The organism is Solimicrobium silvestre (assembly GCF_002976435.1).
GTDB classification, from domain to species: domain Bacteria; phylum Pseudomonadota; class Gammaproteobacteria; order Burkholderiales; family Burkholderiaceae_D; genus Solimicrobium; species Solimicrobium silvestre.
Genome location: NZ_PUGF01000012.1, coordinates 114,945 through 164,571, shown reverse-complemented (window position 1 = coordinate 164,571; position 49,627 = coordinate 114,945). Strand labels below are relative to the sequence as shown.

Here is a 49,627-nt window from a genome sequence, read left to right as displayed (position 1 = left end):
GAATTTGCGTTAACCGACTCAGTACGTCGTAGGTATAGGTCGTGGTTTGTCCTTTGGCATCGGTGCTGCTGGTCAGGTTACCGGCGGCGTCAAATAAGCGTTGGGTGGTGCCGGTATCGGGACTGGTCAATGCGGTTTGATTGCCTAAACCATCGAGCTGGTAGGTGGTCGTCAGTGACCTGGGATCGGTGACACCAATCAACTGGCTTTGGCCGTTGTAGCTTAATTGAGTAAGGCCCTGGTTGGCGTCCGTGCCTTGCGTGCGACGATTTAAGCCATCGTAGGCATAGCGGGTGACGTTACCTAAGGGATCCGTCACCGTCGTCAGATTGCCCATTGCGTCATAGGCATAGTTGGTCGTGGTCACTTGCGGTGTTTGGGCGCTGGCCAGGCCAGACAGGCTCACTAGTCCCAGCGTCGCTAAGAGGGTTAGGGATCGGTTTAATTTACAACGACAGATAGGCGCCTGCATTATTGAGCTCCAGTGATTTGTTGAAGACGGTTTAGGGCATCCACCACGCGGCTGATCTGACGAGCCAGGTTGCCACTGGTGTCGTTGACTTGTTCTAGTGTCCGGTTGCCCATGGCATCCAGGGTGTAGTTGACCGTGTTGCCGAGGTTGTCGGCGATGTTGGTTAACCGGTGTGCCGTATCGTAGGTGTACGTTAACTTGGCTTGATTCGGGAACGTGACACTGAGTAACTGACCTGCGCCGTCGTAGTTATAACTGGTGACTTCACTGCCGCGGCTTTGGCTGGTTAGCCAGCCGCGTGGACTGTAGGCGTAGGTGGTGGTTAAGCCGTTCGGATCGGTGATGCTGCCGACATGGCCATTCAGGTCGTAATTGCTTAAGGTGGTGACTTGACCGGCGGCGTTGGTGACGCTGCTCAGGTTGCCGTAGGTGTCGTAGGCGAACTGCGTAAGGTCGGTGACATCGGTGCGAGGACCGGTGATCGTGAGCACCTGGCCGACGCTGTTGTACGTGTAAGTCCATTTACGTGGGGTGCCGGTGACTGTCGCACTAACTCCCTGAACACCATTCACATCCGTTGTGGCTTGCTGGGTCTTGGTGAGTAAATTTCCATTCGTGTCGTACGTGTAGGTGGTCATACGTAACGGTTCCGCCACTTGCGCTGGTAAGCGGTATGTTGGATTCCAGCTCGTCGTGATGGTTCTGGCTTGCGTTGTGCCCATCGCTTCGGTGCGGATTAATTCGAGATTGCGATTCGCGTCGTACGTGTAGTTGGTGATATGGCCGTTGAAGTCCGTGTGGCTCGTCAGGTTGCCATTGGCATCAAAGGTGCTCGATGCCGTCGCCGTCGCACTGCCACTACCAGCCGGTTGGGCGACCGCGTTACCGACAACTAAACCATTGACGGCGGTAAATCCATAGGTCGTTTGTGTGCCTAGCGGCGAGGTGACAACACTCGTGCTATTGCCATTGACATCGGCAGCACCGACAGCGATTTGGTAACTATCAACGCCTGCACCTAACTGGGAGGAAGTCGCGATACCGTTGCAGTCAAATGTCCAGCTGACGGAACGTGTGCCGTTCTCGTCGACAATGCCTGTTAAGGTATTGAGCAAATAACCGAAACCATTACCGACTGGAGCCGATCCGGGACAGACTGTGCCGCCATTGATTTGTGCGGCTTCGTTGTAATACAGGGTTTTAGTTTTACCGTCCGGGTACGTGATCGAGGTTAAATTGCTGGCCAGGCAGGCGTAGGTTTGCTGGCCATTAACGGTCATACAACCTGCCGAGGGGCCATCGTAGCCGTACTGTGTGACGTGATTGTTGGGGTCAATCGCCAAAGTGATTCGTCCTACGGATTCATTCACTCCGGGTTGGTCATGCTCAAATTGCAGTTGCCGACCCCAGTTATCAGTTACGCACAACAGCGTGCCGGAAGCGACGGCGGCGCCCGCTTGTACGTGTGGGCAAATCGGCGCTGTTGCTGGATACCTTGAAACGCTACTGTCGTTTGTGGTACCGGTACTGTAAGTCAATTGCTGCGTGCTGCCGCTTTGGGCGGTGAGCTTGAGTAACAATCCGTTGCCGTCAAAGGTTTCAGTATGGTTGTCGGTATCGGTGAAGGTGAAGCTGGTGGGGGTGATGCCGTCGCTGGCGACTGTCGACGTTAATTGGCCGGTGACGCCTTGATCCGCCGTCCAAATTTGACTCCCCGCAGTGGCTGCAGGCGCGGTGAAATACAAGCCTTTGCCATCACCGCGGGTCACGGTAACGACCTGCCATACTGGGACCTTAGGATATTCACACCAGATATATCCGGTGTCTGTGCGTTGCCAGCAGATCACGGGGATGGTCGATGTCACCATGTTGGGCGGCGTTTCCCAGCCGATCGGCGTTACTCGGGCATCGTACGGCTGCGTCCAGCGGGTGCCAAAGGAGCGTATGGTGCTGGCATCCGGATTAGTGGGCAGGCTGTTGTAGGTGCGCGAAATGCTCAGCCCTGAGAACGGAGCGACTACCGCCAAATCGGTTTGTGTTTGGTAGCTGTTGCCGGTGCCGACGTTGATGGGATCGCCCACGCTCTTGGCTTTATCGCAAACAGGACAACCACTGTTGATGGGCTTTGCTCTTGGCGGTGCGGGCACTTGATTCGTGAGTACACATTTCTGGACATCGCTGTAATAATCATTGAAGCTGGTTGTTGAGCCTGTCGACGGACATATACAGGAACTATTCGTAGTATCGAAAATAGTGCCAGAACTAGGAGGACAAGTTTGCATAACGTCTAAAAAAGCATAAAACCCGTACGAACTAGAACACCAATATTCAGTCACAGTTGGCGTATGTTCAGTAATCGTAATGGTGGTAAAAGGACTTCCAAATGTGGTCTTTGGATCTGGTGAACAATCAGCAATAAAAGAGCCATAAGAAGCTGGGACATTAACTCCATTTATATTATATGAAACTGGATTGTAAACAGTAGCAGTCGCAACGGAAGCAGCACCTCTCTGAGCAAACGACGAGAACATAAAAAACGATAGAAGAATAAATAAAATAAAACGTTTCATGAATTTCCCTGAGTAATGAAGCACATGATTATTGAGCTCCAGTGATTTGTTGAAGACGGTTTAAGGCATCCACTACGCGGCTGATCTGACGAGTCAGGTTACCGTTGGCCTCGTTGACTTGTTCCAGCGTCCGGTTGCCCATGGCGTCCAGGGTGTAGTTGACGGTGTTGCCGAGGTTGTCGGCGATGCTGGTTAAGCGATGCGCGGCGTCGTAGGTATACGTTAACTTGGCTTGATTCGGGAACGTGACACTAATTAACTGCCCTACCCCGTCGTAGTTATAACTGGTAACTTCGCTGCCTTTGCTTTGACTGGTTAGCCAGCCACGTGGGCTGTAGACGTAGGTGGTGGTTAAGCCATTTGGGTCAGTGATGCTGCCGACATGTCCATTCAAGTCGTAATTACTTAAGGTCGTGATTTGACCTGCGGCGTTGGTGACGCTGCTCAGATTGCCGTAGGTGTCGTAGCCGAACTGCGTGAGGTCGGTGACGTCGGTGCGGGGGCCGGTGATCGTGAGCACTTGGCCGACGCTGTTGTAGGTGTATTTCCAGCTGCGCGGGGTGCCGGTGACTGTTGCACTGAGTCCTTGGCTACCGTTCGCATCGCTCGTCGCTTGCTGGGTCTTGCTCAGCAGATTGCCGTTGGTGTCGTAGGTGTACGTGGTTAAGTGTAACGGTTCGGCCACTTGCGCTGGTAAGCGGTATGTTGGATTCCAGCTCGTCGTGATTGTTCTGGCTTGCGCCGTGCCAGCTGCGTCGACTCGGGTCAGTTCCAGATTGCGCGTCATGTCGTACGTGTAGTTGGTGACGTTGCCTTTGAAGTCGGTATAGCTGGCTGGGTTCCCGTTTGTATCGAAAGTGCTGATTGCAGTAGCTGCTCCACTGCCGCTACCTGCCGACTGGGCAAAGGAACTTCCAAGCATGAGACCATTTACTGACGTAAAGCCATAGGTCATTTGAGTGCCTAGTGGCGATATGACGGTACTGCTGCTGTTGCCGTTGGCATCTGGTGGGCCAATATTGAACTGATATTTATCGACACCACCACCGAGTTGCGATGCGGTAGCAATTCCATTGCAGTCATAAGACCAACTGACCGAGCGATTGCCATTCTCGTCAACAATTCCCGTTAAGGTATTGAGCAAATAACCGAAACCATTACCGACTGGAGCCGATCCGGGACAGACTGTGCCGCCATTGATTTGTGCGGCTTCGTTGTAATACAGGGTTTTAGTTTTACCGTCCGGGTACGTGATCGAGGTTAAATTGCTGGCCAGGCAGGCGTAGGTTTGCTGGCCATTAACGGTCATACAACCTGCCGAGGGGCCATCGTAGCCGTACTGTGTGACTTGATTATTGGGGTCGATCGCCAGGGTGATCCGTCCTACGGATTCATTCACTCCGGGTTGGCCATGTTCAAATTGCAGTTGACGGCCCCAGTTATCGGTCACGCACAGCAGCGTGCCGGAAGCGACGGCGGCACCCGCCTGTACGTGTGGGCAAATTGGCGCTGTCGCTGGGTAACGTCCGACACTGCTGTCGTTTGTGGTACCGGTACTGTATGTCATTTGTTGCGTGCTACCGTTTTGCGCCAGAGTATTCAGTAGCAGGCCATTCGCATCATACGTTTCGCTGTGATTGTCGGTATCGGTAAAAATATAATTGGTTGGCGTGACGCCATCGCTGGCCATGGTGGACGTAAGTTGGCCAGTAACACCGACATCGGGCGTCCAATGCATGGTTCCGCCCGAAGCGATACCAGAAATGAAATAAAGGCCTTTTCCATTGGCACGAACGACACTCACCATTTGTGGTTTGGGTCCATTAGAATCCAAAACAGGATATTCACACCAGATATACCCATTGTCCGTACGCTGCCAGCAGATTTCCGGGAAGGCGAATAGCACAACGTTCGCCGGACTTACCGGGCCTAGAGGTATGATGCTGACATCGTACGATTGCGTCCAACTAGTACCAAAAGAACGGATCGCATTTTGTGCTGGTGAACTGTTGTAGGTACGCTGCAGCCGCAGGTCGGATGACGGTGCCGATACCGCTATATCCGTCAGCTTTTCGAAAACGTTTCCCGTTCCTATATGGACGGGATCGCCTGTCGATATGGGTGGGGCACCTGAACTACACGATGGACAACCTAAATTGATGGGCTTGTACCAGGGTGTGGCGGGAACTTGGTTTGCCGAGAAACATTTTTGGCCGACTGGATCATAGAAACTTTTCTCGGTCGTTGGGTCTGTCGGTGGTGGGCACGTGCAGGTTGTTGAATCTGCGCTTAGACTGCCACTAGGACAAAAAGATTGAATATAAAAATCTAAAGGCTCTTCATTGCCACCAACACTACAATAATACGTAACAGTAGCATACGTAAACAATGGCCCATAAATTTGAACGGGTTGATTTACGCCCCAAAAGTTATCGCACAAATTAGTAAACCCAGCAAGGGTAGTAACACCAAATGGTCCCCATGATTTAACAGTTGGAGAATAGGTCGGTGTCAGCGAAGACTGAGAGTAAGCAGCCGACATGGTCAACAGAAAAAAGATTACAACAATCCATTTGCAAAATTTCATTTTTTACACACTTATTAACAAAGGTAATCAACAGAAAGCGGCACTCCAATTTAAACCGATAAGAAAATGCTTTCACCATTGAAATCTAGCCATATGCTGGAGACAATTTAACGCAACGATTACACAATTAATCCGACAATCCATACCACAGGCTGTGTTGGTTTGTTCTAGATTTCAGTTGGCAGAGCAGCGCAGACTTTCAGCAATGTGTCGGTTTAATTTAAACTTCTTAGGGGGACAGAAATAAATTTGAAGGTACAGCTTGACAAGGAATTATTTTTTAAACATTTATCGATCATTCGCCAGCACGAGGTGCTTTATTAGAGTGTTGTAAATTTAGATTGCCATTCAAATACAAAACCAATCAGCAACAATATTTGTTTAATTTTTACCATATTAGAACAACAGCAATTTATTTTAATAAGTATGTAAATATCAACCTAAATTATTGCCAAGTAAAAAGATTCGGCAAGATACTATGTAAGCGAATTTTTGTATATACCCTTATCAGACATTCCTTATCACCCACTTCAAAAACACCAATATTTTTTAGCAATTCCATCTTTCTCATAACGCTAAATAATGAAAATGCGCAATAAATGACATAGCCTTTATCCGAAAAATGCTGTACATTCCCAGAGTTCCTTTGAGCAACACATAAATACTCACACTTATTCAAGATAGCAGTGTCGCAGAGATGCCGACGTCAATGCTCGACCTTATTATTTTTTGGCTATTTTTGTTGAATTTCCATAGTGACTTCAAAGCTATTTTTGTGAAGTACTTCTAGTGGAACCCCAAAAAACCAATCCTCTTTTTTTCGATGTATAAGTATAAAATTCCAACTACCCCCCCAAAAAATACTGGCTTCACTCTTCTGGAATTGTTGGTCGTCATTGTCATCATCGGTTTGCTTGCAGCCTATGTGGGGCCAAAGTACTTTGCGCAACTCGGTAAATCCGAAGTCACTATTGCTAAATCTCAAATTGAAGCATTTGATAAAGCGGTCGACACGTTCCGCCTGGATGTGGGGCGTTTCCCGACCGCCGAAGAAGGCTTATCCGCGTTAAACATCAAACCTGCTGATGCCGAAAAGTGGAACGGCCCATATTTAAAAAAAGATATCCCACTGGACCCTTGGGGTCATCCCTACATCTACAAAGTACCAGGCACTAAGGGCGATTTTGAGATTATTTCTTATGGCAAAGACGGCCAACCCGGCGGGGTTGGTGACGATGCCGACATCAGCAATCAATAACCCATGACGTCGTTATTGATGCAGCAATTACTTATTCAGCGACATAGGATGATAAATTCTGCGGCTTGGATTTTGCATATGCCGCGTATGAAATTTGTCTTTCTATCCGTTTCCCCCAATTCCAATTTGTTATCCGATCGCGAAATTCGCCTTGAGGGTGTGTATGCAGTTTGACGTTCGCGCACTTTCCTCTGACCATGTTCTAACCTTAGTGACCATTGATGCTATCGACGAAGTAGATGCCCGTCGCCAAATTGAAGCTCGCGGACTCTATGCGTCAGACATTTCGCCGGCCCGCGGCTTGAGACAAGGTAAATCGACCAAGGGACAGTTGTCGCTCGTTTTATTCAGCCAAGAACTACTCGCGCTACTCAACGCAGGGCTTTCTATTGTGGAAAGTCTGGAGGCATTACTGGAGAAAGAAGCCAACCTTGGCACTCGGCATATTTTGACGCGATTACTCACCGGATTACGCGAAGGAAAACGCTTTTCCGGAGTATTGGCAGAACAACCTAACTTATTCACCCCACTCTATATCGGCATTATTAAAGCAGCGGAAGGTACTAGTGATTTACCCCGATCCCTTACGCGCTTTATCGACTACCAACAACGCATTAATACAGTGCGCAGCAAGGTCGTCAGTGCAGCAATTTATCCGTTAATTTTATTATTCGTCGGCGGCGGCGTCGCATTCTTTTTAATCGGTTATGTAGTCCCGCGCTTTGCTGAAGTGTATCGCGGTGCCGGTCGTAATTTGCCATGGATGTCACAACTGCTATTAGATTGGGGGCAGTTTGCGGCTACACGTACGACGACATTACTCATCAGCACCGCGCTTATTCTGACGGCTCTGGTTTTTTTAGTGCGCTATTTTCTAAAAACAGGTGGTGTTGCACGTCTGGCATACCGCATTCCTGGCCTAGGTGAGCGGATACGCATTTATGAATTAGCACGCCTCTATTTAACCCTAGGGATGTTACTTGAAGGAGGCATCCCGATTGTGACGGCAATGGGCACGGTGCAAGGCATTGTGTCGTCGGAAATGCAGCGTCACTTGCAACAGGCAACGCATTCAATACAATCCGGCATTCCTTTATCAAATGCCTTTGAGGCCAATCAATTAACTACATCCATCTCATTGCGTATGCTGCGCGTGGGTGAACGCTCTGGAGAACTCGGTTCGATGCTCACACAATCTGCTGCATTTTATGACGGTGAAATCAGTCGTTGGATAGATCGTTTTGCACGCATGTTTGAACCGATACTCATGGCGATCATCGGCATTGTTGTCGGAGGCATCGTGGTGCTGTTGTATATGCCGATCTTTGACTTGGCAGGAAGCTTATCTTGAACGACATTATCGCGCCACCGACGATTGATACTGCGCTAATACAGCAAGCACGCCTGCAAGCTGCCAAATCGCATCGCTCCATCATGATTGAATTAGAAGCGATGACCCAAAGTGACCCACGTAGTTTAGTGCAAGCTGTGGCCAAACCGTTTGGACTAACCGTCATCGAAACAGCTGAAATGCTGGCATTGGCACCCGCGTTTGATTTATTACCGCTGTCGCGTGCCATGCAGCGCTATTGTGTTTTATTACGATCAGCCGATGAACGTATTATTGGCGTTATTGCAGATCCATTTGATGCCGATTTACCGATTTGGTTAGAAGCGCAAGCTGGCGGCGCATTGGAAATTTGCTTTGCTTTGCAAGCCGATATTCAAGCTTATTTGTCTAAATTAGAAGAATCGGCACGTGCAGTAGATAACCTTGGGCCGACCACTGATGCGACACGGCGTGACTCTAAAACGGCGACGGTATTATCTTTCGCCTCAGTCAGTGAAGCAGCAAGCCCGGCCGTTAAACTCATCAATTCGACCTTGTACGATGCATTAAAAGCCGGCGCATCGGATATCCACTTAGAAAGCACGGCAAGCGGATTAGCCGTTAAATATCGAGTGGATGGGGTGCTTGATCATGCGGCCTCTGCCAATGGTACTGAAACAGCAGAGCATGTGATTTCGCGCTTAAAAGTCTTGGCTGAATTAGATATTGCGGAGCGTCGAATTCCGCAGGACGGCAGTTTTAGGGTGGAGTCAGGCGGACGAGAAATTGATTTGCGCGTGTCGATCATGCCGAGTATTCATGGCGAAGATGCGGTGATCCGTATTCTCGATAAACGCGCCATGATTGAAGCCTATGGCGCGTTGACCCTAGAAGCACTTGGCTTTGATGCCCCGTCGCTCATTACTCTGCGCGGCTTGGCTGAAGAGGCATATGGCATGCTATTGGTGACGGGTCCGACAGGTTCCGGCAAAACCACCACGCTGTATGCAGCATTGACTGAAATTCATAATGGGCGCGACAAAATCATCACGATTGAAGATCCGGTGGAATACCAACTGCCTGGCATTCTGCAAATTCCCGTGAATGAAAAAAAAGGGCTGACCTTTGCAAAAGGGCTGCGTTCGATTCTCCGGCATGATCCAGACAAAATAATGGTGGGTGAAATCCGTGATAAAGAAACGGCAGAAATTGCCGTGCAGTCGGCACTGACGGGCCATTTAGTTCTTACTACAGTGCATGCCAACAATGTATTTGATGTCTTTGGTCGCTTCACCCATATGGGTATCGATCCTTATGCGTTTGTTTCTGCATTAAATGGTATCTGGGCGCAGCGCTTAATTCGTTTAAATTGCCCGCATTGCGCCACCTCTTATATACCGACTGAACTGGAATTGGAACGGGTGCATTTACAACGTGACGAGTGCCATGACTATGTATTCAAACAAGGCAAAGGCTGCGGCGATTGCCGAGGTACCGGTTACAAGGGGCGTCGTGCCATTGCCGAAATTTTGACTTTAACGGACGAAATCCGCGAGATGGTGATCGAAAAACGTCCGATTCGCCAAATTAAAGAGGCCGCCCGTAAGAATGGGACACGCAGTTTACGTGAAGCTGCGCTGGAGTTAGTTAAGCGTAGTGAAACAACCTTATCTGAAATTAAACGGGTGACTTTACATGCTTAATCCGTTACGTAATGTCGTCAGCCGCCTTTGTGGTGCTCGGCTTCATTTGGGCATTACCACCAAGGGAATTGCCTTAGCACGCACCAGTGGTGGCTGGAACAAGAAAATATCACTATTAGCAGATCAAGCATTAAGTTCAGATCAGTTAAAAAACCAATGTGATGCACTACTAACGCTGCCTTCCTGCACCACTCTGCCATTACTAGTCACGCTGAGCGATGAATGGGGGCACCTTTTTATGGTGACTCCACCGCACAATGCAGAACACTATTCAGATCTGGTGGCTGCGGCAACTATGCGATTTCAAGCACTGTATGGAAAGGTCAGCGCTGATTGGCAAATAAACGCCGATTGGCAAGTGGATCGCCCTTTTTTAGCTTGCGCTTACCCACGCTCATTACTCAATACGCTGCAACAGATTGCCCAAGAACGCCGTATGCCTCTGCTTTCAGTCCGACCTTACTTTGTCACCGTGTGGAATCAATGGAGTTCCAAATTAAAACCAAACAATTGGTTCGGTGTAGTTCAAGACGCGACCTTGACGCTGGGTATTACTTCTGAATTACACCCCCAACACTTAATTGGAATTCGGACAATAGCGATTCCGACCCACGGGCAGAATCGAGATTGGATCGCAGAACAACTAACGCGAACTGCATTGCAGCACAATGTGACCGCACCTAAGCAAATCCAAGTCGTCGGTAATCAACATCACTATTGGGGCGACAAAGCAGCTACCCCTGTTGTGGATCAGCTTGTTCTCAACTTAGTCGAGCAGCAAAATCAATCCTCAACAGTAGCCTCATTACCGCAAATCCTATCTCCGGCGCGGCAATTAATTTACTGCGGAGTAGGAGCATGACAATTAATCGTATCGATTTTGCACCACCAACATTCGCAAGAACGTTGTATCGCACCCAAATCAGGACATGGTTTTTTATTTGTATCGGCCTGGCCCTTTGTGCCAGTGCTATCGTCATTGGTCTGCAACAGCAGCACAACATTGATGCGAATAAAAAAACATTGCAATTATTAACACCGCAGCTCAATGCGCGTAACAACCCAAAAACTGTTCGCAAAAAATCGACCATTACCGAAACACAAGCCAACGCGGTGAATACAGCTATTGCTCAATTGAATTTACCTTGGCGTGATGTCTTGGATGCCATGGAATCGGCTACACCAACAACGATTGCCCTACTATCGCTGGAACCGGATGCAAGGCGTAATGCCGTCAAGGGAATCGCCGAAGCAAAAGATAGCGATGACATGGTGCGTTATATTGAATTACTCAAAAAAGAAGATTTTTTTAGCGACATATTTATCACCATGCACGAAATTAATCAGCTGGATCCGAATAAACCGGTACGTTTTCAATTTGAAGCTCATTGGCAGAATGCGGCATCATGAAACTGACGTCCATTTCACAATTCGCTCTTAAACTACGTTTAGGGTGTCGCCAACTCGGTTGGAGTAATGCACTAGCCATTCTCTTGTGTCTTAGCGGATCAATTGCGTGGCTATGGGCTGTTCCTTACTTAAAACAACAACGGATGATCAGCCAAACTAAATTGCAGCAAACGCAAGTCACAGTAAATCAACTTCCTAAAGCAACCTCGGCGGTCGAATTAACGCAGTCCGAACAACGGTTACGTGCTTTCTATTCGGCATTGGGAGAAACGCATTATGTTGAGCAGCAAGTAGCTTCTTTAATCGGCTTAGCCACAAAAAATGGCTTGATACTAAATCAGGCAGAGTACAAATTAGCGCAGAATAAAAACGGCCACTTTCACACCTACACCGTCACGATGCCGGTAAAGGGGCAATACAGCATGATCCGGGGCTTCTGTGATCAAGTGCTACTATCCATCCCCTTTGCGGCATTGGATGAACTCAATTTCAAGCGCGCCTCGATTTCTAATCAAATCATCGAAACACGCATACGTTTTACGCTGTATTTGGACGATGTGTCGGAACCTGAAAATAACTCCTTAGCTTCATCAGTGAAACAGGGGGAGTTACAATGAAATTACGTCATATCGTCATGGCAGTTGGATTTGTAGCGGCTGCTGGTTTGGCTATTTTCGGTGATAAAAGCCCTGCTGATCACGTTGTTGAGCCTGTTGCGCGTGCTGCGACAACGATGACACCAAGCCATGATCAAACATTATTAGCCGCAATTAATAGTGATACGCGGGCGTCGAAAAATACGCCATCAAGTGATGGTGCGAAACCGGAACCAGTAATATTAGTTTTACTCACTCGTGAAGAGGCGATGCATAAAATCGTATCAACAAATAACAGCACCTTGTTTGGCAACCAAAATTGGTTACCTCCAGCACCGCCGCCACCGAAGCCGGTCCCACCGCCACCGCCAACCGCCCCTAGCATGCCATTTACCTATTTAGGAAAAAAAATGGAAGATGGCGTTTGGGAGGTGTACCTTGCGCGCGGTGACACGATCGCTATCGTGCATACCAATAGCCTTATCGAAGCGACCTATCGGGTTGACTCCATCACACCACCGACCTTGACTATGACTTATTTACCGCTTAAGCAAACACAAACAATCACCGTCGGAGACGCAGAATAATGTTGAAGCGACCCGATCTGCCTTTATCTTTACCTAGAACATCTATGCAAAAACGATTCATCTTGTGCAGCGGAATTATCGTCAGTATTTTGCTGGCAGGCTGTGCTGGCCAGCTCGCTTATCGTGATGGCAAAAACCTAGTTGAAGAAGGAAAAATGGACGAAGGTTTATCCAAATTTAAAGAAGCACTTGCCAACGATCCACATGATGCCAAATATCGCGAAGCATATTTGCAAACTCGTGAGCGCTCTTTATATCGTTATTTGGAACAAGCCGATCTGTTAGTTAACAATGGTTCGCTGGATGAAGCTAAAAACGTATACCAACATGCACTGATCATCGTACCTGGTAACGAAAAAGCCTTAGCTGGGTTAATGGCGATTGACAGCGCACAACGTCAGACTCAATTACTCAATGCAGCGGATGCCGATTTCGCTAAAAAAGACTTGGAGAGTGCTCGAAAAAAAGTTGCTGAAGTCTTGATTGATAACGCAAAAAATACTCGAGCAATTGCTTTAAAAAAGGCGATTGATGAAAAAGTAGCGCTATTCTCTGCGGATACCCAATTAGCTAAAACGTTTCAAAAGAAAATAACCATCGAATTCAAAGATGTCGCCTTAAAACAAGTGTTTGAAGTGATTTCACGCACATCGGGGCTAAATTTCTTATTTGACAAAGAAGTAAAAACCGATCAAAGAACCTCGATTTTTTTAAAAAATAGCAGCATTGAATCGGCTATTCATTTCACCTTAATGACAAATCAGCTCGACAAACAAGTTTTAGATAGCAATACGATTTTAATTTATCCTAATACGCCCGCTAAACAAAAAGAATATCAAGAGCTGGTCGTGCGTACCTTCTTCCTAACAAATGCAGAGGCAAAGAACGTCGCCAATACCTTAAAAACAATCATTAAATCCCATGACATTGTCGTGGACGATAAATTAAATATGATTATTGTGCGCGACAGTCCTGATGCAATTAAATTGGCGGAAAAACTCGTCGCCCTGCAAGACGTTGCAGAACCGGAAGTTATGTTAGAAGTGGAAGTGCTAGAAGTGCAACGGACATTTTTACAAAACTTAGGTATCCAATGGCCAGCGTCGTTAGGTCTGACACCGCAGCCACTCAGCGTTCTTCAATCGAGCACCGGATCGACGAGCTCCACCAGTACTAGCGGACTTTCTTTAAATGATTTACTACATCAAAGTAAAAACACACTGGGCGCATCAATCGGCGCGACCACGATTAATGCCAATCTTCAAGATTCTGATGCTAAATTACTGACTAACCCGCGAATTCGAGTACGTAATCATGAAAAAGCAAAAATCTTAATTGGTGAACGCGTACCAAATATAACTTCAACAGCGACCTCAACGGGATTCGTCTCCCAATCCATTAACTATATTGATATTGGCCTTACTCTAAATGTAGAACCGACTATCTATCTCGATGATAACGTGGGAATTAAAGTCTCATTAGAAGTGAGTAGCATTCTCAATCAAATCACTACGCAATCTGGTACGAATGCTTACGAAATCGGTACCCGTACCGCTTCTACTGTATTGCGCTTAAAAAATGGTGAGACAGACGTGTTAGCAGGCTTAATTGATAACCAAGAACGCACATCTGGCAACAAAATTCCCGGCGTTGGCAGCATGCCGATTCTTGGTCGATTATTCGGCTCCACGACAAATAATGATCAAAATACCGAGATCGTTCTTTCTATTACACCGCATCTGATACGCAATATTCAACGACCTGATGCTAATGACGCTTATTTCCTTTCCGGCACAGAAAGTAGCCTGCATACACGCGCTATAGCTAGCGACAACAGTGAAAATACACCTATATCAACACCAGCGGCAACCACGCTTGCAAAACCTATGGCACAACGACCAACACCGCCTCATTCACCGAATGGATTAAACGCTTTAACTAACTCCGAGTCAGCAACCTCGCCTACGTCAGCCTCAAGTGACCTTGGCGCTGGCACACCTATGGGGAGTGGTGATACGCCAGCGGGTGCTGGAAGCATCAATGCCGCAGGAGCTGGGGCGCCAGCAGCCGGGGGTGTAGCAAATGGAGTAAGCCAGGTTCAGTTCAACTGGCAAAGTCCAAACCAGGTAGCAGCAGGTGGAACTGTTGCCGTTGCGCTGATGATGCAATCAAGTCAACCCATTAGCAGCATTCCGCTCACGCTAGGTTTTGATAGTACGAAATTACAAGTTATTGGTGTCAGTGAAGGAACTTATCTTAAACAAGGCGCTGCACCAACTAATTTCACCAGTCGCATCAACCCCAATGGGCAAATCGCTCTTTCAGATAGCACGTCAAATAGTAGTGGCATAACAAATACGGCAGTGCTGGCGACAGTGACCTTTCGCGCACTCTCCGTAGCGGGCCCCACCACTATTCAAGTACTTAGTGCAACGCCCGTTGGCGCAGGAAATACACCGATTCCTGTCGCCATACCAACGCCATTTGTACTGCAGGTAACGCCATAATGTTCGGACTGCCTTATCATCACCCGCCTTACCGATTACTAGCTTGTAACCCAACATTATCACGCCCCAATGACATGCTTCCGCAACAATTGGGCCGTATATCCGGTTTTACTCTCATTGAGCTGCTCGTCACCTTAGCTATTTTAGGTGTGTTGGCGAGCATGACTGCGCCCATTGCTCAAGTGGCGCGGCAACGCGTTCAAGAACAGGAATTACGCTTGGCGTTACGCGAAATACGGCAAGGTATTGACGCATATCAAAGAGCAACAAATGATGGCCGTATTCCAAAACCAATTGGCAGCAATGGATATCCGAAGGAGTTGAATATACTAGTCGAAGGTGTTTCTGATCAGCGTGATCCCAAGCGTAATAAAATATTCTTTTTACGACGTGTTCCACGCGACCCCATGAATACAAATACAAACACTCCAGAAGCAACTTCATGGGGGCTTCGTAGTTATGCCAGTGAAGCGACTGATCCTCAAGAAGGGGAGGATGTCTATGATGTGTACTCCACCTCGACCAAAGTTGGCCTGAACGGCGTACCCTACAATAAATGGTGATCACGATGTATGCTAAAAATCGACAACGCGGATTTACCCTGATTGAATTATTAGTGGTGTTAGCAATTATCGCGCTCTTATTAACGTTAGCGGTACCTCGATATTTTCAAACTATTGACGCGTCTAAAGAAACTATTTTGATAAGTAATTTACAAGCAACGCGCGATGCAATTGATAAATTTTACGGCGATACCGGGAAATATCCAGACACATTAGCGGATCTTGTGAACAAAAAATATTTGCGCTCATTACCGATGGATCCCATAACGCAAAGTACCGCGACATGGATTTTGATTGCTCCCGACGACCAGGAAAAAGGTAATGTCTATAATATTAAAAGTGGAGCGCCTGGACAAACTCATCTTGGGCAATCTTTTAGTAGTTTGTAAATCATGAGTAAGAAAAAAATCCCGACGCATCATTCTTATACTCGCTTAAATCGCAGCATTTCTGGCTTTGCTTATCTCGCCCTATTAATATCCGTTGCCCTTATCGGAATAGCCGCCGTTGCTACGGTTCAAATAGGATCTATCATGCAGCGACGTGCAGCAGAAGAAGAACTCCTAGCCATTGGCTCTCAGTTTCAATCAGCCTTCGTAAGCTACGCAAACGCCACACCAACGGGGCAATCCTCTGCCCCTGCATCATTACAGGATTTATTAAAAGATCCACGCTACCCCACCATTCGACGCCATTTACGCAAGATCTATATTGATCCTCTCACTGGCAAGCAAGAATGGGGAACCGTGGCAGCAATTGATGGCAGTGGAATTATTGGCATCTATAGTTTATCGAAAGATGGGCCAATCAAAATTGGTAATTTTGAGCCCGCGTTTCAATTATTTGAAGGAAAAACTTCTTATCGAGAATGGCTGTTTACAGCACCACTACTAATTGGGAAATAATGTTATAAATTGGCCCCTCACGGATATTGACCAGTAACATTTATAGCGAATGTACATCCAAAAACAAAAAACCGCATTCTCATAGCGAGTTATGCGGTTTTAAGCTCTTACGATACAACCTGAAAACTACTGGTGCCCGAGGCCGGAATTGAACCGGCACGCCCGTTATTCACGAAAGCGGCGGATTTTAAGTCCGCTACACATACTAACGTAAACAGTTACTTAGTTACTTTTAATCTCCGCAACTTGTAATATTTAACCATTCTAAGAGCTAATGCTGGCTTCAAATTAGCATTGAGTTGCGGAGATGATTTATGCATAAAAATAGCCACTATTGAGCATGCAAACAAGCCTGGCACGCCCCCCCCCTATATCTGCTATTTTCCATATCCACACATCTTGTTTATTTCAACCATCATCAGCTTCATGCCTAACTTAATTGAACCCCAGATTATTCCAACTTGAATCGCGGCTACCAATAATATTATCAATAGGATATTCATTTATTTTCAGCCGCGATTGCGTTTAATCGGATGGCGAGCTCGTCCTTATCGTGCCCGAGTTGCTCAACTTCTTCTGCAAATTCTGTAAGATTGATTGTGCCCGAGTCATTCCGTCCAGGGGAACTGGCTGGATCAACACTGGCGACAGCTTTAGTGGCGCTGGGCACACTAACGGGACAGACTGTTGGGGTGTAGAACAAGCCGCCAGACTTGCGAGTATCAGCAAGCAAAGCGTCATTGGCATTTTTTTGATCAACATATTTTTGCTCACTTTCATTAAGTTTTTTATCGTTGGCTTGCTGGATTTTCAAGGTATCGGCTGTTGCTTGTCGCTGAGCCTTATCCCATTGATCTTGAATAGTCGCTTCGCCTCGGACGAATCCGCGGTGATCGAGATACCAAAGGCCAAATAGGATAGCTACTACCAAGGCGACTACCCCGGCAATCTTTGCGTAAATTGTGTAAATTCCTAACATGGTGTTTCCTCCGGCCACTCGGGCAAATCAACGGTTTGACCTGCAAGCGAATGCGTGCAGTCGTTTAAAAATTGAATACGCCCATCAACAACAAAGCTATGGCAAATGTCTTTGACCTGGTGCTGCTCCCAAGGATTCTCTTTATATTGCTCATGATTTTCATTGGTAATCGGAGGCACCCAGTGGGGATATGTGACTAAAACAGATGGGGTAAATGTCGGCTTAAGTGCATTTCCATTCCAGCCCCATCGTTCACCCAACCCAGTTCCGTGCCGCACTGTATGAGCACGGTCGCAGCCGGGGCACCAAAACATTAAATAGCCATCCTCCCCGCCACGAAGAATTGGAGATAGTTGACTCATGGCTTTGGCTCCGAAGTTTCGGAAAGTTTGATTGCGCCACCCATGGCGGCAATCGCGGCGCCGGCTCCAATGCCATAAGCCTGTCCATCAAACGGCTTCCCAGTGATGAAAGCGGCGACCTCAATCAGGATGAACACCAGAACGACTGCAAAGCCGAGCACCTTGACGATGGCGAATGACTGCCCATCGATGCCGGTCAAAATGTCCTTTACGACCTGGTTCACTTGGCGACCTCATCCGGCGAATACACAAAATCAGCACGCTGATACTTCTGCATATTCCAGATAGGTTCTGGAGTAAAATGCTTGCCGTGTGGAGCTGGGCCACGATGATGCTTTTCGCAAAGTGGCTCTGTGTTATAGACGCTATCAATGAAATCAGGATCATCCTTAAACGATGCCCAGTCGAAATCTGGGTGCTCTAATCTGACTTTGTCCCAGTCCGTACCTTCACTGTCAGCCCACTCGATAAACTTGTGATGTATCTCGACTTTCTCTTTTGTTTTGCAAACACCGCAGACCGCGCCAAGTTGGTGCCAGTGCTTTTTTGTAGCTTTAAATACTTTGCTTTCAGTGCGCGGCGGGTGATCGGGATAGAAAACATCAATCGTGATGGTTTCGTGAATTTCGTGTTCGTTTTTTACTGTTTGCATAGTGTTCACCCATAAAAAAAGGCCACCAAAGTGACCTTAATAAAATTAATTAATGCGTTTAAATTACAACAACACCTTTTTTGCAATGGCATACAAAGCCTGGCGATCAGCGAGTCCATTGGTACCGCCATTTATTCGCCGCGTAATCGTGATAAACGACTGAGAGTCGGCTAGTACGTTAAGTCCGTGGTTTTTCCAGAACCATCCCGCCGATCTGCAGGCATTGGTTGGCAGCTCCAGTAATTCAGGGTGATTCACGCAATCGAGTTTCAATGCTTCCGACATGGCTGCGTAGTTGGTTCGCCCAGTAATCTGGATTAATCCACGCCCCTTAAAGCGCGGACCATCTCCGGACTGGGTATTCCCCAAATCCTTGCGCCCCTCATACGCTTCGCCACTTGCCAATTCAAGTACGTATAAAAGCTGTCCACTTTCATGCGCGACTTGAGCTAAAAACGCCGCTTGCCGCATTGGCGTATTAATTTCAAATTCGGACATGGCCGCTATTAGCGGATCTAGAAACGTATTTGCTCGCTGACGCGCCAGCGGCATGATTTTTTGAAGCTGAGAAATATCCATGATCTACTTATGCGATCAATTTAAATAACGCGGCGGCCCATTTCGGGAAGTCGCCATGGTTGAAATAGTAAATAACCACACCAATACCCATCAATGGTAAAAACACAGGGATTAACATTTCCCTGATAAAAAAGCGCCACCCCTCTGCCAGCCGGCAAAAAAACCGCACAGTTTTAACGCCACCATTCCACATTTCAAGGATTGACTGTGTGCCCTCGGCGTTTTGGTTCACTTTATCGGCCATCAGCGACATAGCCGCATCCTGGCTTTGAAGATGCGCAGTTATCTTGCTGAGCGCATCAGCCACCTCGCCAAACTTGCCCTGTCCGGCATCCAAGCGCTCATTGATCGCATCGATTTGTTTTTGCATGCTTACACTTTCGTTTTAAATGGATTGAAGGTGATGCAGATAGGCACATGCGACCCATCGCCAAAAGTACCACTGAACTTACCTGTTGCACTGTCAAAGCAGTTCCAAGCCTTCCAGCCGAACTTGTACATGCCCAAAGTGCCTAGGTAATAAAAATTAAAGCCACCGTTTTTACTGGTGGCTATAAAGAAATCGCGGGTTGCGTTAGTTCGGAATAATTGAACCGTCCATTCATCTGGGTCCCAAGGTATCCCGAAGACAAAATAGTCAAATCCATAGGTCGGATTTCGCATCAACCACATGACGCCGGTTAAGTAGCCGGTCGGCAAAGGTGCGTCGAAAGTTTGGAAATAACTCAGCCAGGGTGGCAAATTGCCTTTGGCATCAACAAACAGAACGACTATCCAGTTAAGGACCAGCATGGAAAAGATGGTGATCAGCAGGCTAAAACAAGCTAAGAATGGATAAAGAAATATCATAGGAACCTCTAAATGTAAAAAACCGCACTAAGGCGGTTTTATGTTTGGTGGTAAACAGCTAGGTATTCAAAAAATCTCAACGGGTAGTGCTTAAATTTAAACTTCCTCGATTTCCAACGGGGCCGAATAGGCGCTATAAACCGGAATAGTCATTGCTGACATAGCAGTGAGCTTGCCGTAAATTTGGTGATCGTCTTCCAGTTGAGAATCGGTATTTTGTGGAAACATGCTGATGAACATCGGACTTCTAAATCCATTGCTACGAAATATAATAGTCAGGGCGGCGCGGTCAGCGGGCGACATTTTGCTGAGCGTAAAACCTAGTTTGCGGTTGAACGTTCCTAGCGCCGTAATCAGGTCACCGCCCTCACTGCGCACATTTTTTGAGGTATCTTGCAAGGTTAGGCTGGCCCCCATATCAGCGTTATAGGCTGGCGACCAGTACGCGCCGGCCAGCAGTCGCGAAACCTCAAGATACCCGGCTGTGTTGGCGCTGTCGTTCAGCGTGACGACAATTTTTTGAACGCCGGTTAGTGCAAAGTACGCCATCGCATAAGAACCGCCGCCGTAGGCATATGCGCTTTGTGACGCTAGCAGAGTGAACCCATTTAGAATAGTTGCCGGTGCTGGATTGGCTGGAATCGTACCGGTATCAACCACTAAGATTGTCCCGGCCGAATCGCTGTATCCCTGCACGCGAATGGTTGCTGCCGGAGTAAAGTTATTAAATGGGAGAATTACGCAATTAATATTTTGCGTCGAACCCCAAACACAGCTTAATGTGGCAGATAAACCAGTGGCGCGCCATACGAGTGATTTAGTATCGAGAGCCAAATTAGCTGCCACATACGCACCGGCTGTTGTAGAGGCAGTTGTGGTTGAGGAGTCCGCCAAATTTGAGCTAAGTACGCGCATTGCTGTCATGATTGTTTGCCCTATTCCTTAGATATAGCATCGCTACCAAATGTCGATTCATTTGATGCGGCCATAGCGCAGTGATTCGATTGAATTTTATTCAACAACCAGCAAATTGGCTTGCAAAGCGCGCATTCACCAAGCGCTATGTCGCGCCCCATTCTGCCGCTGAGTGTCATTTCAGGGCTGCCGCCTAACATTGTATTTACCACTCGATCTAGGCTAACTAAAATATTCCAAAGATACGCTTTTAACTGCTCCATGTAATTGCCTCCACTTGTTGACGTGTTGTTGCTGAATTAATTTGGGCTTTTAACGTCCAGGATGTGCTGTAGGTAGCAAATACCAGAGTTGCCTGCGCTACCAATCTTGCTGCGTTCATGCTAATCACATCTGCTGCAGCCATTGGGTGCATCGAATTATCCGAAGCACGCCACTCAAAGTTGGCCGGCAGAGGTATTCCTGCCGTGATGACGTCGATGGTCATTTGAATATTAGCCTGTGCAAGCACATCGCCATCGTAGACAACACCGTTGTAAGTGAACTGATCGAACGCTGCTATTACAGCATCACGCTTGACATTGATAGCAGCGCAAGCCCTTGCTTGAATATCGGCCATAACTGCCGTATCGACGACTGCTCTAGAAGGCATTGACCAAATACAGCCTATCGGCAGCGTAGCGATTAGTTGGAGTTCTGTCGATGTGTAAGCAGTGATGATGCCGTTAGAGACATAGAACTTATCGTCGGTTTCATCGTTCAAAAGGATAATGGCAGATTCACCAGCTTGAACATTTAGCGCGATATTATTTTGATCCGTTGAGATTATTCTATTGATCACGCCTGAAGTTGCATTGTATATACCGTAGCTATTCATTTTCCTACCTCCTAAATTCAATAGCTAACAACAGGCGATTAAAAGCCTGCTCAGGAAAACTTGAGCTAACCGGTGTTAAGACAAGGTTGTATGTTACCGATCCTGCTAGTGGAGTATCTGCAATGCCCGCAGAAAAGCTCCACTCGCCCGCTGTACTTGTTTGCGTTTCCCATGAATAAATTGTGGTGCCATTTCTTGTTATGCTAATAGTTGGATAGGTAGCCACGCCGGCACCCTGAATCAGTCCGAGGCTAAACTGGATGTTTGTCACCGCTCCTGTTGATGTATAAGTCAAAGTTTGTACGGTTGTAGCTGCCGTTAGCGAGCCTGTACCTGCTGCGGTAAATGCAGATAGCGGATAGGTTGCCGCATTGGGTATCAAATGGGTAGTTGTAACAGCCGCAGCTCCGACCATAGATCCAGAATTCGTCGAAGTAATTGGATTCATTGCCGACACAGGGCACGGTTGCCAAGCAGTCGGTACAGACCCAACTTGCACCATTAAGTTACTGAAATCAATCACATTACCAATCGCAGGCATATTCGTAGATGTCAAAAACATTCCCGTATCTACCGTATTAGCTCCAAAATTAACAAGCACCGCGTAACGCTGCCAATTTCCGTTTAACGGAGGATTCAATAGCCATGTGGCTGTTGCAGGTGAGTGATTCCACCCAAGATTCATTGGCGCTCCCATTACTGATCCATTAGAAACAGCGTAAAAACTAATCACATAGCTGGTGTTGGCGAAGAACCCACCGAACAGGGAGGAAGCAAACCAAGTTCCAAAACTTGTCGATCCAGCTCCATTGCATATCACCTGCACATATGTGCCTGGAGTAATTGCACCACCGGCACTCTGTGCTGTGATAGTCGCTATAGGCGTCGCCCCATTGTTGTAGGCGTTATAGCCATTAACTCCGTTCCCGAAGTCAGAATTCATCAATAGATTTCCGCCGCCAGCATTCGCCGTTGCACTACCAATCGCATTCAACAAAGCCTGCTCAGCGACATAAACGGCCTGCCAGTTAGCAATAAAAGTTGCGCCCACAATTGTTGTGTTCTGTGTCGTGTCATTCCACGCTGGGGACATTGCGCCGAGATACGTGGAAAGTGCGCTGACAGCTGCGTCATAAGCAACGTGACTTACGCCCACTGCAGCAGCTTGTGCGTCGATGCCAGCCTGTGTATTTACAATCGAATTCCAATCTACGATCACGCTTGTCTTCTCACCCATGGACAAGACGTTCGTGCTACCTATTGCGGCAATCTGATTCTGTGCGGCTAAGATGCTAGCATTGATCGCAGCAGCACCAATAACATTCGTCGCCCAATTTGCAGTGTTTCCGTCCGACCAAGCTGAAGGAAGTGTTTGCCCTACTTTTGCTGCTGCGAAGTACCACATTGAACAGAAGGTGTAAGGGTTAGCCTCGCCGGTGTAAAGAGATAGCACGCCAATATTGGCAGTTACTGCACCGGAAGGTGCCTGCGCAATTACGAAAGATCGCGCCCACCCGGACAATGGCCCCGATGAAGTTACATCTGTTAATGTATTTCCCTGGGCGCCTGAGATAATCGCGCCGGAAGAATTAAGCCACTGTATGAGCACATAGGCAGATGTTCTATAGGCACCTAGATACACACTAAATTCGTAGGTCTGCAATGCAGCTACAGGTATGTTGATAGCTGCATTGGGGTGTAAAAGAGTGTATGTAGCTGCTGCTGGCGTACCTGCAAATTCAACATAAACACCCCCCTGCCCAGTTGGGCGGTATGGATCGGGGCTTGCTGCGATGATTGGGGTCAGCCCTGTAGTATTGTTATCAAGGACGTAGCCGGTAAAATCCCCTGGTACTGGGCCAGAGTTATTGATCATATTACCAAGTCCGGCAGGAAGTGCTGCCACGGCTGCTGCTGTAGCATTCAATACGATTTGCCGTTGCGTGTACACAGCCGCAAAATTCGCGTCAAATGTAGTACCGACGATCGTTGTATTCTGGGTTGCATCGTTCCATGCGGGAGATAAACTGCCTAGGTAGGCATTAAGTGCATTGATTGCTGTGTAGTAAGCAGTACTACTTACCCCAACTGCCGTCGCTTGAGCCGCAATACCAACTTGGTCATTAAGAATTGCTTGAAAATCTTGAACGACTACCGGCTTATCCTGCATTGCAAGCACATTCAGGGATGCGATACTGGCGAGCTGTGTATTAGCTGTTGATGCATTTGTCACGCCAAGGTTTGCCTGCGTTTGTGCGCTCACGATACTAGCAGTTACTGCAGGCGCACCAATGACGTTGGACGACCAGTTAGCCGTATTACCATCAACCCATGCAGACAAGGCCGTCTGGCCTGTGACTGCTTGCGCGAAATACAGCATGGATGCGCAAGTTTTAGGCGTAGCTGCGCCAGTGTAAACAGTTTCTACATAGATGGCTGCAGAAGCGGTGCCCACAGGGGCAGTAGCTAACAAGTAAGAGCGCTGCCAGTTTCCAAGTATTCCAGTAGTAGTCGAACTGCCGTTACTTACTAATTGCGTACCGCCAGCTGAGCCAATAATTGTACCCGCGGAATTAAGCCAATTGAGATAGACATTTGATGTGCAGTTAAACGCAGCAATGTAGGAACTCAACTCGTAAAGCTGTCCAACAACAACAGGCATATTAACGCCTGCATTAGGCTGTAAAAGGTGGTACGTACCTGATGCAGGCGTACCTGAGCTAGTAACAGTTATCCCGCCCTGCCCTGTAGGTCTGTTTGGATCAACACTGGGCGCAAGTATTGGTGTCAGTCCAGTAGTATTGAAGCCTGTGACATAACCAGTCATGTCACCCGGCACCGGCCCTGAATTATTAATCATGTTACCCAAGCCAACCGGCAGTGCAGCAACTGCGCCAGTCGTTGCATTGATCAGTAATTGCTGAGCAGCGTACACAGCTTGAAAGTCAGCTATGAAGGTAGAGCCAACAATGGCGATGTTACCTGTTGCGCTTGTCCATGCGGCGCCGGATGGGTAGCCCAATGTGGCTAAATAGGTGCTTAGCGTTGAAATCGCAGCGTCATATGCTGTGTGGCTAACACCCATCTGCGCTGCCTGACTATCTAAGCTGGCTTGGCCTTGCAATATGGCGTACATATCTATGTTGACCTCATTTCTGCCACTTGGAGTCAGAATATTTGATGAGGCAATAGTAGATAAACTAGATAGGGTCGAGTTAGAAATAGCTGTTGCGATATTGGCTTCAGCTACAACTGTTGCCGATATTAGGCTGCGTAAATACGTGCCAGTTAGCGGCAAGTTGGTTGTATTGGTTAAATTATTCCACGCAACCGGATTTGTTAACGTAGCTAAGTGTGCTGTTAACGTAGCAATCGACGCATCATAAGTGGCTTGAAGTGCGGTTAATCCATAGGCCGTCGCCTGCGCATCCATGCTCGTTTGCTGACTAAGAATCGTCGCGTACTGCAAAATCAGCGCCGGTTTTTCTGCAATAGAAAGCGTGTTATCCGACAGAACCCTTGGCGAATGCGACTGCAATATAACATCGCGGTAATTAACAATAGTTGGCATTAAATTAGAACCTCCACCACTACGCGACCAGATGTCCAGTCAGGGGCAAGTGAAATGACCATGCCCGTTGAGCCTGCTGACATGCCGAAACGTGGGTTTATAATCGTGGCCGCCTGCCCTAACACCAAAGCAAGCAAGCTCGTTGTACCTTCAAATTGATAGGTAATGTGCGGTTTTTTCCATAAATTCAAACGACGTGTTGCTTCGCTTGTTGCGTCCGACTGAACAAGCAGTAACGTGTTTTGCTGTGCTGGCGCGGCGGTCATTTTGTACATGGCTTGTGTCGGCGCATCCACCATGTTCACAATCATGTAATCCAACGCGAACATATCCGCATCACCGACCGGTAAATTGGTGAGTAAGTTAGCTTGCACGGTGTAATTTAGGCAAAAACCAAGCATCACACCAGCAGCAACATCGGTTCTGGCTGTTGGCATTAATGTTTGTTCTATGATTTGATTTTGCGTAATAACTGTAGGTGTGCCAATAGCGGGCAAAGCAATCTGAATGAGCTGCAGCAGACCGGTTCGCGCCATAACAAGCTGCGCGCCAACACTGGAAGCAAGTTGTGCACATGCGTCCAATACGTTTGTTGAGCTGCTTAAATAAATGCCGACTGGTTGCGGGTTGGCGGTTGCGAACGCTGAAAAATTGACTGAATCTAGGTTTCCAGTGGCGAATGGATTTGTACCAAAACCAGTTACCAAGCGCTGGACAATTCCGGCAATGGTATTGGTATAAACCCCGGCGGGCGCATCGCCCTGCACGCTAGCTGTAATCGTTCCGACAGGTGGAGCATTGAGCGTGAAGCGCCCTGTTGCATTGGTAATATTAGCGGTAATTGGAACTCCGTTATCACGGACCTCAAAAATATTTGCAACCTGCCCGTTATGCACCGCATATTCCAATGTTGCCGGGTTCGTCAGTAATGGCGTAACGTTATGGCACTCACCAAAGCACAGTGGAATCAATTGCGTTGAATTGGGAGTTGTCCCACCCAGCAATGTTGCTGTAACAGGCGTATTCAGCAATTGGAGTTGATCGGCCAAATTAAAAATCGGCTTATCGCGCGTGGTGCAATCCATATCTACAATAATGCCATTGAAGATGACGCGAAAATCCGACCTTGCCCAACGTGGGTCGCCAATATAGGCGATGATTTGCCGATTATTCCAAATATCCAACAGCCATAAATCCAGTGCGCCGTCGGAATTTTCAAGCTCGATAGTAGATGAACTAACGCCGGCTGAATTATCAATGACCACTTGCTCAGTAAACGTGAGCGCACCAGTCAAGCGCGGCTGGTAGCAGGTATTGGCCGGTGTATCGGCTGCGCCAGTGTTATACATATCTGTGGAAAGATAGCGTACCGTTTCCACGCCGCCGGAATTCACATGCGCCTCAATCAAAACAATTGGTATCGACGCTGGACTGGTCAGCCACGCCTGAAATTGAGCGTCGGTCATGCTAGCTGTATCCTTGTTCGCCCGTTGGTGGGATTGAATACATCAAGGCGGTCCGCAATAGTTTTTGCCGCATTGGCATTCGCTATATTATTTGCCGCAATGCTTGCTGCCGTTTGTGCTGCCTGCGCATTACTTTGAGCGGCAACTTGTGCAATTAAGGCATTTACTGCAGCAGTTAAATTTGTACCCAATGAAGCATTCATAGCATTAACCGCATTGGTCACAGCAATGGTTCCCTGCTGAACGGTTAGCACGCTGGCATTGACAGTGATTAATCCTGCGACTTGCGTATTAAGTGCAGCAAGTTGCTGGGTCGCTGTATTCGATTGTGCTGTTGCGCCAGTGACTACAGCAGCCAGGTTGGCTTGTACCTTGGCGTAATCGGATTGATACTGCACGCTTGAAGCGTTATAGGTTTGTGATGCTGTCAAAAATGCCGTTGACGCACTTTGCAGTTGCCCTTGCGCATTCGCTTGCGTGGTCGGGTCGCTGCTATTCAAATTACCTAACACGGATTGATATTGCTGTTGCGCGGCAGCGTATTGCTGAGCCGGTGTCAACGTCGATAAGCTGCCAAGTTGCAAGCTAGTGCGGAATTGGTCAGTTGCCGTTGCAAACGAACCCATTGCGCTGATGACGCTGTTTAAGGCGGTTGCTTGCGCGCTGTACGCATTTTGCAGTGTGGTTTGCGCGGCTGTTTGCTGGGAAGTTAATTTCAGAGTCCCTGCTGCTAATGCCGTTTGATAATCGGACACTTGCTGAAACTCAGGCGCGATTTGATTTAACGACACCAGCATGCTTTGCCCTGCGGCCGTATTTAAATTAAGGCTTTGATATAAAGCTAAAAACTGGGCTTGCGTCGTAATAGCACCCAAACCTAACGCACCCATTTTTTGAGTTAAATCAGCAACCAACGGGGCGGACTGCTGCGCTTGATTCATAAAGTTTGACTGAACAAACTGAATGCCTGATGTTAATGTGGTTAGTCCACCTGCCAAGGAAATAAGATTTTCGCGCGCGCCGACGCTTGCCAAGCCAACAGCGCCAAATGTCATCCCCACACCCGCCAAATCAGAATCTATAGTTGCGTAATCAGTGGCAACACGAACCAATGTTTGCAATGCACCCTCACCGGCTTGCGTGAATTTACCAATACCAGCGACAGCCCACGTCGCCATTTTGTCGCCCATTGCCGCAAACGCAGTTTGCAAGGCCGCTTCCACTTGCGTGGTCGTCATGCCCTTTGTATCAATCTTGCCGATACTCACCACGAAATTATTTAAATTCGCAGTGAATGCAGGCCCACTAATCCCAATTAAACTAGCCGCATCACTAATTGATGATGCCATCTGACCGATTGCTAAACTGAACTGCTGATTTGTAGCTGAACCCAAAGAATTAGTTTGAGTTGAGTTGCTGTCACCATGGAACCAGCCGCCGCTTGTGCTGATATTGGCATAGCTACTTGCTTGGAATCCACCGGCGGCCACTTGCGCAACTGTTGCATTATTTGACGATATTCCTTGCCCGGTTAATGTTTGACTACCGCCAAAAATGGCATTGGAAACTGCATTGGTAATTTTGGTTGTAATGCTATCCCCAACACCCAAGCGAACCGTGTTTAACATGCTATTAAGGCTATTTGCTTCGGAGCTATTCGCAGTAAGCGAAACCGGAGAATTCACGCCACCAGCTATACCAATGCCTGCTGATTGCAAAATAGTCGTGGTCATGTTTGCTAGTGTTGCTGAGAGTGAGTTAAACGCCGTCAATAACTGACCTGTTTGCGATAGTTGCGAAGTTGAGTTAGCTGCAATTAATTTTAGTGAGGCATTAACCGAATCTGATTTACCTGTTGGATCACCCAATACAGTGCCGGTACCGGTTGCAGCCTGGTCAGACGCGGAAGTTGATTCACCTCCCGCATGAGCCGCACTGAGCTTAACGCCCATGCCGACAACAATGGCAGCTACCGAAGCCGCGGCCACTAAGTTGAATGGATAAGGAATGGATGCCAGTGTTTTAACGAAAGCGGCAATTCCATCCGCAGACGCCCGTATCATTGAGTTAGCAACAGAATCACCGGTTGCCGCAGTATCAATCGCTGCCGCAGTCGCTTTGCTAGCCGCAAACAATCCAAGAAACGAGGTTTGCAATCCACTTTTGACTAAAAAATCCTCCATCGCTAACGCCGCAGAAATAGCTCGGTAGGCTTTTTCGGCATCCTGCATGATCGTGTAACCGGTTGAATTTTTATCGAAATATCCGCTGGCCGCTTGCGCCATATCAGCGTAGCTACCGATTTGCTGCTGGGCTTGCATGTTGGTTATGTCAGCAAGCCTTTGTTGATATTGAATATCGGTAACCGCATGAGCATCAAGTTCTTTTTTTGCATTAATTCTTGCCTTATCCGATTCTTCCTGCGCCTTGTCATACTTGCCTAAAGCATCAATCAAGCCACCCAGTGCTGCACCAGCCGACCCAAAAGCCGCTTTCATAGATGCGCCAAACTGTTGCGCCCTATGTGGATCAAGATATTTGTCCAGTTCCTTGCTGGCCTTATCCGCAGCGGTTGCCTGCTCAGATAAACTCATATCGGTGGCGACACGATGTTGTGCGGCGCTCAACTGCCCTAGATAATCTATTTCCAGCTTGATTGCATCTATGTCTTTGCCCATTGATGAATTTGGCGAGCCAATGTTTTGCTGCTCCATTAAGGCGAGCGTTTCTTTCTTAACGGCCAACTCATTCGCATTGCGGCGCGATGTCTCTTCCTCAATTAATGAATTAGCCTTACCTTGCACTTTGCTGGAGTTTTCTAATTTTTCGGCTTGAGTAATTAAGCTATCGATAGCTTTTTGACGGGTGGCAGCCAACGTTTCAGCGGCCTTAATATCATCATTTTTAATCTGCAAAGCCTGTTGATCGGCAATAATTTCCGCTAATTTAGCTTGCACTGACTCCAGTTGCGATGCGGTTAATGAGATAGTTCCGTTATTTAATTCTTGTAGAATTTTGGCACGCTCTTTTTCGCCTGCACTCAACTTTCCATCAGCAGAGAGAAGTAACTCTTGCTCTGCTAGCTGAACCTTTAAGCTATCTGTTAACTTGTCATAATCCGATAGCTTATCCTTGGTCGAAAAACTATCCACAATCGCAGCTTGATTGGCGTTATGACGCTGCACAGCCAAGATGTATTCTTCATCGGTGGATTTATAACCAATAATGGCCTGCTTATAAGCGGCAGTATCCTTGAGAAGTGCTTGAGCTTGCTGCAGTGCGGGTGAGGCGTTTTGTGATGAAGACAAATACGCCTCGTTGACAATTTTATGGTCACCGCTTGCACCAGCTGTTTGCTGGTCTTTTGCCTTTTGCAATTCAGCTTTTCCGACATCGCGCAGAGAGTTTATTAACGATAAATTTGCATTAAGCTCACCCTGAATTTGCGCAATATAAGTTGCACTGCTTGAAGATTTAGCCGAATTCAATGTTGTTTCAAGTTCGGTGCGTTTTTGAAGTGCTATATTAATTTGTTCAAAATTACTATTTGGCACACCTATACTTTTTAATCCTTCCGACGCCTGGTGTATTACATCAACCCAACTTTCCCACCATTTTGAAATTGTCCCGGCTTCTTTCGGCGGAGCCATCCGATTGTTGTATTCCTCAAGCGTTTGCAGCACAACTGAGACTGCGGCTGCCTCATCCCCTTCATCGTGCAGGGATTTAATTAAATCGTAGGCGGCACCAGTCATAAAGTGATGTTGTTTCTGGTAATTTTCCGACCATTTCAGTGCATCGTCAGATAAGCCAGCTAAGCTCTTTACAACATCTCCAACACTGCTACCTGTACTTTTTGCCATGGCAACAGCTATATTCCCAAATTCTTCCAAGTTGTCGCCTGAAATCCTACCGGTTGCCGCAAGTAACGTTAGCGCTTCTCTGGCCTGACCAATATCGCCCGATGCACCACCTACACGCTTACTCATATCCATGAGTTGTGCTGCGGTGCGCCCTGCACTATTTCCTGTATTGTTCAATGCCAAATTAATGGCATTAAATTCTTCCGCTCCCTTAATTGCCAGCACTCCGGCAGCAATAAAAGCACCACCAACAGCAGCTACCCCAAGAACTAAAGGATCTAGCAACATCGTCAGTAAACCAGTGCGATTCGCCAGCGTCATCATGGAGCCTTCTAGCCTGGCATAATTTCCACGCGCAATTTCACCTGCCATCACACCCAGTTCACGCGTCACCCCAGCAGTGGCAAAAGAAAGTTTGTGAGACGACGCGGTGGCAGCTTCGATCTGCTCGATTAATGGTTCATACTCAGATTTGGCAATACCTAGCGCTTCGGCTTGTGCTGCCATCGAACTTAATCCGGATTGTGCTGCCAATGCTTGCTCACGCAGCTTATCAAGATAGACTTGCGCACCAATTGATAGATCGCTAGTTGAACGACCCAGTGCTTGCTGCTCGATCGCCAAACGATTAGCCGAAGCAGCAGCGGCGGCAGCGGCACGCTCAGTTATAGTCAAGTTCTCATTGAGCTGAGCGAGTGGCGCGGTAACTCCCTTAACCTTTTCACCAGCGGCATTGGCAGCATCGCCAAAATCTTTGACTTGCGCAGTGGCTTCCGTGGCGCCGGTAGCGACAACGGCAATGCCTAGCGTCTGAATATCAACAGAATCACTCATTTATGAATACCCGGTAATTGTTAATTTTATGCGTGCAGAAATGCAAAAAGCCCACTAAACAGTGGGCTTCCATTGAGGGGGTGTTACTTTTTTACTTTTTCTGGCAGGCAGTTTTTAAATCTTCTTCGCTCGTGTTTTTTGCAATTAATACGCGCTTAATTCGCTCGGATTGTGATTGGCATTGTTCAGCAGATTCTTTGTCTTTTTTAAAAAGCTCAAAATAATCATTTCTCTCTTTTCCTTCCGATAAAACAAGTAACTCAGAATTTGATTTACTGGACTTTAAATACCTATCTTGATTGGCGGTCGTTTTGCAATACTCGCCCGTTAAATCCGGCGTATTCATGTCCTTCATTTCCTGATACTCCAACGCCGGGCAGTCCGCCAGAGCGTAAGTCGCTGCTAACAATAGTCCGATTGCCACGATAATTTTTTTCATCACCAATCTCCATTAAAACCGCCAGTTTAGGCGGAATTATTGGGAGTTGCCAATTAAATTGCACGGACTGGCTTACGCGCACTGACTAAATATGTATCATCCAGCAGCTTAATCATATCTACATCTTGCGGCGTTAGACCGAATTGCATTAGCTGGTCGTAAGCTAACATCTCCAAATAACTGATGCTAGACATACCTCCCATGCCGTCGCGCTGACGCGAACCACTGAGCTTAATAAAGACGTTCCATAAATACAACAATTCAGGCGGGCACGGTAATTCTAAATAGTCGTCGGGCTTCCTGCCAAGCTGTTGCTCCACGATCTTGTAAATATCCCGCCGTGAAGCACCATCTGGCTGCAACTCGCAAAGGTAAAACTCATTCTCAGCGAATTGCAACAATTCAGCAGTTAGCCCTTCGTAAAATTTTCCAAGTCATTAGAGGCGGCGTAGATTTGCGCACGGATTATTGGATTGCTAGCGATTAACTGGACTGCCAATTCAGGCGAATAATCCTCTGTAATGCCGCGCCAGCCAATAACTCGAATAGCGGCTGCTTCATTACTAAATCCTTCGTCATCTTCGATCGATCGTTCAATTTCCTTACCGCGCTTTTTCGCCATCTCAGCCTGTTTACGCAGATCATTTAATTCACGGCGTACATAGCCCTGAACTTTGGGCGAGTGGCTACCGAGCACATTAATAAATACGCCCGTGCCTTTGCCGGTTGTTTCGCTGATGTATTCAAATTCAAATGCATCATCACATTTTTTGACGATATTTAAATCATTGAGGGACATGCTAACTTTTTTAACTTCTGCATTTTTTGCACTCATGGTATTACTCCAATGTTATTTATAAGGACGAACAAAAAGAGAGACGGATAGCTAATCCGTCTCTGTGAAACATGGAAAAAGGAAAAATTAAGGGACGCGGGAATCTTGAATAGCAAGAGTGGTGTACGGCGTTGCAAGGTTTACGCCGCCGTAGATGTTCAACAGCGCGGTATATGGCATCGTCATGATTAAGCCTTTTTGACCATCATCTTTTGAGCCGCCACCTAGTTTGATACGCGGTAAAGTAAAAGCGATGAAATCGGCTGTTGCTGTGTTATTGCTGGTGAAAACAACCTGTACTGACGCCTCGGTTTCATTCACAAATAGATCGCGCATAACGTTATCAATGAAGTACACGGTCAATTGGCCAGACACATCCATTGCACCCATGAACACATCGGGGCGGGTTGGCGAGCCAATCACTTCACCCGACGTCATGTTGGCGTTGATCTTGATGTTCATGCCAGTGATTAATCCCACCTGGTTACCCTGAACATACAATTGACCGTTCACACCAGCTAAATTTCCACCTGTGGAAATGGACGCCGGCGAAGTAAAGTAAGGCCCACCGGTAATCATCGGAATCATGTCTTTACCCATGAACGCCGTGTCGATCATCGCAAAGCCGTTGGATGGCAATTTAATGTCCATCGAAGAAATTCGGCAACCGACGAAAGTTTCTGACTGCTGAATATCAGAGAACCAATGTTCAATCGAATAGCTGTCATTAACTTGCCCGCTTGTGGCAAGATAATTTTTCTTGCCGGCTTGAGTGATCGTGACGGAATCACCGGCAATCTTGGTTCCCATTGGAACGCCATCCAAAAATACGCCTGTCATCACCAAGGCGGTAACGTTGGTTAAATAAAAATTATGGTTATTATTTGTCGCGCCAGTTGTTGTCCAACCAGTGCACGTCACGACATCGCCATTATCGAAGCCCATTGCTAGGAATGAGCCCGCTGACAACGTAAACGTACCTTGTGCGCCTACGGTAGATGCGGCAGCAACAGTAGTTATTGCGCCTGTAGTGGCTTTAGCTGCCCATGCTTGACGACAAATTGATCCCATGAAGTCACCGTAAGTACCAACGGATAATTCACCGGAAATCGTGCCATCAACAGAGCGTCCACCATGACGAAAATCAGCAACCTGAAAGTCTGGCCGCAATTCTTTTGATCCGAACGTAGCCTTTTTTAGATCGAGATTACTTGTCACGCGACGCAAGGCTTGCCCACCTACATTGCTAGCCTGAACTCCCCAAGTAGTCTCTTTTTTATAACGAAGTAGCTTTGCGATGCCAGTTGCGATCATGGTATGTCCTTTAAATGAAAAAACCCGCAACTAGGCGGGTGAATGGATGTGCTTACGTAATGCGTTGGGCGAAAAAAAACCCGCTATTCGCGGGTCAGTGGTGCTGCTTAATTAGTCATAATTTATAAGTTTCAAATCCGGCTGCGAAATCTTCGCTACTGGTACCGTTTTGCACACCATTTGCAGCTTCATTAACAATGAGGCTGAAGTCAACAACGGTGAGTGCCACCATTCCAATTGGCGCTTGAGTACTCCAGCCGTTTTCAAGTCGCTGCGCGTAGGGCAAATTGTTCACCAAATAATGAGTGCCATCGCCTAAAGTGGAACTGACACGAGTTGCCACTTCATCTTTCGTTGCATCGCCGCTCGGGTCAATTTCATCAATAATGCCGCCTGGCGGAACGTTAAAGGCATACTGCCAATTAGCCCTAAAGTGTCCTCCGATGTAACCTTTTGGCGGCGGTGACTTCCATAAAACAGGATCACCAACGGGTGATTTCTCCATTAATTCAGCGCTAATGCCAATCACTATTTTTTGCACGACTTCATTAATTCGCCCTTCACACTTGGCGACCATAGCACTCACATCAAGTTTAAATTCTCCAGCCATATTTACGCCTTTACACTAGTTGTAAATATCAGCCCAGAAACGAATTTTTACAGGAATGTTGTAGCGATCTGCATCAGTAATAGCCGGCACAATTTCTGGCGTTGAATCGACGATTACCGTCACGCCATTACTTGCAAATGAGGAGCCTCGCGCAAATGCTGTTTTAATTAATTCAGCTTGCGTCATAGAGGCCAAGCTGCCTTGGCCTAATGGATAAGCCAGGCCAACAAACATAATTCCACGTTCACGGTGAAATCCTGCACCCAGAGTAGGATTTTGGGGTTGTGCCATTTTCAGAGTTACTTTTGCAAACGGAATGCCAGCTGTCGGCACAAACATCACGTTTTCCCACGCAAATTGAAACGTCGGCATAACAGCAACCAATGCCGTTTCCAGTGCGGCTCTTATTTTTACGTCACTCATAATATTTCCATTAAGTGCGTCCCTGCAGCGTGTAAATTACTGCCGTGCCCGCCGGATTTACTTGTTTGACTGATTTAATTGTCCAAGTTTGTCCGCCCGCAATCACCTGATTTTCAGGTTGCGGAATTAAAGTCAGGCCAACGGCGCTCATGTAAATTTCTTTATCGCCAGCCTCGATCATGGTATTTGCCGTAGTGGACAGTCCACCTTGCCGCCAGGTGTAGTCAAACAATGCGACGGTTACTGGATAATCAGTAGTAGCTGCAGAGCTGGGCACAATGCTCGTTGGATCATATACAACTGGAGTCAAAACGCGCAAAATCGCCGTTTGCCCATATTTCTTGAGCAACTTGTCGGCCGTGTTGGCCGCATCAGCATAAAAACTCATCCGCGCACCAGCTGCCCGTTAGTGTCTGTTCCGTCGATATATGGCTTAAGCAATAAATCTACTGATCGGTACCGAGTGTGCTGAGGCGAACCGGCAAAGTATGTCGTTGTAATCGGGCCCACAATTTCACTCGCCGTTGCACGATCTAAATCCGGTGCCAAATCACCCGCACTAGCTTTTAATGCCAGAATGCAGCACGCATTCATAACTTCCGTAGGAACGATGGTGTAAGGAACTGCGTAATACAGTGCAAGATCATCTAGTACAACTGAGCGACGCGGCCAGTCAAGAGCTTGAGTAATGCCCGCGCGCAGCCCCTTCCATTTGCCGCGATAAGCTTGCACCATGTAATCGGTCGCTAGTCGCAAATACCCTTCTCGCAAAGTGTCATTGGCGATTGCAGCCCATGCAGTGTTATTTCTAGCCGCATGGTAGGCGGTGCAAAAAGCGACTGTAACGTAGCTTTCCGCGCCAGTGACGCCCGTACCATCTTCGACAATAATTGTCATTATTAACCTTGGTTGAAATAATATTTTGAGCGGCAATAAGCGTCAGCGAATGCTAAGTTTCTAGCACTCGCCTACTAGCTTTAATTCATTGCATTTACTTCGGAAAAGTTCAGAACAACGTCGCCGGCTGCGCCTGTAGTAGGCGACGAACCAGTAATCACAATATTAATCGGGGCATTTTCAACGAGTGTTGAAAACACCGGCATACTTACACCGCCATGGACAGTACCGAAAATTGGCTGAGCCTGGCTATATTGCGTATTGCTACCAGCGACGCCATATTTAAACAACTGCAACAGGACCGCTAAACCGGTTGCATTGTTGGTTTGAACGCCGGAATCGAACAGCAGCGCGCCAGCACCAACGCTAGAAACAGAGCCGCCAGAATTAACGCCAGCAACTATAGAGCCGCCAACAATTGTCGGATTTGCCCAAATTTTGAACCGCTTGTTATTGGCTGTAGCGCCAAATTTGCCTTGGAATGTTAATTGCAATCCGCGTTTTGCCTGATCAAATGCATTAGCTGGCAGCACAAAGCCATCTAAAATATCGTCCGTCGTGTCTGTGCCATTGCCAGCAATAGGGTTAGCAATATTGCGGTACAAATTACCCTCTTCGCCAAATTGAGCAAATGGGGTCAATGCAGGCGTGATAGCGCAGTTACCGAACTGAGTCAGCATGCCTGATGGATCAACGCCAACGCCAGGCACACAGCCATCGAACGACCACACAGCAGCACCAGTGGCAGCACTAAGGCAAGACCATTCACGACTCAGTAGAACGTTGAACCAATCTGAGCCCGGGCCAAAGCCTTGAGTATTGTCGTTGGTTGCGACAGGATCAGTTACCGCCAACAAATTATGTGTGAATTGATATTCTGGGATCCAGTTTCCTTGAATCGCGCAATAATAATCAATGCAGCTATTTGCTGGCTGCCTAATACCTGCCGCTTGCGTTTCAACGGTATCCGTATTGTTTCCAGCTTGATAGCCAAAAATTTGAGCTGCTTGAAGCCCTGTGTTATACACGCGAACTGTCACACCCTGAGTTGCTGGAGGTAAAATTGCACTGTCACCAGCCGTTGCTACGACTGACAACACATTGACATCAGCGCCAAGCTGCGTTGCATTTTGGCGGCCACCGCCCGCAAGAGCCGTGCGGAGGGGAATTGTGGTTGGGAACATATTAAGTCCTCATTAAGAGTAGATTTTAGGGAAAGACGAATGCATTAAATCCGCTCTATCCCCTATTAAATTCAGCTAATTACTCTAAAAGGATGGCGGTTTGATTCGGTTACACTTGATTAGCTATTCGCATCAAGTAACGCTTGCAAGTCAGCTTTTTTCGCGCCATTCGGAATAGTCACGCCCTTGGCGGTCAATGCATCTTTGAGCTGTGGGAAAGTCAACACAGCAGTTGCTACGCTTTCGCCGAATAAATTATCGGCATCAGTTAAATCACATTTATTAATTACGATGAAGCCCAGTGGGTTTTCATCCGTAATTGGAGATACTATTTTTACTGTTTCACATGCATCACTCATACAATTTCCAATCAAAAAAAGGGAGCCGAAGCCCCCTTTTAATTAAACATCGATATAACTTCCCGATTAACCCAGCAAAATTGCCATGTGATTCGGCTTAATTGCTTTTGTGCCCCATGCCAAGCCAATTTCATACTTAACTTGGCGGTACATTTTGTACATAGCAATCTGGAACACGATGCCAGTAACAGGATCTTGCAATTCAATCACATCTTCGGCCATGTCGATTGCTTTACCGTCTGGACCCATTGGCATAGCAGGTGAGCGAGTAATTAATTGAATTGCATTGCGATCAAATGCCAAGTTGGCGGTATAGCTTGCGCCAGTGGTTAATGCAGTGGCTACAGCTGGAATAGCTTGGCGCAAGCCTGGTGCTTGCAATGTGATTGGGCCAGGCGCGGCAGTACCAACAGCAACCACGTATTTATTGGTATCACCTGCCAATGACACGACGTCACCGGCTAAAACTGTTCCTGATCCACCGATCAAATTAATGACAGTTGCGCCAACGGCATAACTTGCTGTATCGGTTGTATATGCCGAACCAGTACCTTTTGTGAAAGTCTGAATTTGACCCGATTCATGCGGGAAGAAACCATCTACAGGCATAGCAATCGAACCTGTGCGCAACAGAATCTCAGTGCCGGATTCATTAACCTTGAATAAGCTAGACTGTTTGCCGCGCAAGTTAGCGGCTGCCGCTGTATTCATGACCATATGCAAATCAGACATTGGTGCACCGTTATCGATCAGAATTTTGCGTGATTGAGCAAAATCAGACAAATCACCAGCGTTACCAAATGGCGTAGTGCCAGCAGTACCGTAAGCACGCGATGCAGAGAAGCCGCAAAGAGCCAAATCAGCCTCAACAGCGTTTGCCAAAGTACGGAAACCTTGTGTAAATTGATTCATCAACACGCCGTTATAAGTACCGGCGTTGTTCATGCCTTTTTGCTCTTCACCGTTCCAGAGAACCTCGTAAGCCTTTGACTTCGAGATTGTCATGTTGAGCGGCGCAACAGTTTGACTGCCACCGGTACCAGCAATAGCACCCGGAACGATGTCAATTAAACCGCCCTGTGTTGTTTGTGGAATAGAGATAATTTCATTGACTGCCGCTTTTTCTCCATTGGAGTTTTTAGCAACAGCAGGGATAAATCCAACGACTTCGCGGGAAACAATATCCAGCGCTTGATACAAGGTCGGAATTAGACCGTTAAGGTTATTCGCCATGACGTAGAGCCTTTCAGAAATGAAAAAACCCGCACATGGCGGGTTCAAGTTGTCAAAAAATAGTTTGGGGTTAGTCTGTTACGGTCGCACCGTCTCGCATAGCGGTTGCTCTGCTGCCAGCATCCATTGCATCGAACTGTGACCGGGGGATTGTTTTCTTACCGCTAGCACCTTGATTCCCACCTGTTGCCCCGCTACCAGTTGCACCTGAACCCTTGAGGATCTGATCCTTGTAGGGATACTGATCAACTAGAATTTCAAGTGCTTCATCAAAGTCAGCTAAATCACCAGGACGAGAGCGAGAAAAAATCTTATTTCCGGCGTTGTCTTTGGCAACGATTTTGCCTTCTTCAATCTTGAATGCACTCCCAAATCGGGCTTGCACCAGGTCAGCAGGAATTGCAAACTTTTCAGTAATTAGCTTTGAGCGATTAAAGCTGCCGCCAATTTTTTCAGAATGAAGATCACCATTGGCACGCTCCAAATCCACGTGCAACTTCGCCATTTGCTCGGCGTGCGTTTGATTGGCAGCGACCAACTTGTCTTCGTAAGCCTTAACAGCGGCAGCGCGCACTTCTTCGACCTTGCCAGCATCCACCAGCTTTTTGTCGTCGATGTTTTTGATGGTTTCCAGCGCTTTACGTGCGATTTCAGGATCGGCGATGCCTTCGAATGATTTCAATTTCGTTTCTGCTGCTTCGGCACGCTCACGATGCGCTTTCGCTTCACCGTTTAATCCATTGATTTTTGCGACCGTAGAAACAGCATCAAATGCCACTTCCTTGCCATCGTCGTACACGTAAACAACCTTGCCATCCTGAACAACTACGTTGCCCTTATCATCAAGTTTGATTTTCATAGTGCTAACTTTCCGGCCATCCGGCCTATTCGATGGATCATCCGATCCGTTGCGTCCGCTTGCTTCCGCGCTGCGGACATAAAAAAAGCCGCGAATCGGAGTGATTCACGGCCTGAAAACAAAAAAGCCAGCGGTTTAGGCTGGCTTGTGTAGCTTATATAACTGTCGCTTATGGTTGCGAGTGGAGAAGATCACCTCCTTTCAGTTGTCGTATTTGGCGCGTAACTGCGCAAGATTTAGTTCGTTGCCGCGTTGATCAAGTAAATCGGATAGGCTAATTTTGCCGCGCCGGAATAAATCGGCTTTGCCAGTGCCGAGCATTTCATTCTGAAACTGGTCAGATTTTGATTTCAGAAAGTCGGTAAATGTTGTATCGGCGCTGATCTGCCCACCTGAGCTGGCGCGAGTACTTTTTTTAATCTCAGGAATGTCCAAGCCCATTTCTGCAAATGTTTTCAATACAGGCGACAGCACGCAGCGATCGCCCCAATGAATCGGAGGAGCTTGAAACGGCAGATCATGATCAATAGGCGCACCATCCAAATCCCACTCAAGGCCTGATCTGGCCGCGCATAGCACACAAGTATGGCTATCCATGGTTGCCAGCCATTGATTGCCCTTCACTACGCTCGGATTCTGCTTAAACGTTTCCAGCCTGGCTTGATTCGATACCGTCATCACCGAGCTGTGTACCAAAGCACGCGCATTATTTCGCGCTACATTCATAATGCCGGGTTGTTCGCCTTTACCAGCTACGCGCGCAACAATTTGATCAATGGTTTCACCCTGGGCCATTCCAAGGCGCACGACGTTGGAGAAATTAAATGTGGTATTGGCAGCCTGACGTTCCCACCATAGCTTAGATGGTGCACCTTGAATCAACACTTCAGAAACAAGCGTTTTCAGATATTGCGCACTCGGCAGAGAAATATCCAAACTGACCTGCAGCACTGAATTCAATAGATTTTTAACAAACTGGCTCTCAACCCCGCCCAGTCCATTTAACTGCTCAGTTATTGATGCTTGCGCTATGCCATAGGCATTATTAATAATCGCGTCAGATTCGCGCAGCAGCTTTTGCGTGCGCTGCTGATTGAACTCGGTTAAATCAGATTCTTGCAGTTTTTTAACTAAATCCTGACTTAATTGGGTGAGTAATTCAAGGATTGCCTTATTGACACCCGCGCTAAAACGCAAAATATTCATTGCGTGCGCGATCATCGCTTCAAATATGGCGGCGTCTACGGCACCCATTATGCTTCTACATTTTCAGGAGGAATCACCGCTGGCACTGGCGGCACAACAGCAGGAGGTATATTGGGCAGCATTGGCGCATGAAGGCTAAGCCGCTCCTGCTCATCCGCCCAGAGTGCATCCGGATCAATCACGCCACGCCGCTTCATTTCAGAGAACCACGTTTCAGGCGAAATCAAATTCAATGTCGTTGCATTGGTGAGCATGATCTCGGTTTGCCCAGTTACGCTGGCCTTGGCGAAGTCTTTAAATATAGTGATGTCGCCATCGTTTGTAATGCCTGCCCACGCAGACATTATGTCAGTCACTTGGTCTAGAGTATCTTCAAGGTTTTGCACCATTGCCGATAACTTACTTTGCTGCTGTGCGGTATCGAGTGCGGCTTGTGTGGCCGACACGTCACCAGTTGCATCGATCAATAGTTCAGCGCCGATTAAGCGCATTTGCGCTTCTAAATCTTGCAAGGATTGGCGGCCTGCGCCGATTGCTGCACCGGTATGCTCTACAAATTTCGCATCTGCGCCAAGAGGTAGATTGAAAATAGACCCAGCACCGATCACGACCGGCTTTGAATTATCCTCATCTCGATCATCACCAAAAACCGCCAGAATTGGCACTCGCGCAGTATGTAAAATTGAATCTTGGTCGCTTGTTGATTGCCAGTGCTTGATATTTAAATCAGCTAGGTCGCCCAAAGGCAAATCTGCGGTCATAAATCCGGTACGTTTACCGTAATACGTTACTAAAGGTATGAAATTGAGCGGCACGCCTGCTTTTTGCATGACCGCTCCGGAATCAAATTTCGCCCATTCGCCATCCGTGCCTTTGCGAAAAGTAGCCCATTTCCCGACTTCAAGTACGCGAACCTGTTGAATTAGCTTTGTGCCGAAACTACCGTCGGGAACGGTAACATTTTCCAAAATCCGCACTTGCGTCAACATTTCAACGCCATGCACAACATCACTCATCCAGCCAAGAATTGCGCCAGGTGGAATATGAATTACATATGGTCGCGCACCCATCGCTTTTTCATCAGCGAGGGTCTGCACACCTTCGGTGCGCTGATAATCGACCAAAATATGTGTCAATCCATATTTCAAACCAGATTTAAGAACCTCGTTCGCGAAAACGTGTAGATTGCGGCCGGCTAAATCAATGTTATCGAACCAAGTTTGAATTGTTTCGTCAACTTTATCGAAAGCGATCGGTTCACTAAACGGCTTGCCAGCCATATTCTCAACTGTGTGAGAAAACGCATTAAACAAAGTAGACGTTTTTAGGCGGTATTCGTAGCTTGCATCCTTTTCACTCGGCCATTGAGGTAAATATGCCTTGCCAGCTGCCCGCATCGCTTTAGTGCCGCCAACCAGCGCATCAACCTTTGCCCAGTCCGGCTGCATTGCAGTAATAGCGTCAGATGGCTCATTTACTTTTAGCATATTAGATATTTAAGCCTGTAATTGTGATTGTGCGCTTAGTTATTGGGAACTTGCTTACGATGAAATAACCACCGGCATCATTACCATGATCAAATCCGCTGGTTTTATCTGGATCGCCCTTTTCAGTCCAGATTTGGCGCTCTAAGCCTTGCGTATATTTAGGACAGGTCGTCGTGTTAATTAATAATCTGCGCTCGCTGTAAGTGTTGCAAAGCATCGCATTCTTGCTATTAATTCTGTCTTTTACTGCTGGATTAGCTGGATTTACACGAACAATAAAGCCCGCTTTTTTCAATAATGAAATATCAGATTCACTTGCGTTATTGGTTTTGCGGTTGTTGCCCGATGCATCTGGATAGACTTCAATGCGGTGATCAACGTACCGGGCTTTAATTTTTTCGATCATGGCCGGTGTATCAAAAACACCCATAAACTCATATACCGCGCGCGGAAAACCATTGCGAATTACAAAGACAACTGCGGCCATCTGCCCGACGTTAAAATCCATGCCGATATGAAGTTCATCACCCTTTTGAACGGTGTCATCGGTGTGATTTTTCCTGCGATCAAAGCAGTAGTAAATAACACCGGAATAATTTTCAAAACTGGCTTCGTATTCTTGACGAAACGTGCGCGGATCCATACTGCTGCGCGCCGCTTCAATTTCCTCATCTGGAATGTTTCCGCCATCAAGCGATGTATAAAGCCAGCTTTTATGATCCGGCTTACGCCCTTGCCCAGCTAAATACGTGTCGTAACAGTGATTAAATCCTTTCGGCGTACCAATGCGCAGCGCATGCCCACCGCGATATTCAACGCCATCAATACAGTAGCGGCAGGTTGACAACATGGGCCGCAAAACTTCTTCCCATGCTTCATAAGGACAATCTGCCCACTCATCAACCAGCACAAAGAACAGCCCTGAGCCACGCAAATTATCGTAACTATCTAGGCCAACAATGCGGATTACATGGCCTGACGTTAGTGTGATGCTGCATTCGGTTTCATTCGGCTTGCCAGCGCGCCAGCCAGGTGGAATAGCTTTTTTAAGCCGACGCCAGAAAACACGCTTTGCCTGTTTGAATGTCGGTGCAGCGTACCAAATCTCGTCATCAGTAGAAACTTCCCACTTGACGGCCAACTTTGCCGCCCGGCGCATTTCCTTGGCACCTAAAAACGTTTTACCGAATCGCCGACCGCAAACAGCATCTCGAAAACGGGCTTGTCGCTGCCATCCCCATACAAAAATATTAGCCTGCTTTGGTGTGAGCCCAATATTAGAGGACTGGCTTTTCTGGGATTGGCTCATCAGGTTTTAAGATGACCGTATCATCCCTTGTAATTGAATCGGCATCATCTTTGCCGCCGTTCGTTTTAGCCAACTCAACCCGTGTCTTTTCAAGGGATTCAATCCGAGCAAGAATGCGATCAATGATTTGCGGATAATCACGCAACTTCTTTTTAATCTCGCTTTTAGCTGAAACCAATTCAGCACCTTCGCGCTCAATCGTCTCGAAAACTTCCATGCCATCAAGCAAAGCATCCGCGTTAGCCTGGGCTTTTAATGCGCGCCGTAATTGCAGCCTGGCGATAAGCAATTCATCTTCGATCTTGCCGGATGCGGATTTAACGTCATCAACTACAGATAAATCGTCGGCATGAATTAAATCGCTGTAAATCCCGTGCTTGGTTGCGCTTTGATTTCCCTTAGCATTTGGATTGCCTGTACTTAATCCGCCATGTAATTTGCAGCGAGTTTTACCAATTAACGGGGCTTTTTGACACTTCCCGCCGCTGCGAGTCTTTGCCCCACATGTTTTTTGCATGTGAGTCTTTCATGGGGTTCGTTTCGAAATTGGGTGATTAATTCAGAGAATTAGGCGGCGATTAATTTAATAATCACCATTAGTAATAGTGTTTCATGCAACAGATTCAACGCTTAACGATACAGGTGGCATACTGTTGCCAAGCACTGTTAAGCAGGCAATAAGCAGCCTCCATCTAGATCATTCAGCCGATTACCTTTAGAAATATTTTTAATCGCTGAAAGTATTTGAAGATTGTTTTCAACATGAAAACCAACCACATTTTTCCCATTAATTGGGATAATGTGATCAACATGCCAGTCAAGCCCCGTCCTTCTAAATAGAGCACATAACTCATAAATACCGGCGATATAATCCAAGTTTGCCCAATTTGGCGTGGCTCGTTTAATTTCGGCTCGCTGCCTTGCAGATCGCTCAGCATCTTGCGCCCGATGTTCCTTTTGATATAGTCTGCTGTACTGCCTTCGCATTTCACGGTTCTTTTCCGCATGCCGTCGCTGAGCAGCTTTAGTGCTTTCTGGGTTTTTCTTTACCCACTCAGAAATTCGCACCGCTGATTTTTGTGCGACATCCGGTATTTTTCGATAATTCATTCCGATACTTTTTCTGCACGCTTTACATTCAAGTCGCAGCCCACTGGGTGCAGCTTTATTTTTGTGAAAACCTGACTCCGGCTTTTCCTCTAAGCACTTAGAGCACACAACAGTCATGGATTGCACTCACTAACTATTTCCGACGCATCTGGAATTTTTTTGGCAGGCGGTGCTGGCATCCACATGCCCCACCAAATCATCATCATTGCGGCTATGTGCATGTGAACACCCAATTAAAAAGCCCGTGGTGCAATTCAATGCACGTCACGGGCGAAACGCTGATTTATCAGCGTCGGAGACTCTTTACTCGAATAGGGGCGACAGCGGATCAGATCATGACCTTGGCTGTCGCTTGTCTCTGGGTTTCATCCAGCCCAGACGGGACTCTCTTAAATTCTTGCGTATTACAGCGTTACGCGCCGTTTAGCTTATACGGCTGATGTGTTATCGCTTAGTTGGCGACTTCGTTGTTAAAGAACGATTTAGCGTGTGATTTGCTGTGTTGATGTGGCGTAGATAAACTCACCTCCCCTCAACAATGAATTTGGCTGCGGAGGCAGGAATCGAACCTGCGCATTGCGATTATTAATCACACGCTCTCGCCTACCGAGTAACTAACGTACAGCCAAAACTGGATGACCAAATGCAAAAAGCCGCATCTCAGCAAAGAGTGCGGCTAATATATTTGGCCTAACATATAGTTGTTAGTGACAAAATTTTGAGCGAACGAAGTAATCAGATGATAGCGGCTTAAAGGTAACGCCGGTGCCCCGCTTTCGCTCAAATTATGCATGCCCAATCAGTTAAGGTATCGACATGCAGTGACATGAATATATACTGTGTTTACAGACAGTGCAAGAAATATTTTTACTAGTCTGGGGTTGCTGTTTGTAATTTTAAAGTTTCTTTGATAAATACGGCTGTTTTAACATCCCCATCCAAGAACCATGAGCAATTTACTTTACCATTAGGATAAAGTTCACTAACAGTCATAAGTGAGCTACCAGATTTAAGTTTTACAGTATCACCAGGTTTTAAAGCATCTGCCATTTTATTCTCCGATTATAAAATTACCAACGATTAACCAATTGCGATAATACAACAGATTTTAAAAATCAAAAGCATCTGCCAATCGTTTAATCGCCAAACCACCTGATATACGCTCCATATCATCAAGTGCCTCAACCATATCAATAATAAATTGAAGCAGGTTAGCCTCGCCACTTACCGATTTCCGTCCGCTACCGCCACACGGTTTGCAATCATGTTCGTACTCGCCAGATTTATTAATTTTTGAATCGAATCCACGTCCCGTGCATACTTGGCAAACTGGATTCAACCAATAATCAAGCGCAGCCTTGGCAATATACGATGCTCTGACATGCACAGGCCATTTCCGATGAATCGCCTTATTTCGCACAATGCAAATCCACTCTTCTAGCAGTCGCGGGTAACTGGTCGCATCATTCGCATACTTTACCCGGAAAAGTTCAGAGCCGAGCCGTTTGGATAGCGCCATGGCCGCTAATTTATCAGTATCGTGGTGATATGCATCATCCTTTAAATTGCTGCTTTGAACTGATTTTGCGTACATTTGGCCTATTGACATGCTGTCTCCTGTTTAACTCGATAAAGTTCACATCTATTTCCAAACACACGACGCTTAAATTCGCATCCGTGATACATGACGCCATTCCATTCAACGCTTACTTTATGGACGCACGCGCCACATGCACGCTGCTTGCTTAGTTCGGCCTGTTGGCGGCGAATAGCGACTGTTTCAGGATCTCCATACATCCACGATTCCATCGCCATCAGAAATCCTCCTGGCGCCAGCCGCCACCATTTTTCTTTGGAATGGCGTAGACAGCAATAAATCTGAATGGGTATAAATCCGAGGCAACTTTGATTTTTACTTTTGCGTCATCTTGCCAAAAGCCCTTAATCTCATGAATTTGAAGCTCATTGTTTTTTGTGAGGACTGCAAAATCAGGACTGTAAAAAGTTGCGTCGGCAAGTCGAAATTTCACGCCTTCAAACTTGTACCAAAGCACGTCGCCAGCATGCTTTAGTAATTCGAGGTGCGCAGCATAGGCCGCTTCCGTTTTATTCATTACGCCCTGTTTTAATCGTCCAAGAGCATAATTCTTCATGATTCTCGCCCCATAGCGATAAAACTATGACCGGACGGATACAGCTCTTTGCAGCGTTCACCCATATTTTTAGGTTGCACGTAAGGCTTAAACGCATGCGCGCGATGCGTCGGGAAAATTAAATTTTCAACAGTCGCCTTGGAAATAAAAAAATATTTGCAATGTCCGGAAATAGATTCAACTAAATTTTCCGAATGCATTTTTTGAAGCATTGCGCGCATTTCAGATGGATCTACTTTGAATATTCTTGCTAGGACCGCGCCGGTGTATTTCGTGCCAGCGTTCTCTTGAATGAATGCAAGCACTGTTTCATGGTCAAAAATTCGTTTTGGTTTAATCACTTCACACCCTTCAAAGTTGTAATTGCCTGGTCACGCGCCGATTTAATTCTTACTTCCCGCTCTTCCCTGATTAACTTTCGCCTTGCAACTACCTTGGGTTTTAACTCCTCCCACTCTGATTTCGGCATCGCTTTAGTGGCGATTTTAAGGTGGGCTAAAGGCATAATCGCCAATTCCTTGATGTCGCAGCATTCTTTGCCGCGCTGAATGCGACCATCAAGTGGATTGAAGCAAGGGCAAGTCATGTGCGAGCCTCCCTAACAGCTTTCGCTACTCGATCGCGAAAATATGGGAAATGCTCACCGCTTTCCTGGGTTAAGCCAAATTCCTTGGCTTTAGCTTGGATGCCCGCGGCAGATTCGTGCCACTTCTGCACTTCGGGCATTGGCGCCGATTTAGCAGCTTTTGGTTTAAGTGCTTCGCAAAGAATCGTGTTCAGGTAGTTCATTTCGATCTGCTCCGGGTGCGGCTTGTACTGACGCGCTTTTTGAATCGCCTCATTGGCTTGTAGCATGGTCACACCGCGATCTACCCAAATCTGCAACGTAGGATGCACGGCAGTGACCTTCACACCCTGCTTGCGCAGTGCAACGGCGAATTTGGTAGCCTCCGATGTATCTGGTGCCGGTTCTTCTGGTTTTGGCATTGGCGCTTTTCCATGAAATTCGTCGTCAAATTTTTGATTTTCTGGCAAGTCGTTAGATGACGACGAATCTTTATTAGATTTAAAGGACGTTCCGGTTCCGGTTCCAGTTCCGGTAGCGTCTTCTCCGGGGTCACTCCCACGTCCGTCCGCGTCGCGTCTAGCGTCCTGTCCAGCGTCAGTCCCTTGGTTGTCCCGTGGGACAATTCCGCTCATCTTTGCCCGGTACGCGGCTTTCCTGTCCTTTTCTTTATTCTTTACATCAATCATGGATAGCACGCGCTGGGTAACTACCGGGTGGTAAAGCCTGCCGTCATTTGCCGAAACCCACCCGCGCAATAAAACAGAGCGACATTTCTTGAAAGCGGTAAGTTTCATTCCGATTCGAGCGGCGATAATTTCGTCATCACCAGTTAGGGAGCCACAAGGCGTTTGCTGCCATGACACTGACCAAAGCATTAAAAGCCACGGACGAATTTCCAGTGAAGCGAGAGCCCAAGTATCAGATTGGCTAATCTGCTCAAGATCAAGCTCAAACCGCCAGCCTTTGGCTTTGGTATCTGGCGGGTATGGAGCGGGATTATTGTTTTGCATTTCACTCATGGCATTAAGCCTTTTAATTTCAATATTTTTTGACTAATAGCCCGTGCAACATTAAATCCTGCGCGTACATAGCCACGGTCAACATCGTGATTAACGTAACCGCCGTCATAAAATGCATGGCATGCTGAGCATCCATAAGCGCCCTCTTCGTCACGAGCTTTCAATCCAGCACCTTTGCCGTCTTCAATCTCATTTGAATGGCACCAGACGGTTGTCTCAGGGTTGTAATTGCAGATAGCGGGAAAACGGAAGGTGCAATCTTGCATGCGCGCTGATTGGCGTATCTTTGTGGTTTTAGGGCGGCTGGATTTCATGCGGGATCGTTTCATGAATTGCCCTTCATGAAGCAAATCCAATGAGTGCCAGAATTTTTGCCAGATTTATGTCCAAACAATGGAATTTCCGGCGTAAGCGCTAGAATTTCACTGACTTTTATCTGTGTTTCATTCCACTTAAAAATCAATATTCCATCATTAGCTAGGACGCGGAAGCACTCTGAAAAACCTAGGCGTAGATGATCTTTCCAGTCAGCTTGCAAAATCCCGTATTTTTTTCCTATCCAACCAGATTCACCGGCTCTTACAAGATGAGGCGGATCAAAAACAACCAATTTAAAGCTGTTATTGTCGAAATCCATATTGCGAAAATCAATTTCAACGTCGGGCGCAATATTCAGCTCTCTTCCGTCGCATAAAATATGCTTTTCGTTGCGAATATCACCAAATAAAACATTCGGATTGGATTTATCAAACCAGAACATGCGACTGCCGCAGCACGGATCGAGAATTAATTTTTGATTCATGCTGCCACCGCCATTTGAATGCGTGCGCCAATCCAAGCCATCACAGGAACAGCCATTGAGTTACCCAATGATTTATAACGCGGACCATCAGCAGACATGAGTAACCACCCACCATCTGCTTTTTCCCATCTATCTGGAGTGCGAAGTTTAGTTATGCGCCGAGTTTTGTAAAAACGCTCTGGAATACGTGTGTAATTATCTGGAAATCCCTGCAAGCGTTCACATTCAATAGGAGTTAATCGGCGCACCTGCATTGATCGCTCAGCAACCAATCCATTTTCATCGCGGAAGCCTGAGTGAGCGTCGCCATTACTGGTTAGTGTTGGAGTGGTATCAGCCGAGAACGCTATAACTGGCGTTCTATTTGATCCGCTATCTGCTGCTG

Annotated in this window: 52 protein-coding genes and 1 pseudogene; 11 read left to right on the top strand and 42 right to left on the bottom strand. The window is 47.1% G+C overall.

The window, feature by feature from the left end; translation table 11 throughout:
- The 3 genes and pseudogenes from S2091_RS13740 to S2091_RS13730 form a co-directional block, all read right to left on the bottom strand.
- Positions 1-472: pseudogene (locus tag S2091_RS13740) on the bottom strand (hypothetical protein); the annotation flags it as partial.
- Positions 472-2,553 (bottom strand): DUF6531 domain-containing protein, encoded by a 2,082-nt coding sequence (locus S2091_RS13735; protein WP_165794988.1) that lies wholly within the window; start codon positions 2,551-2,553, stop codon positions 472-474. The gene S2091_RS13735 and the pseudogene S2091_RS13740, both read right to left, overlap by 1 nt.
- Before the next feature lie 517 nt (positions 2,554-3,070).
- Complete coding sequence (locus S2091_RS13730; RefSeq protein ID WP_105532511.1) at positions 3,071-5,629, bottom strand: DUF6531 domain-containing protein; 2,559 nt, start codon at positions 5,627-5,629, stop codon at positions 3,071-3,073.
- An 823-nt stretch (positions 5,630-6,452) separates the two neighbouring features.
- Between S2091_RS13730 and gspG the strand changes: the two genes are divergently transcribed.
- From gspG to S2091_RS13675, 11 genes are all read left to right on the top strand, one after another.
- Positions 6,453-6,887, top strand: coding sequence for a type II secretion system major pseudopilin GspG (gene gspG / locus S2091_RS13725; protein ID WP_105532510.1), 435 nt, complete (start codon positions 6,453-6,455; stop codon positions 6,885-6,887).
- A 163-nt stretch (positions 6,888-7,050) separates the two neighbouring features.
- The gene (locus S2091_RS13720) at positions 7,051-8,238 is read left to right on the top strand and encodes a type II secretion system F family protein (protein WP_105532509.1); all 1,188 of its coding nucleotides are present in this window, start codon (positions 7,051-7,053) and stop codon (positions 8,236-8,238) included.
- A 5-nt stretch (positions 8,239-8,243) separates the two neighbouring features.
- Positions 8,244-9,920, top strand: a complete 1,677-nt coding sequence (locus S2091_RS13715) for a GspE/PulE family protein (protein WP_423828241.1) — start codon at positions 8,244-8,246, stop codon at positions 9,918-9,920.
- Complete coding sequence (locus S2091_RS13710; protein ID WP_105532508.1) at positions 9,913-10,782, top strand: hypothetical protein; 870 nt, start codon at positions 9,913-9,915, stop codon at positions 10,780-10,782. Before S2091_RS13715 ends, S2091_RS13710 begins: the two co-directional genes overlap by 8 nt.
- Positions 10,779-11,330 (top strand): PilN domain-containing protein, encoded by a 552-nt coding sequence (locus tag S2091_RS13705; RefSeq protein WP_105532507.1) that lies wholly within the window; start codon positions 10,779-10,781, stop codon positions 11,328-11,330. The genes S2091_RS13710 and S2091_RS13705 overlap by 4 nt, the downstream gene beginning before the upstream one ends.
- Positions 11,327-11,947 carry a hypothetical protein gene (locus S2091_RS13700; protein ID WP_105532506.1) on the top strand — a complete coding sequence of 207 codons (621 nt, stop codon included), beginning with the start codon at positions 11,327-11,329 and terminating at the stop codon, positions 11,945-11,947. The genes S2091_RS13705 and S2091_RS13700 overlap by 4 nt, the downstream gene beginning before the upstream one ends.
- The gene (locus tag S2091_RS13695; RefSeq protein ID WP_105532505.1) at positions 11,944-12,513 is read left to right on the top strand and encodes a hypothetical protein; all 570 of its coding nucleotides are present in this window, start codon (positions 11,944-11,946) and stop codon (positions 12,511-12,513) included. The genes S2091_RS13700 and S2091_RS13695 overlap by 4 nt, the downstream gene beginning before the upstream one ends.
- Positions 12,514-12,557: 44 nt before the next feature.
- On the top strand, positions 12,558-15,020 hold the full coding sequence (locus S2091_RS13690) for a cohesin domain-containing protein (RefSeq protein WP_105532504.1): 2,463 nt from the start codon (positions 12,558-12,560) through the stop codon (positions 15,018-15,020).
- Between the two features lie 74 nt (positions 15,021-15,094).
- Positions 15,095-15,583 (top strand): type II secretion system protein, encoded by a 489-nt coding sequence (locus tag S2091_RS13685; RefSeq protein WP_105532520.1) that lies wholly within the window; start codon positions 15,095-15,097, stop codon positions 15,581-15,583.
- A gap of 5 nt (positions 15,584-15,588) precedes the next feature.
- Positions 15,589-15,972, top strand: a complete 384-nt coding sequence (locus S2091_RS13680) for a type II secretion system protein (RefSeq protein WP_243405419.1) — start codon at positions 15,589-15,591, stop codon at positions 15,970-15,972.
- Positions 15,973-15,975: 3 nt separating this feature from the next.
- Positions 15,976-16,488 carry a type II secretion system protein gene (locus S2091_RS13675; protein ID WP_105532502.1) on the top strand — a complete coding sequence of 171 codons (513 nt, stop codon included), beginning with the start codon at positions 15,976-15,978 and terminating at the stop codon, positions 16,486-16,488.
- A 499-nt stretch (positions 16,489-16,987) separates the two neighbouring features.
- Here the strand turns inward: S2091_RS13675 and S2091_RS13670 are convergent, their stop codons facing one another.
- The 39 genes from S2091_RS13670 to S2091_RS24805 form a co-directional block, all read right to left on the bottom strand.
- Positions 16,988-17,467, bottom strand: coding sequence for a hypothetical protein (locus tag S2091_RS13670; RefSeq protein WP_105532501.1), 480 nt, complete (start codon positions 17,465-17,467; stop codon positions 16,988-16,990).
- Positions 17,461-17,829, bottom strand: a complete 369-nt coding sequence (locus tag S2091_RS13665; RefSeq protein ID WP_105532500.1) for a ubiquitination-like system serine protease family protein — start codon at positions 17,827-17,829, stop codon at positions 17,461-17,463. Before S2091_RS13665 ends, S2091_RS13670 begins: the two co-directional genes overlap by 7 nt.
- Complete coding sequence (locus S2091_RS13660; RefSeq protein WP_105532499.1) at positions 17,826-18,053, bottom strand: hypothetical protein; 228 nt, start codon at positions 18,051-18,053, stop codon at positions 17,826-17,828. Before S2091_RS13660 ends, S2091_RS13665 begins: the two co-directional genes overlap by 4 nt.
- Complete coding sequence (locus S2091_RS13655) at positions 18,050-18,481, bottom strand: hypothetical protein (RefSeq protein ID WP_105532498.1); 432 nt, start codon at positions 18,479-18,481, stop codon at positions 18,050-18,052. The genes S2091_RS13660 and S2091_RS13655 overlap by 4 nt, the downstream gene beginning before the upstream one ends.
- Before the next feature lie 63 nt (positions 18,482-18,544).
- The gene (locus S2091_RS13650) at positions 18,545-19,060 is read right to left on the bottom strand and encodes a glycoside hydrolase family 19 protein (RefSeq protein WP_105532497.1); all 516 of its coding nucleotides are present in this window, start codon (positions 19,058-19,060) and stop codon (positions 18,545-18,547) included.
- Between the two features lie 7 nt (positions 19,061-19,067).
- Complete coding sequence (locus S2091_RS13645) at positions 19,068-19,430, bottom strand: methyl-accepting chemotaxis domain-containing protein (protein ID WP_105532496.1); 363 nt, start codon at positions 19,428-19,430, stop codon at positions 19,068-19,070.
- A gap of 2 nt (positions 19,431-19,432) precedes the next feature.
- A complete protein-coding gene (locus tag S2091_RS13640; protein WP_105532495.1) occupies positions 19,433-19,909 on the bottom strand; it encodes a DUF7338 family protein in 477 nt (158 codons plus the stop codon).
- Between the two features lie 96 nt (positions 19,910-20,005).
- Positions 20,006-20,833, bottom strand: a complete 828-nt coding sequence (locus tag S2091_RS13635; RefSeq protein WP_105532494.1) for a hypothetical protein — start codon at positions 20,831-20,833, stop codon at positions 20,006-20,008.
- A gap of 11 nt (positions 20,834-20,844) precedes the next feature.
- A complete protein-coding gene (locus S2091_RS13630; RefSeq protein WP_105532493.1) occupies positions 20,845-21,087 on the bottom strand; it encodes a hypothetical protein in 243 nt (80 codons plus the stop codon).
- Positions 21,075-21,701, bottom strand: coding sequence for a DUF4376 domain-containing protein (locus tag S2091_RS13625; protein ID WP_105532492.1), 627 nt, complete (start codon positions 21,699-21,701; stop codon positions 21,075-21,077). Before S2091_RS13625 ends, S2091_RS13630 begins: the two co-directional genes overlap by 13 nt.
- A gap of 4 nt (positions 21,702-21,705) precedes the next feature.
- Entirely contained in the window at positions 21,706-25,272 is a 3,567-nt protein-coding gene (locus S2091_RS13620) for a beta strand repeat-containing protein (RefSeq protein WP_105532491.1), read from the bottom strand.
- A complete protein-coding gene (locus tag S2091_RS13615) occupies positions 25,272-26,738 on the bottom strand; it encodes a hypothetical protein (RefSeq protein ID WP_105532490.1) in 1,467 nt (488 codons plus the stop codon). The genes S2091_RS13620 and S2091_RS13615 overlap by 1 nt, the downstream gene beginning before the upstream one ends.
- Complete coding sequence (locus S2091_RS13610) at positions 26,735-31,435, bottom strand: phage tail length tape measure family protein (RefSeq protein ID WP_105532489.1); 4,701 nt, start codon at positions 31,433-31,435, stop codon at positions 26,735-26,737. The genes S2091_RS13615 and S2091_RS13610 overlap by 4 nt, the downstream gene beginning before the upstream one ends.
- A gap of 91 nt (positions 31,436-31,526) precedes the next feature.
- On the bottom strand, positions 31,527-31,874 hold the full coding sequence (locus S2091_RS13605) for a hypothetical protein (protein WP_105532488.1): 348 nt from the start codon (positions 31,872-31,874) through the stop codon (positions 31,527-31,529).
- 53 nt (positions 31,875-31,927) lie between these two features.
- Entirely contained in the window at positions 31,928-32,272 is a 345-nt protein-coding gene (locus S2091_RS13600) for a phage tail assembly chaperone (RefSeq protein WP_165794986.1), read from the bottom strand.
- An 11-nt stretch (positions 32,273-32,283) separates the two neighbouring features.
- The gene (locus tag S2091_RS13595) at positions 32,284-32,709 is read right to left on the bottom strand and encodes a hypothetical protein (protein ID WP_105532486.1); all 426 of its coding nucleotides are present in this window, start codon (positions 32,707-32,709) and stop codon (positions 32,284-32,286) included.
- Positions 32,710-32,796: 87 nt separating this feature from the next.
- Positions 32,797-34,023 carry a phage tail tube protein gene (locus S2091_RS13590; RefSeq protein ID WP_105532485.1) on the bottom strand — a complete coding sequence of 409 codons (1,227 nt, stop codon included), beginning with the start codon at positions 34,021-34,023 and terminating at the stop codon, positions 32,797-32,799.
- Between the two features lie 115 nt (positions 34,024-34,138).
- On the bottom strand, positions 34,139-34,633 hold the full coding sequence (locus tag S2091_RS13585; RefSeq protein WP_105532484.1) for a hypothetical protein: 495 nt from the start codon (positions 34,631-34,633) through the stop codon (positions 34,139-34,141).
- 15 nt (positions 34,634-34,648) lie between these two features.
- On the bottom strand, positions 34,649-35,056 hold the full coding sequence (locus tag S2091_RS13580) for a phage tail terminator-like protein (protein ID WP_105532483.1): 408 nt from the start codon (positions 35,054-35,056) through the stop codon (positions 34,649-34,651).
- Positions 35,057-35,066: 10 nt separating this feature from the next.
- Complete coding sequence (locus tag S2091_RS13575) at positions 35,067-35,444, bottom strand: hypothetical protein (RefSeq protein ID WP_105532482.1); 378 nt, start codon at positions 35,442-35,444, stop codon at positions 35,067-35,069.
- Entirely contained in the window at positions 35,441-35,953 is a 513-nt protein-coding gene (locus S2091_RS13570) for a DnaT-like ssDNA-binding protein (protein WP_105532481.1), read from the bottom strand. The genes S2091_RS13575 and S2091_RS13570 overlap by 4 nt, the downstream gene beginning before the upstream one ends.
- An 80-nt stretch (positions 35,954-36,033) precedes the next feature.
- Positions 36,034-37,137: a hypothetical protein gene (locus S2091_RS13565; protein ID WP_105532480.1), complete on the bottom strand. Its 1,104-nt coding sequence runs from the start codon at positions 37,135-37,137 to the stop codon at positions 36,034-36,036.
- A gap of 119 nt (positions 37,138-37,256) precedes the next feature.
- Positions 37,257-37,496 carry a HeH/LEM domain-containing protein gene (locus S2091_RS13560; RefSeq protein WP_105532479.1) on the bottom strand — a complete coding sequence of 80 codons (240 nt, stop codon included), beginning with the start codon at positions 37,494-37,496 and terminating at the stop codon, positions 37,257-37,259.
- A gap of 66 nt (positions 37,497-37,562) precedes the next feature.
- On the bottom strand, positions 37,563-38,729 hold the full coding sequence (locus S2091_RS13555; RefSeq protein WP_105532478.1) for a P22 phage major capsid protein family protein: 1,167 nt from the start codon (positions 38,727-38,729) through the stop codon (positions 37,563-37,565).
- A 70-nt stretch (positions 38,730-38,799) separates the two neighbouring features.
- Positions 38,800-39,588 carry a DUF6651 domain-containing protein gene (locus S2091_RS13550; RefSeq protein WP_105532477.1) on the bottom strand — a complete coding sequence of 263 codons (789 nt, stop codon included), beginning with the start codon at positions 39,586-39,588 and terminating at the stop codon, positions 38,800-38,802.
- Between the two features lie 201 nt (positions 39,589-39,789).
- A complete protein-coding gene (locus S2091_RS13545) occupies positions 39,790-40,842 on the bottom strand; it encodes a phage minor head protein (protein ID WP_105532476.1) in 1,053 nt (350 codons plus the stop codon).
- Positions 40,842-42,281, bottom strand: a complete 1,440-nt coding sequence (locus tag S2091_RS13540; protein ID WP_105532475.1) for a DUF4055 domain-containing protein — start codon at positions 42,279-42,281, stop codon at positions 40,842-40,844. Before S2091_RS13540 ends, S2091_RS13545 begins: the two co-directional genes overlap by 1 nt.
- Before the next feature lies 1 nt (position 42,282).
- Complete coding sequence (locus tag S2091_RS13535; protein ID WP_105532474.1) at positions 42,283-43,590, bottom strand: phage terminase large subunit family protein; 1,308 nt, start codon at positions 43,588-43,590, stop codon at positions 42,283-42,285.
- Positions 43,559-44,107, bottom strand: coding sequence for an HGGxSTG domain-containing protein (locus S2091_RS13530; protein ID WP_105532473.1), 549 nt, complete (start codon positions 44,105-44,107; stop codon positions 43,559-43,561). The genes S2091_RS13535 and S2091_RS13530 overlap by 32 nt, the downstream gene beginning before the upstream one ends.
- Positions 44,108-44,256: 149 nt before the next feature.
- Complete coding sequence (locus S2091_RS13525) at positions 44,257-44,700, bottom strand: HNH endonuclease (RefSeq protein ID WP_133166914.1); 444 nt, start codon at positions 44,698-44,700, stop codon at positions 44,257-44,259.
- Positions 44,701-45,570: 870 nt separating this feature from the next.
- Positions 45,571-45,750, bottom strand: a complete 180-nt coding sequence (locus S2091_RS13515; protein WP_105532471.1) for a YodC family protein — start codon at positions 45,748-45,750, stop codon at positions 45,571-45,573.
- Between the two features lie 58 nt (positions 45,751-45,808).
- The gene (locus tag S2091_RS13510; protein ID WP_105532470.1) at positions 45,809-46,309 is read right to left on the bottom strand and encodes a hypothetical protein; all 501 of its coding nucleotides are present in this window, start codon (positions 46,307-46,309) and stop codon (positions 45,809-45,811) included.
- Positions 46,310-46,514: 205 nt separating this feature from the next.
- Positions 46,515-46,853, bottom strand: coding sequence for a DUF1064 domain-containing protein (locus S2091_RS13500; RefSeq protein WP_105532468.1), 339 nt, complete (start codon positions 46,851-46,853; stop codon positions 46,515-46,517).
- Complete coding sequence (locus S2091_RS13495) at positions 46,850-47,194, bottom strand: hypothetical protein (protein ID WP_105532467.1); 345 nt, start codon at positions 47,192-47,194, stop codon at positions 46,850-46,852. The genes S2091_RS13500 and S2091_RS13495 overlap by 4 nt, the downstream gene beginning before the upstream one ends.
- Positions 47,191-47,439, bottom strand: a complete 249-nt coding sequence (locus S2091_RS13490) for a hypothetical protein (RefSeq protein ID WP_105532466.1) — start codon at positions 47,437-47,439, stop codon at positions 47,191-47,193. Before S2091_RS13490 ends, S2091_RS13495 begins: the two co-directional genes overlap by 4 nt.
- Complete coding sequence (locus S2091_RS13485) at positions 47,436-48,440, bottom strand: hypothetical protein (RefSeq protein ID WP_105532465.1); 1,005 nt, start codon at positions 48,438-48,440, stop codon at positions 47,436-47,438. The genes S2091_RS13490 and S2091_RS13485 overlap by 4 nt, the downstream gene beginning before the upstream one ends.
- Positions 48,437-48,769, bottom strand: a complete 333-nt coding sequence (locus S2091_RS13480; protein WP_207769704.1) for a nuclease domain-containing protein — start codon at positions 48,767-48,769, stop codon at positions 48,437-48,439. The genes S2091_RS13485 and S2091_RS13480 overlap by 4 nt, the downstream gene beginning before the upstream one ends.
- Entirely contained in the window at positions 48,766-49,242 is a 477-nt protein-coding gene (locus S2091_RS13475) for a TRM11 family methyltransferase (RefSeq protein WP_105532464.1), read from the bottom strand. Before S2091_RS13475 ends, S2091_RS13480 begins: the two co-directional genes overlap by 4 nt.
- Positions 49,239-49,496, bottom strand: coding sequence for a DNA cytosine methyltransferase (locus tag S2091_RS24805; RefSeq protein ID WP_423828240.1), 258 nt, complete (start codon positions 49,494-49,496; stop codon positions 49,239-49,241). The genes S2091_RS13475 and S2091_RS24805 overlap by 4 nt, the downstream gene beginning before the upstream one ends.
- Positions 49,497-49,627 lie beyond the last annotated feature (131 nt).

Excerpts from the sequence above, each read along its gene's own strand:
- S2091_RS13560 (WP_105532479.1), bottom strand. The coding sequence starts at position 37,496 with ATGAGTGATGCATGTGAAACAGTAAAAATAGTATCTCCAATTACGGAT.
- S2091_RS13490 (WP_105532466.1), bottom strand. The coding sequence starts at position 47,439 with ATGACTTGCCCTTGCTTCAATCCACTTGATGGTCGCATTCAGCGCGGC.
- S2091_RS13690 (WP_105532504.1), top strand. The coding sequence starts at position 12,558 with ATGCAAAAACGATTCATCTTGTGCAGCGGAATTATCGTCAGTATTTTG.
- S2091_RS24805 (WP_423828240.1), bottom strand. The coding sequence starts at position 49,496 with ATGCAGGTGCGCCGATTAACTCCTATTGAATGTGAACGCTTGCAGGGA.
- S2091_RS13555 (WP_105532478.1), bottom strand. The coding sequence starts at position 38,729 with ATGGCGAATAACCTTAACGGTCTAATTCCGACCTTGTATCAAGCGCTG.
- S2091_RS13585 (WP_105532484.1), bottom strand. The coding sequence starts at position 34,633 with ATGGCTGGAGAATTTAAACTTGATGTGAGTGCTATGGTCGCCAAGTGT.
- S2091_RS13620 (WP_105532491.1), bottom strand. The coding sequence starts at position 25,272 with ATGCCAACTATTGTTAATTACCGCGATGTTATATTGCAGTCGCATTCG.
- S2091_RS13700 (WP_105532506.1), top strand. The coding sequence starts at position 11,327 with ATGAAACTGACGTCCATTTCACAATTCGCTCTTAAACTACGTTTAGGG.
- S2091_RS13695 (WP_105532505.1), top strand. The coding sequence starts at position 11,944 with ATGAAATTACGTCATATCGTCATGGCAGTTGGATTTGTAGCGGCTGCT.
- S2091_RS13645 (WP_105532496.1), bottom strand. The coding sequence starts at position 19,430 with ATGCAAAAACAAATCGATGCGATCAATGAGCGCTTGGATGCCGGACAG.
- S2091_RS13640 (WP_105532495.1), bottom strand. The coding sequence starts at position 19,909 with ATGATATTTCTTTATCCATTCTTAGCTTGTTTTAGCCTGCTGATCACC.
- S2091_RS13535 (WP_105532474.1), bottom strand. The coding sequence starts at position 43,590 with ATGAGCCAATCCCAGAAAAGCCAGTCCTCTAATATTGGGCTCACACCA.
- S2091_RS13675 (WP_105532502.1), top strand. The coding sequence starts at position 15,976 with ATGAGTAAGAAAAAAATCCCGACGCATCATTCTTATACTCGCTTAAAT.
- S2091_RS13510 (WP_105532470.1), bottom strand. The coding sequence starts at position 46,309 with ATGTCAATAGGCCAAATGTACGCAAAATCAGTTCAAAGCAGCAATTTA.
- S2091_RS13530 (WP_105532473.1), bottom strand. The coding sequence starts at position 44,107 with ATGCAAAAAACATGTGGGGCAAAGACTCGCAGCGGCGGGAAGTGTCAA.
- S2091_RS13525 (WP_133166914.1), bottom strand. The coding sequence starts at position 44,700 with ATGAATTATCGAAAAATACCGGATGTCGCACAAAAATCAGCGGTGCGA.
- S2091_RS13685 (WP_105532520.1), top strand. The coding sequence starts at position 15,095 with ATGCTTCCGCAACAATTGGGCCGTATATCCGGTTTTACTCTCATTGAG.
- S2091_RS13730 (WP_105532511.1), bottom strand. The coding sequence starts at position 5,629 with ATGAAATTTTGCAAATGGATTGTTGTAATCTTTTTTCTGTTGACCATG.
- S2091_RS13650 (WP_105532497.1), bottom strand. The coding sequence starts at position 19,060 with ATGGATATTTCTCAGCTTCAAAAAATCATGCCGCTGGCGCGTCAGCGA.
- S2091_RS13475 (WP_105532464.1), bottom strand. The coding sequence starts at position 49,242 with ATGAATCAAAAATTAATTCTCGATCCGTGCTGCGGCAGTCGCATGTTC.
- gspG (WP_105532510.1), top strand. The coding sequence starts at position 6,453 with ATGTATAAGTATAAAATTCCAACTACCCCCCCAAAAAATACTGGCTTC.
- S2091_RS13590 (WP_105532485.1), bottom strand. The coding sequence starts at position 34,023 with ATGATCGCAACTGGCATCGCAAAGCTACTTCGTTATAAAAAAGAGACT.
- S2091_RS13710 (WP_105532508.1), top strand. The coding sequence starts at position 9,913 with ATGCTTAATCCGTTACGTAATGTCGTCAGCCGCCTTTGTGGTGCTCGG.
- S2091_RS13720 (WP_105532509.1), top strand. The coding sequence starts at position 7,051 with ATGCAGTTTGACGTTCGCGCACTTTCCTCTGACCATGTTCTAACCTTA.
- S2091_RS13595 (WP_105532486.1), bottom strand. The coding sequence starts at position 32,709 with ATGAGTGCAAAAAATGCAGAAGTTAAAAAAGTTAGCATGTCCCTCAAT.
- S2091_RS13635 (WP_105532494.1), bottom strand. The coding sequence starts at position 20,833 with ATGACAGCAATGCGCGTACTTAGCTCAAATTTGGCGGACTCCTCAACC.
- S2091_RS13550 (WP_105532477.1), bottom strand. The coding sequence starts at position 39,588 with ATGAAAATCAAACTTGATGATAAGGGCAACGTAGTTGTTCAGGATGGC.
- S2091_RS13515 (WP_105532471.1), bottom strand. The coding sequence starts at position 45,750 with ATGGCAGATGCTTTAAAACCTGGTGATACTGTAAAACTTAAATCTGGT.
- S2091_RS13485 (WP_105532465.1), bottom strand. The coding sequence starts at position 48,440 with ATGAGTGAAATGCAAAACAATAATCCCGCTCCATACCCGCCAGATACC.
- S2091_RS13665 (WP_105532500.1), bottom strand. The coding sequence starts at position 17,829 with ATGAGTCAACTATCTCCAATTCTTCGTGGCGGGGAGGATGGCTATTTA.
- S2091_RS13610 (WP_105532489.1), bottom strand. The coding sequence starts at position 31,435 with ATGAGTGATTCTGTTGATATTCAGACGCTAGGCATTGCCGTTGTCGCT.
- S2091_RS13570 (WP_105532481.1), bottom strand. The coding sequence starts at position 35,953 with ATGACAATTATTGTCGAAGATGGTACGGGCGTCACTGGCGCGGAAAGC.
- S2091_RS13500 (WP_105532468.1), bottom strand. The coding sequence starts at position 46,853 with ATGAAGAATTATGCTCTTGGACGATTAAAACAGGGCGTAATGAATAAA.
- S2091_RS13540 (WP_105532475.1), bottom strand. The coding sequence starts at position 42,281 with ATGCTAAAAGTAAATGAGCCATCTGACGCTATTACTGCAATGCAGCCG.
- S2091_RS13625 (WP_105532492.1), bottom strand. The coding sequence starts at position 21,701 with ATGAATAGCTACGGTATATACAATGCAACTTCAGGCGTGATCAATAGA.
- S2091_RS13615 (WP_105532490.1), bottom strand. The coding sequence starts at position 26,738 with ATGACCGACGCTCAATTTCAGGCGTGGCTGACCAGTCCAGCGTCGATA.
- S2091_RS13630 (WP_105532493.1), bottom strand. The coding sequence starts at position 21,087 with ATGGAGCAGTTAAAAGCGTATCTTTGGAATATTTTAGTTAGCCTAGAT.
- S2091_RS13580 (WP_105532483.1), bottom strand. The coding sequence starts at position 35,056 with ATGAGTGACGTAAAAATAAGAGCCGCACTGGAAACGGCATTGGTTGCT.
- S2091_RS13680 (WP_243405419.1), top strand. The coding sequence starts at position 15,589 with ATGTATGCTAAAAATCGACAACGCGGATTTACCCTGATTGAATTATTA.
- S2091_RS13575 (WP_105532482.1), bottom strand. The coding sequence starts at position 35,444 with ATGAGTTTTTATGCTGATGCGGCCAACACGGCCGACAAGTTGCTCAAG.
- S2091_RS13605 (WP_105532488.1), bottom strand. The coding sequence starts at position 31,874 with ATGAAAAAAATTATCGTGGCAATCGGACTATTGTTAGCAGCGACTTAC.
- S2091_RS13655 (WP_105532498.1), bottom strand. The coding sequence starts at position 18,481 with ATGCAAACAGTAAAAAACGAACACGAAATTCACGAAACCATCACGATT.
- S2091_RS13705 (WP_105532507.1), top strand. The coding sequence starts at position 10,779 with ATGACAATTAATCGTATCGATTTTGCACCACCAACATTCGCAAGAACG.
- S2091_RS13670 (WP_105532501.1), bottom strand. The coding sequence starts at position 17,467 with ATGTTAGGAATTTACACAATTTACGCAAAGATTGCCGGGGTAGTCGCC.
- S2091_RS13480 (WP_207769704.1), bottom strand. The coding sequence starts at position 48,769 with ATGAAACGATCCCGCATGAAATCCAGCCGCCCTAAAACCACAAAGATA.
- S2091_RS13545 (WP_105532476.1), bottom strand. The coding sequence starts at position 40,842 with ATGGGTGCCGTAGACGCCGCCATATTTGAAGCGATGATCGCGCACGCA.
- S2091_RS13565 (WP_105532480.1), bottom strand. The coding sequence starts at position 37,137 with ATGTTCCCAACCACAATTCCCCTCCGCACGGCTCTTGCGGGCGGTGGC.